The 57671-nt window shown below is 43.1% G+C and carries 53 protein-coding genes and 1 tRNA gene (2 of these 54 cut by a window edge); 38 read left to right on the top strand and 16 right to left on the bottom strand.

Annotation, left to right across the window (positions count from 1 at the left end; all coding sequences use genetic code 11):
• The 8 genes from F9Y84_RS00250 to trmB form a co-directional block, all read left to right on the top strand.
• Positions 1 to 278, top strand: partial view of a YfgM family protein gene (locus F9Y84_RS00250; protein ID WP_147390177.1) — the 3' end only. The gene continues 340 nt to the left of window position 1, outside the view; 278 of the gene's 618 nt are visible here — the last part of the coding sequence; the start codon falls outside the window, past its left edge; its stop codon occupies positions 276 to 278.
• Between the two features lie 9 nt (positions 279 to 287).
• A complete protein-coding gene (gene bamB, locus F9Y84_RS00255) occupies positions 288 to 1469 on the top strand; it encodes an outer membrane protein assembly factor BamB (RefSeq protein WP_125250612.1) in 1182 nt (393 codons plus the stop codon).
• 73 nt (positions 1470 to 1542) lie between these two features.
• Positions 1543 to 3012 (top strand): ribosome biogenesis GTPase Der, encoded by a 1470-nt coding sequence (gene der / locus F9Y84_RS00260; RefSeq protein WP_125250611.1) that lies wholly within the window; start codon positions 1543 to 1545, stop codon positions 3010 to 3012.
• 171 nt (positions 3013 to 3183) lie between these two features.
• Entirely contained in the window at positions 3184 to 4527 is a 1344-nt protein-coding gene (gene mpl, locus F9Y84_RS00265) for a UDP-N-acetylmuramate:L-alanyl-gamma-D-glutamyl-meso-diaminopimelate ligase (protein WP_147390176.1), read from the top strand.
• 5 nt (positions 4528 to 4532) lie between these two features.
• On the top strand, positions 4533 to 5156 hold the full coding sequence (locus tag F9Y84_RS00270) for a flavin prenyltransferase UbiX (RefSeq protein ID WP_147390175.1): 624 nt from the start codon (positions 4533 to 4535) through the stop codon (positions 5154 to 5156).
• Between the two features lie 6 nt (positions 5157 to 5162).
• Positions 5163 to 6083, top strand: coding sequence for an ABC transporter ATP-binding protein (locus F9Y84_RS00275; RefSeq protein WP_147390174.1), 921 nt, complete (start codon positions 5163 to 5165; stop codon positions 6081 to 6083).
• 2 nt (positions 6084 to 6085) lie between these two features.
• On the top strand, positions 6086 to 6853 hold the full coding sequence (locus F9Y84_RS00280) for an ABC transporter permease (protein ID WP_125250607.1): 768 nt from the start codon (positions 6086 to 6088) through the stop codon (positions 6851 to 6853).
• A 98-nt stretch (positions 6854 to 6951) separates the two neighbouring features.
• Positions 6952 to 7617 carry a tRNA (guanine(46)-N(7))-methyltransferase TrmB gene (gene trmB, locus F9Y84_RS00285; protein ID WP_147390173.1) on the top strand — a complete coding sequence of 222 codons (666 nt, stop codon included), beginning with the start codon at positions 6952 to 6954 and terminating at the stop codon, positions 7615 to 7617.
• Positions 7618 to 7772: 155 nt separating this feature from the next.
• On the opposite strand, the gene F9Y84_RS00290 is transcribed toward trmB, so the two are convergent.
• Positions 7773 to 9695 carry an EAL domain-containing protein gene (locus F9Y84_RS00290; RefSeq protein WP_128730866.1) on the bottom strand — a complete coding sequence of 641 codons (1923 nt, stop codon included), beginning with the start codon at positions 9693 to 9695 and terminating at the stop codon, positions 7773 to 7775.
• A 465-nt stretch (positions 9696 to 10160) separates the two neighbouring features.
• On the opposite strand from F9Y84_RS00290, the gene panP reads away from it, so the two are divergent.
• The 3 genes from panP to F9Y84_RS00305 all read left to right on the top strand — a co-directional run bounded on the left by panP (position 10161) and on the right by F9Y84_RS00305 (position 13871).
• Positions 10161 to 11789, top strand: a complete 1629-nt coding sequence (panP, locus tag F9Y84_RS00295; RefSeq protein ID WP_128730867.1) for a pyridoxal-dependent aspartate 1-decarboxylase PanP — start codon at positions 10161 to 10163, stop codon at positions 11787 to 11789.
• Positions 11790 to 12183: 394 nt separating this feature from the next.
• Positions 12184 to 13221 (top strand): sensor domain-containing diguanylate cyclase, encoded by a 1038-nt coding sequence (locus tag F9Y84_RS00300; protein ID WP_147390172.1) that lies wholly within the window; start codon positions 12184 to 12186, stop codon positions 13219 to 13221.
• A gap of 257 nt (positions 13222 to 13478) precedes the next feature.
• The gene (locus F9Y84_RS00305) at positions 13479 to 13871 is read left to right on the top strand and encodes a VOC family protein (protein WP_147390171.1); all 393 of its coding nucleotides are present in this window, start codon (positions 13479 to 13481) and stop codon (positions 13869 to 13871) included.
• Between the two features lie 425 nt (positions 13872 to 14296).
• Here F9Y84_RS00305 and F9Y84_RS00310 read toward each other — a convergent pair whose 3' ends face one another.
• From F9Y84_RS00310 to F9Y84_RS00325, 4 genes are all read right to left on the bottom strand, one after another.
• Entirely contained in the window at positions 14297 to 14653 is a 357-nt protein-coding gene (locus F9Y84_RS00310; RefSeq protein ID WP_167508292.1) for a DUF2750 domain-containing protein, read from the bottom strand.
• A gap of 11 nt (positions 14654 to 14664) precedes the next feature.
• Positions 14665 to 15243: a glutathione S-transferase family protein gene (locus F9Y84_RS00315; RefSeq protein ID WP_125250600.1), complete on the bottom strand. Its 579-nt coding sequence runs from the start codon at positions 15241 to 15243 to the stop codon at positions 14665 to 14667.
• A gap of 88 nt (positions 15244 to 15331) precedes the next feature.
• Positions 15332 to 15613, bottom strand: coding sequence for a peptidylprolyl isomerase (locus tag F9Y84_RS00320; RefSeq protein ID WP_125250599.1), 282 nt, complete (start codon positions 15611 to 15613; stop codon positions 15332 to 15334).
• A gap of 64 nt (positions 15614 to 15677) precedes the next feature.
• Positions 15678 to 16229, bottom strand: a complete 552-nt coding sequence (locus F9Y84_RS00325; protein WP_125250598.1) for a glutathione peroxidase — start codon at positions 16227 to 16229, stop codon at positions 15678 to 15680.
• A gap of 66 nt (positions 16230 to 16295) precedes the next feature.
• Between F9Y84_RS00325 and F9Y84_RS00330 the strand changes: the two genes are divergently transcribed.
• From F9Y84_RS00330 to F9Y84_RS00340, 3 genes are all read left to right on the top strand, one after another.
• Positions 16296 to 16784 carry a GNAT family N-acetyltransferase gene (locus F9Y84_RS00330; protein ID WP_147390740.1) on the top strand — a complete coding sequence of 163 codons (489 nt, stop codon included), beginning with the start codon at positions 16296 to 16298 and terminating at the stop codon, positions 16782 to 16784.
• 117 nt (positions 16785 to 16901) lie between these two features.
• The gene (locus tag F9Y84_RS00335; protein ID WP_147390739.1) at positions 16902 to 18866 is read left to right on the top strand and encodes a hybrid sensor histidine kinase/response regulator; all 1965 of its coding nucleotides are present in this window, start codon (positions 16902 to 16904) and stop codon (positions 18864 to 18866) included.
• Between the two features lie 285 nt (positions 18867 to 19151).
• A complete protein-coding gene (locus F9Y84_RS00340; protein ID WP_147390738.1) occupies positions 19152 to 20288 on the top strand; it encodes a response regulator in 1137 nt (378 codons plus the stop codon).
• A gap of 33 nt (positions 20289 to 20321) precedes the next feature.
• Here the strand turns inward: F9Y84_RS00340 and queG are convergent, their stop codons facing one another.
• Positions 20322 to 21455 (bottom strand): tRNA epoxyqueuosine(34) reductase QueG, encoded by a 1134-nt coding sequence (gene queG, locus F9Y84_RS00345; protein WP_147390737.1) that lies wholly within the window; start codon positions 21453 to 21455, stop codon positions 20322 to 20324.
• 11 nt (positions 21456 to 21466) lie between these two features.
• Between queG and F9Y84_RS00350 the strand changes: the two genes are divergently transcribed.
• The 9 genes from F9Y84_RS00350 to hflC all read left to right on the top strand — a co-directional run bounded on the left by F9Y84_RS00350 (position 21467) and on the right by hflC (position 31421).
• Positions 21467 to 22951 (top strand): NAD(P)H-hydrate dehydratase, encoded by a 1485-nt coding sequence (locus F9Y84_RS00350; RefSeq protein WP_147390736.1) that lies wholly within the window; start codon positions 21467 to 21469, stop codon positions 22949 to 22951.
• Positions 22948 to 23421, top strand: a complete 474-nt coding sequence (gene tsaE / locus F9Y84_RS00355; RefSeq protein ID WP_128730874.1) for a tRNA (adenosine(37)-N6)-threonylcarbamoyltransferase complex ATPase subunit type 1 TsaE — start codon at positions 22948 to 22950, stop codon at positions 23419 to 23421. The genes F9Y84_RS00350 and tsaE overlap by 4 nt, the downstream gene beginning before the upstream one ends.
• 52 nt (positions 23422 to 23473) lie before the next feature.
• Positions 23474 to 24757 (top strand): N-acetylmuramoyl-L-alanine amidase, encoded by a 1284-nt coding sequence (locus F9Y84_RS00360; RefSeq protein WP_373865590.1) that lies wholly within the window; start codon positions 23474 to 23476, stop codon positions 24755 to 24757.
• 3 nt (positions 24758 to 24760) lie between these two features.
• Positions 24761 to 26617 (top strand): DNA mismatch repair endonuclease MutL, encoded by a 1857-nt coding sequence (mutL, locus tag F9Y84_RS00365; protein ID WP_147390734.1) that lies wholly within the window; start codon positions 24761 to 24763, stop codon positions 26615 to 26617.
• A 107-nt stretch (positions 26618 to 26724) separates the two neighbouring features.
• Positions 26725 to 27615: a tRNA (adenosine(37)-N6)-dimethylallyltransferase MiaA gene (miaA, locus tag F9Y84_RS00370; RefSeq protein ID WP_211091510.1), complete on the top strand. Its 891-nt coding sequence runs from the start codon at positions 26725 to 26727 to the stop codon at positions 27613 to 27615.
• A gap of 76 nt (positions 27616 to 27691) precedes the next feature.
• Entirely contained in the window at positions 27692 to 27955 is a 264-nt protein-coding gene (hfq, locus tag F9Y84_RS00375) for an RNA chaperone Hfq (protein WP_125250588.1), read from the top strand.
• A 24-nt stretch (positions 27956 to 27979) separates the two neighbouring features.
• Entirely contained in the window at positions 27980 to 29269 is a 1290-nt protein-coding gene (gene hflX, locus F9Y84_RS00380; protein WP_125250587.1) for a ribosome rescue GTPase HflX, read from the top strand.
• A 92-nt stretch (positions 29270 to 29361) separates the two neighbouring features.
• Positions 29362 to 30537 (top strand): FtsH protease activity modulator HflK, encoded by a 1176-nt coding sequence (gene hflK / locus F9Y84_RS00385; protein ID WP_147390732.1) that lies wholly within the window; start codon positions 29362 to 29364, stop codon positions 30535 to 30537.
• A gap of 5 nt (positions 30538 to 30542) precedes the next feature.
• Complete coding sequence (gene hflC / locus F9Y84_RS00390) at positions 30543 to 31421, top strand: protease modulator HflC (RefSeq protein ID WP_128730879.1); 879 nt, start codon at positions 30543 to 30545, stop codon at positions 31419 to 31421.
• Between the two features lie 416 nt (positions 31422 to 31837).
• Here the strand turns inward: hflC and F9Y84_RS00395 are convergent, their stop codons facing one another.
• Positions 31838 to 32998: a DcaP family trimeric outer membrane transporter gene (locus F9Y84_RS00395; protein ID WP_147391038.1), complete on the bottom strand. Its 1161-nt coding sequence runs from the start codon at positions 32996 to 32998 to the stop codon at positions 31838 to 31840.
• Positions 32999 to 33316: 318 nt separating this feature from the next.
• Here F9Y84_RS00395 and acs point away from each other — a divergent pair, with 318 nt between their 5' ends.
• Both acs and F9Y84_RS00405 read left to right on the top strand, forming a co-directional pair.
• Positions 33317 to 35257: an acetate--CoA ligase gene (gene acs, locus F9Y84_RS00400; protein ID WP_125250583.1), complete on the top strand. Its 1941-nt coding sequence runs from the start codon at positions 33317 to 33319 to the stop codon at positions 35255 to 35257.
• Between the two features lie 86 nt (positions 35258 to 35343).
• Positions 35344 to 35997 (top strand): response regulator transcription factor, encoded by a 654-nt coding sequence (locus F9Y84_RS00405; RefSeq protein ID WP_125250582.1) that lies wholly within the window; start codon positions 35344 to 35346, stop codon positions 35995 to 35997.
• A 47-nt stretch (positions 35998 to 36044) separates the two neighbouring features.
• Here F9Y84_RS00405 and F9Y84_RS00410 read toward each other — a convergent pair whose 3' ends face one another.
• From F9Y84_RS00410 to F9Y84_RS00420, 3 genes are read right to left on the bottom strand one after another with little or no spacing between them, the layout of a single operon-like run.
• On the bottom strand, positions 36045 to 37229 hold the full coding sequence (locus tag F9Y84_RS00410; RefSeq protein WP_147391037.1) for a vWA domain-containing protein: 1185 nt from the start codon (positions 37227 to 37229) through the stop codon (positions 36045 to 36047).
• 2 nt (positions 37230 to 37231) lie between these two features.
• On the bottom strand, positions 37232 to 38068 hold the full coding sequence (locus F9Y84_RS00415; RefSeq protein ID WP_125250580.1) for an AAA family ATPase: 837 nt from the start codon (positions 38066 to 38068) through the stop codon (positions 37232 to 37234).
• A 43-nt stretch (positions 38069 to 38111) separates the two neighbouring features.
• A complete protein-coding gene (locus F9Y84_RS00420; protein WP_247652021.1) occupies positions 38112 to 38411 on the bottom strand; it encodes a DUF1653 domain-containing protein in 300 nt (99 codons plus the stop codon).
• A gap of 21 nt (positions 38412 to 38432) precedes the next feature.
• On the opposite strand from F9Y84_RS00420, the gene F9Y84_RS00425 reads away from it, so the two are divergent.
• The 10 genes from F9Y84_RS00425 to rpoS all read left to right on the top strand — a co-directional run bounded on the left by F9Y84_RS00425 (position 38433) and on the right by rpoS (position 46416).
• Positions 38433 to 38903: a DUF2947 domain-containing protein gene (locus F9Y84_RS00425; protein WP_147391036.1), complete on the top strand. Its 471-nt coding sequence runs from the start codon at positions 38433 to 38435 to the stop codon at positions 38901 to 38903.
• 100 nt (positions 38904 to 39003) lie between these two features.
• Entirely contained in the window at positions 39004 to 39627 is a 624-nt protein-coding gene (locus tag F9Y84_RS00430; protein ID WP_147391035.1) for a hypothetical protein, read from the top strand.
• 38 nt (positions 39628 to 39665) lie between these two features.
• Positions 39666 to 39959: a cell division protein FtsB gene (gene ftsB / locus F9Y84_RS00435; protein ID WP_125250577.1), complete on the top strand. Its 294-nt coding sequence runs from the start codon at positions 39666 to 39668 to the stop codon at positions 39957 to 39959.
• Positions 39943 to 40641, top strand: coding sequence for a 2-C-methyl-D-erythritol 4-phosphate cytidylyltransferase (gene ispD / locus F9Y84_RS00440; RefSeq protein ID WP_128730885.1), 699 nt, complete (start codon positions 39943 to 39945; stop codon positions 40639 to 40641). The genes ftsB and ispD overlap by 17 nt, the downstream gene beginning before the upstream one ends.
• Positions 40634 to 41110 (top strand): 2-C-methyl-D-erythritol 2,4-cyclodiphosphate synthase, encoded by a 477-nt coding sequence (gene ispF / locus F9Y84_RS00445; RefSeq protein WP_147391034.1) that lies wholly within the window; start codon positions 40634 to 40636, stop codon positions 41108 to 41110. Before ispD ends, ispF begins: the two co-directional genes overlap by 8 nt.
• Positions 41107 to 42114: a tRNA pseudouridine(13) synthase TruD gene (gene truD, locus F9Y84_RS00450; protein WP_147391033.1), complete on the top strand. Its 1008-nt coding sequence runs from the start codon at positions 41107 to 41109 to the stop codon at positions 42112 to 42114. Before ispF ends, truD begins: the two co-directional genes overlap by 4 nt.
• 371 nt (positions 42115 to 42485) lie before the next feature.
• Positions 42486 to 43226: a 5'/3'-nucleotidase SurE gene (surE, locus tag F9Y84_RS00455; RefSeq protein WP_147391039.1), complete on the top strand. Its 741-nt coding sequence runs from the start codon at positions 42486 to 42488 to the stop codon at positions 43224 to 43226.
• A gap of 8 nt (positions 43227 to 43234) precedes the next feature.
• The gene (locus tag F9Y84_RS00460) at positions 43235 to 43873 is read left to right on the top strand and encodes a protein-L-isoaspartate(D-aspartate) O-methyltransferase (RefSeq protein WP_147391032.1); all 639 of its coding nucleotides are present in this window, start codon (positions 43235 to 43237) and stop codon (positions 43871 to 43873) included.
• A gap of 678 nt (positions 43874 to 44551) precedes the next feature.
• The gene (locus F9Y84_RS00465) at positions 44552 to 45373 is read left to right on the top strand and encodes a peptidoglycan DD-metalloendopeptidase family protein (protein ID WP_147391103.1); all 822 of its coding nucleotides are present in this window, start codon (positions 44552 to 44554) and stop codon (positions 45371 to 45373) included.
• 62 nt (positions 45374 to 45435) lie between these two features.
• A complete protein-coding gene (gene rpoS, locus F9Y84_RS00470) occupies positions 45436 to 46416 on the top strand; it encodes an RNA polymerase sigma factor RpoS (protein ID WP_125250571.1) in 981 nt (326 codons plus the stop codon).
• Between the two features lie 77 nt (positions 46417 to 46493).
• On the opposite strand, the gene F9Y84_RS00475 is transcribed toward rpoS, so the two are convergent.
• The 3 genes from F9Y84_RS00475 to pepA all read right to left on the bottom strand — a co-directional run bounded on the left by F9Y84_RS00475 (position 46494) and on the right by pepA (position 51668).
• Entirely contained in the window at positions 46494 to 49343 is a 2850-nt protein-coding gene (locus F9Y84_RS00475; RefSeq protein ID WP_147391104.1) for a valine--tRNA ligase, read from the bottom strand.
• A 20-nt stretch (positions 49344 to 49363) separates the two neighbouring features.
• Positions 49364 to 49810, bottom strand: a complete 447-nt coding sequence (locus F9Y84_RS00480) for a DNA polymerase III subunit chi (RefSeq protein ID WP_147391105.1) — start codon at positions 49808 to 49810, stop codon at positions 49364 to 49366.
• Positions 49811 to 50156: 346 nt separating this feature from the next.
• Positions 50157 to 51668 (bottom strand): leucyl aminopeptidase, encoded by a 1512-nt coding sequence (gene pepA, locus F9Y84_RS00485; protein WP_125250568.1) that lies wholly within the window; start codon positions 51666 to 51668, stop codon positions 50157 to 50159.
• Between the two features lie 196 nt (positions 51669 to 51864).
• Between pepA and lptF the strand changes: the two genes are divergently transcribed.
• Together lptF and lptG are read left to right on the top strand one after the other, a co-directional pair.
• Positions 51865 to 52977 (top strand): LPS export ABC transporter permease LptF, encoded by a 1113-nt coding sequence (lptF, locus tag F9Y84_RS00490; protein ID WP_125250567.1) that lies wholly within the window; start codon positions 51865 to 51867, stop codon positions 52975 to 52977.
• Positions 52974 to 54041 carry an LPS export ABC transporter permease LptG gene (gene lptG / locus F9Y84_RS00495; RefSeq protein WP_125250566.1) on the top strand — a complete coding sequence of 356 codons (1068 nt, stop codon included), beginning with the start codon at positions 52974 to 52976 and terminating at the stop codon, positions 54039 to 54041. The genes lptF and lptG overlap by 4 nt, the downstream gene beginning before the upstream one ends.
• Positions 54042 to 54181: 140 nt before the next feature.
• On the opposite strand, the gene F9Y84_RS00500 is transcribed toward lptG, so the two are convergent.
• Positions 54182 to 54679: an RDD family protein gene (locus tag F9Y84_RS00500; protein ID WP_147391106.1), complete on the bottom strand. Its 498-nt coding sequence runs from the start codon at positions 54677 to 54679 to the stop codon at positions 54182 to 54184.
• A 317-nt stretch (positions 54680 to 54996) separates the two neighbouring features.
• Here F9Y84_RS00500 and F9Y84_RS00505 point away from each other — a divergent pair.
• Positions 54997 to 55081, top strand: a tRNA-Leu gene (locus F9Y84_RS00505).
• A 1040-nt stretch (positions 55082 to 56121) separates the two neighbouring features.
• On the opposite strand, the gene F9Y84_RS00510 is transcribed toward F9Y84_RS00505, so the two are convergent.
• Both F9Y84_RS00510 and F9Y84_RS00515 read right to left on the bottom strand, forming a co-directional pair.
• Positions 56122 to 57396 carry an O-antigen ligase family protein gene (locus tag F9Y84_RS00510; protein ID WP_147388770.1) on the bottom strand — a complete coding sequence of 425 codons (1275 nt, stop codon included), beginning with the start codon at positions 57394 to 57396 and terminating at the stop codon, positions 56122 to 56124.
• A gap of 37 nt (positions 57397 to 57433) precedes the next feature.
• Positions 57434 to 57671 carry the end of a GumC family protein gene (locus F9Y84_RS00515; RefSeq protein ID WP_147388771.1) on the bottom strand. It continues 1154 nt past the right edge of the window, so the window shows 238 of its 1392 coding nt (coding positions 1155–1392); its start codon lies beyond the right edge, outside the window; it ends in the stop codon at positions 57434 to 57436.

The raw sequence follows: 57671 nt of genomic DNA on the forward strand, positions 1-57671 counted from the left end.
TAAATAATGCTGAGCTCAAAGCAACGGCATTACTTCGATTAGCACGTGTTCAGGCTTCTCAAAAGCAGTACGAGCAGGCGCTAGCAACGTTAGCAAAACCGATGCCTGAGGCATTCAAAGCACAGCAATCAGAAATCCAAGGCGATATTTACCTAGCGCAAGGTGAGCAAGATAAGGCACGTGACGCTTATCAGTCAGCACTAGAAGCGGCAACAGGTAATAATAACCCCATGCTGCAAATTAAACTGGATGATTTAGCACAAAAGACAACGGTTTAAGGAGTTGCCATGAAGAAGTTAACTATGGCCTCTTTGGCTCTATGTGTGGCAGCACTTACGGCTGGGTGCTCATCAAATGATGACGAAGAAGAACTGATACTGCCTGAAATCAATAACCAGTTTGAAGCGAATATTGTGTGGCAAGAGGGCGTTGGTGACGGTGTAGAGCATTATTTCTCTCATCTTGCCCCTGTGAGCTACCAAACAACGGTCTTTGCTGCTGCTCGAGAGGGTATAGTCACCGCGTTTGACGTCGAGACAGGTAAAGAAAAATGGCAAGTTGATGTGCGTAAAAATACCAGCTTTTGGCCATGGGAAGACAGTGACAGTGCTAAGTTGTCAGGCGGTATTACCCAAGCATATGGTAAGCTGTACATCGGCTCTGAGCATGGACAGGTTTTTGCCTTAGACCGTGAAACCGGTGAAGTGGTGTGGCGTAAATCAGTACCTGGCGAAGCGCTTTCTGCCCCTTCTGCAGGGGATGGCCTGCTATATGTTAACTTAGGTTCAGGTAAACTCGTTGCTTTACACCCTGATACAGGTGAAGAACGTTGGCACTACGAACAAGAAGTGCCAGCACTGACCTTACGTGGTTTAAGTTCGCCAACCAGCGCCAATGGCGGTGTACTTGTTGGTGAAGAAAGTGGCAAACTGACGGCATTAATCGCCGAGAATGGCTTTACCGCTTGGAGTACTGATGTTGCGATAGCAAAAGGTGCTTCAGAGTTTGAGCGTTTGGTTGATGTAGACACTAAGCCTGTCGTGAGTGGCGCATATGTGTATTCTATCGCCTATAATGGTAAACTAGTGGCTATTGATGTTCGCAGCGGTAACGTAGTATGGGATCGTGAGTACAGTAGTTATCGCGACTTAACGCTAGACCTAGATGTTATTTATTTGGTTGACAGTGACGGGGTGTTATACGCCCTAGACAAAAACTCAGGTATTGAACGTTGGACACAAGCTGCTTTGCGTGGCTGGTATCTTACTGCCCCAACAGTTGCAGGCAATTATATCGTGGTCGGTGACCAAGAAGGTAATTTACATTGGTTGGATAAAAACTCAGGAGAGCTAGTATCTCGTACTGAGTTTGATGATTCTGGGTTTTATATTGAGCCAATCGTCGTTGATGACAAGGTATTTGTATATACGCGAGATGGTGAACTTAGCGCAGTTCAAATTCCAAAATAACCTTCTGAATTTTGAATATTTTATGGGGCTTCGCTTTCGCGAAGCCTTTTGTTGTTTATAAAAGAGGTAGTCTATGCTTCCTGTGATCGCTCTGGTTGGGCGACCTAATGTGGGTAAATCCACACTATTTAATCGTTTAACACGTACTCGAGACGCGTTAGTTGCTGATTTCCCTGGCCTCACTCGTGACCGCAAGTATGGCCAAGCAAATTACGAAGGCTATGAGTTTATCGTGGTGGACACGGGTGGTATTGATGGCTCAGAAGAAGGCATTGAAACTGAAATGGCTGAACAATCTCTGCTGGCAATTGAAGAGGCGGATATTGTACTATTTTTGGTTGATGCACGAGCAGGCATGACTGTTGCTGATCAAGCAATCGCACAGCACCTTCGTAAACAGCAGAAAAAGTGCTTTGTCGTGGCTAACAAGACGGATGGTATTGATGCAGACTCCAATTGTGCAGAGTTTTATCAATTAGCATTAGGCGATGTACAGCAAATAGCAGCAGCACATGGCCGTGGTGTCACTCAACTACTCGAGTTAACCTTGCAGCCAGTCATTGCAGAGCTTTCTTTACAAGAAGAAGCCGTGGCGCAAGATGATGAAGACATTGCGGAACTTTATCTTGAAGATGAGGAAGTTGAAGCTGGCAAAACTGGCTTTGAAGACAAGCCTGTAAAACTTGCGATTATTGGACGCCCAAATGTCGGTAAGTCGACACTGACAAATCGGATTCTAGGCGAAGATCGAGTGATAGTGTACGACATGCCAGGTACGACACGAGACTCAATTTACATCCCAATGACTCGCAACGACAAAGAATACGTACTGATTGATACCGCAGGTGTACGTAAACGCAAGAAAGTCAGCGATGTTGTTGAGAAGTTTTCTGTGATAAAAACATTACAGGCAATTGAAGACGCAAATGTAGTTTTGCTAGTTGTTGATGCTCGTGAAGGGATCTCTGATCAAGACTTAAGCTTGCTTGGCTTTGCTCTGAATGCGGGTCGTTCATTGGTGATTGCAGTGAACAAGTGGGATGGTCTTGATGACTACGTAAAAGAGCGGATCAAAACAGAGCTAGACCGAAGACTGGGTTTTGTTGATTTTGCACGATTACACTTTATTAGCGCGTTGCATGGCACCGGTGTTGGTCACTTGTTTGAGTCTATCGATGAAGCCTACGAGTCGGCAACTAAACGTGTCAGTACAGCAATGTTGCGTCGCATTATGGATATGGCGCAGGCTGATCACCAGCCACCTTTGGTGCGTGGTCGTCGTGTGAAGCTGAAGTACGCACACGCAGGTGGTTATAACCCTCCGCGTATTGTTATCCACGGTAACATGGTGCACGAACTGCCAGATAGTTATAAACGTTACCTAATGAACTATTATCGCAAGGCTTTAAATGTGATGGGAACGCCAATTAAAATTGAGTTCCGCGAAGGGGACAACCCGTACGCAGGCCGTTCAAATAAAATGACGTTATCACAAAAACGCAAGTTACGTGCGTTTGCAAAAGAAAATCGTAACAAGTCTTAAACTATTTGGGCCGAACGATTGTTCGGCCCAACCTTTCTGTATAACCTCAATCTTGCAGCCCTCAGCAAGACCAGAATAATACTGGTGCAATAGATTCAACAATAAAGTCAGCCACCGATAAGCTGAGTATGTTAATCTAGCTAAAAATGAAAAATAAAGAATGCGAATGCTATGCACGTACATATTTTAGGGATATGCGGCACCTTTATGGGTGGTATTGCCGCTATAGCGAAGTCTTTAGGTCACAAAGTTACTGGCTCAGATCTCAACGTTTATCCACCAATGAGCACCCAGCTCGAAGCACTTGGCATTGAGCTTACTCAAGGCTATGACCCACAGCAATTAGTTGATGCTCAGCCTGATGTGGTGGTCATCGGCAATGCCATGAGTCGCGGTAACCCCTGTGTTGAATATGTGCTGGAAAAAGGGCTTTATTATACGTCAGGCCCTGAATGGCTTCGAGAAAATGTACTAAGAGAATCTTGGGTACTCGCTGTTGCTGGTACACACGGAAAAACGACTACCGCAAGTATGCTGGCTTGGGTGCTCGAATATGCTGGGTTACGTCCAGGGTTTTTAATCGGCGGGGTGGTTCAAAACTTTGGGGTGTCTGCGCGTACTTCGGACACACCATTTTTTGTCATCGAAGCAGACGAATATGACACCGCATTTTTTGATAAGCGGAGCAAGTTTGTTCATTATTTACCGCGTACACTAATCTTGAATAATCTAGAATATGATCATGCGGATATTTTTCCCGATTTAAACGCCATTCAGACGCAATTCCATCATCTTATTCGTACGCTACCGAGCCAAGGTAAAGCCATCTATCCTGCCGACGATAAGGCATTGCAAGAGGTGATAAATAGAGGATTTTGGAGCTTGCAGGAATCCCTAGGCAAAGAATGGTCGTATAACCTCATCAAAGCAGATGGCTCTAGTTTTACGGTACTGTTTGAAGGAGAAGAAAAGGGTGTAGTTAACTGGCAGGCCATCGGTGAACACAATGTCAAAAATGCCATGATGACGATTGCAGCCGCAAGACATGTTGGGATCCCAATAGAAGTAAGTATTGAAGCGCTAGGCCAGTTTATCTCACCTAAACGACGCATGGAGTGTAAAGGAGAAGTCAACGGAGTGACGGTTTATGATGATTTTGCTCATCACCCCACTGCTATCGCAACGACACTTGCAGGGCTTCGAGCAAAAGTAGGTGATGCACCCATCATTGCGATTTTAGAGCCGCGCTCAAACACCATGAAGCTTGGGGTGCACCAAGAGACTTTAATGCAGTCATTAGCAGTAGCAAATGAGGTGTATTTGTTTGAGCCTGAAGGCTTGTCTTGGTCGTTAAAAGCACAGGCTGAAAGTGCTGGACGGCGGTGCTTTGCTAGTGTCGATGAAATTGTTACACAGGTTGTTGCAAATCAAGCGCCGAATCAACATGTTTTAGTAATGAGCAACGGCGGCTTTGGTGGTATTCACGATAAATTATTAACTGCATTAAAAAAGTAATTTGTATGTCAGAACAAACATTTAAAGGGCCAATTACATTGGCATTCAGTGGTGCCTCAGGTGCACCTTACGGACTGCGGTTGTTAGAAGTATTAGTGTCGTTAAACTATCAAGTTTATGTGTTAATCTCTAGCGCAGCTCGAGTGGTTTTGGACACCGAGTCAAATGTAAAGCTATCTGGTAATGAGCAAAAAGCGAGCGAGCAGCTACAAACGCTATTCGCAGCCAAACAACAGCAAATACAAGTGTTTGGCAAAGATAATTGGTTTAGCCCTGTGGCATCTGGCTCGGCGGCACCAAAACAAATGGTGGTATGCCCATGTAGTGCAGGAAGTGTTTCAGCCATTGCGTTGGGAGCATCTGATAATTTATTGGAGCGTGCCGCTGATGTTGTGATCAAAGAGCGAGGAGAGTTGATTTTAGTGCCTCGTGAGACGCCTTTTAGCCCAATCCATCTTGAAAACATGCTTAAATTAAGCCGTTTGGGCGTGACGATTATGCCTGCCGCGCCAGGGTTCTATCACCAGCCACAAAGTATTGAGGATTTAGTCGACTTTATGGTGGCGCGAATTCTAGATCATCTGAACATCGAACATACTTTAGCAAAACGCTGGGGTTATGGAGAATAACAAAATATGACAATAGCACTGAACATCGAAGGATTAAAAAAGGTCTATAGTAACGGCGTCGAAGCAGTGAAAGGAATAGACTTACAAGTACAAGAGGGTGACTTTTTTGCTTTGCTTGGCCCTAATGGCGCCGGAAAATCAACAACAATTGGCGTTATCGCTTCACTGGTAAATAAAACCCAGGGCCGTGTTGAGGTATTTGGCCACAGTATTGATACCCATTTAGAAGACGCAAAATCTAACTTAGGGCTTGTGCCGCAAGAGTTTAACTTCAGTCAATTTGAGACGCTAAATCAGATTTTAGTGACACAAGCAGGCTACTATGGTGTGCCAAGAGATGTTGCACATCAACGAGCAGAAAAGTACCTCAAGCAGCTTGGACTGTTTGACAAAAAAGATAAGCAAGCTCGTACCTTGTCTGGTGGCATGAAACGTCGCTTGATGATTGCCAGAGCGTTGATGCACGAACCAAAGCTACTTATTTTAGATGAACCAACAGCTGGTGTTGATATTGAACTACGTCGCTCAATGTGGGATTTCTTACGTGAAATAAACCAACAAGGGGTGACGATTATCTTAACTACCCACTATTTAGAAGAAGCTGAGTTACTGTGCCGCAATATTGCGATTATCGATAAAGGCACCATAGTAGAGCATACAACTATTAAGGCATTACTTGCTAAGTTAGATAAAGAAACCTTTGTACTAGACCTCAAGTCTCCCATCAAGCCGGTGACGTTAGATGGTTATCAGTTTAGTCGTGTTGATGATCATACGATTGAAGTCGAAGTTGCTAAGTCACAGGGGCTCAATGGGGTCTTTTCACAGTTAACGCAGCAGGGGAATCAAGTATTGAGTATGCGCAACAAGGCTAACCGATTAGAGGAGTTGTTTGTGGGTCTATTAGAGCAGGGCAGAGGGGTATAATCGTGCTGAAATACGGCGTCGCGTTAAAAAGTATCTGGATAAAAGAGTGTATTCGCTTTTTGCGAATTTGGGTGCAAACTTTAGTACCTCCTGCGATCACAATGACGCTTTATTTTGTGATTTTTGGTAGCTTGATAGGTTCTAGAATCGGTGAGATGGGCGGCTTTAGCTACATGGAGTTTATTGTGCCTGGCCTTATTATGATGTCGGTTATTACCAACTCTTACTCTAACGTAGCTTCTAGTTTTTATTCTACTAAGTTTCAAAAAAGTATAGAGGAATTATTGGTTGCCCCAGTACCAAATTATATTATCGTGCTCGGCTACATGGGAGGTGGAATGGCCAGAGGCATGCTGGTCGGGTTAATCGTCACCATTGTGAGCTTATTTTTTGTTGATATCCAGATCCACAATCTTGCGGTGATTATTATCACAGTAATCTTAACCTCTGCGGTGTTTGCCTTGGGAGGGCTTATCAATGCGGTATTCGCCAATAGCTTTGATGACATCAGTATAATTCCCACTTTTGTACTTACTCCACTTACCTATCTGGGAGGAGTGTTCTACTCCATCACCTTGCTACCTGAGTTTTGGCAAGGCGTATCGCAGATAAACCCAATAATCTACATGGTTAATGCATTTCGCTTTGGCTTTTTAGGAGTCTCTGATGTAAATATCGGGGTGGCCTTTACAGTACTTGGCATCTTTATCTGTGGTTTATTCCTATTAGCGCTTAATTTGATTAAACGTGGTGTTGGGCTCAGGCACTAAGTGCGCTTGCGCTTAAATGGAGTGCTGTAAATGGTGGCAGCACTCTTGACTAATTTCAGGTAAAATCACCACAATTTCTTCCAAATTATCGATAGGTTATGACAGAAGCAAACTCTCGTAGTATTACCACTAATCAGCAAGGGCTGCATGAAAAGCTCGATGAAATCGTCACAAAACATTTAAAAGCTGAATTCAAAAAGCCGATAGCAGTGCACACTCAACGTGCTTTTGATGAGGTAAATAAACGAGTTCAGGCATTTGATGGACCCATTATTTTGGATTCGTGCTGTGGAGTAGGGGAAAGTACCGCGAACCTTGCTAAGCACCACCCTGAAGCGCTTATAATTGGAATTGATAAGTCTTCCCATCGCCTTGAAAAGCATGACGTAGAATATAAACAATCCGACGAAGGACAATATATTCTGGTACAAGCTGACTTAAATGATTTTTGGCGACTTGCGCTGCAAGCTAAATGGCAACCTAGCCACCATTACTTGCTCTATCCAAATCCTTGGCCAAAGGCTAAGCATATTCAAAGGCGTTGGCATGGCAGCGCAGTATTTCCCTATATTGTGAAATTAGGTGGCCAGCTAGAGCTACGTAGTAATTGGAATATCTATGTTAAAGAGTTCGCCAGAGCGCTTGAATTAAGTGGTGTTACTGCACATGTTGAAGCTTACGAAAACGAGCAAGCAATCACGCCTTTTGAGCGTAAGTATTGGGCAAGTGGGCAGTCGAGTACGCGCTTGTTGGCACAGATTTAATGCTCAGCAATGCGATTAAATCAACATAATTCAACCTAGGGGTGGTTGCTTTGTGAGGCAAGAAAATCTTGGCGATAACGCCGCTTTCATGTCCTGTTATAGTCAAGACTTACTCAGTCAAATTGAGCAAGTATTAAGTTAAATTGGTATTCATATCAAAGGTGGCCACTTGCCTTGCCTACCCAGCTTCCCTCTAATCGCGCCACTCCAGCTTCTTCTAGTTGTTTAGCCTGGCGACTCGTGGTCACACATGGGACAATCAGGTCAATGCGACGAGTGTTGCAGTGGTCAGCCAAGTAGGCGACGGAGCTCATTAGCATCTCGTCATCACTGAGCTGTTCACAAATACTTTTCTCGAGGCAAATTGCGTCGAGTGGTAATTTCAATATTCTGTTTATTGTAAGAAAGCCGCTATTCACACCGCTGACAGCAACATTGGCACCTTTAGCTTTTAGGGACTGCATCATTAAGTTCATGTCGCTAAAATTCTTTAGTACATCACTCTCATCAAACTCAAACGTGATAAGTTGAGGTTGCGGGTATCGTCGCAATATTTGACTGATATACTCAAAATATTCAGGATCAGCTATTTCTGCATGACTGAGTTGAATGCTCCAGGCATGGTTTGATTTTCTAAATCGAGTAACACATAGCTCAAGTAATTTCATACTAATTTGCGCGCGTAACTTGGGTTGCTTCATTACCGGATAAAAGTGCTCTGCATCAATAATTGCACCTCGCTCATTGAGAATACGAGCGCTGCACTGATATTGAATATTGTTGTGATCATGACAGGCCTTTCTGGGAGTAAAAAAGGGTATGATCCGATCTGATTCACACGCGCTTTGCAATAATCTTGTTAGGTGTAAGTTCTTTGATTGTTGCTGTGGGTTTATTTGTAACTGCGAGTCAAAATAACAAATCTGAATATTTTGTTGTTGTGCTTGTCTAAGCGCTAAAAAGGCATTCTCTAGCAACAAGGCACAGTTGCCTTTGGCAACGCCTGCGCACAAATTTACATACAGATGCGGCGCATCATAGATAGGTTTGGCGCAAGGAAAGGACTCAGTTAAATTGGCAAGGTAATGCTCGCTATTCTCAATACTCGTCACCAAGGCTATTTTAGATGTTGTTAGGCGATACACTTCAAATGGATGAGTAAACTCTGAGAAGTAACTCATTACTTTAGCCATTACATTATCACCAACCTCTGTACCATAAAAGCTTATGATATCCTCCAGCTCTTTGACCCAGACAACACTTAAGCACAAATGTTGAGATTTAGAATGTTTGAGTGCTTGCTCCAAGGCAATTCGATTGCCAAACCCTGTTCGGTTGTCACTCGTCAGAGTTTTCTTGTAGTACATAAAATATAGGCTGACGACAACCAAAAACATGATAAAGAAAAAGCTTGCATCAACTGCTGCATCTATCACACTCTCATTGAGCCTACTCTCAAGGTCATGAATAGTAATATCTGCGCCTGCAATATAAGTTGTACCATCTGGAAGCACAAAAGGAATGAATACACTTTTAAAATGACCCCATTTATCTTTCGCTACTTCAAAGACCGGCTCCGTTGAGTGAAAGGCACTTTTTAACGTTACAGAAGCTTCAGAGTAGATGTCTTGATAACGAGTGAGGCGTTTTAATTTGAGGTCTTCGCGAGTATAGCTTGATGCCGTAAAATGGACGTTAGGCGCTTTTAGCACCATAGTGTAAACATATTCTACGTTCAATGCGTTTGCAAGCTCAGTCAGGGCATGGCTTTTTTGTTTGAATTCAGCAGCTGTAATACTATCGAGAGAGCTGTGATAACCTTTGCCAACCATCACGTTTGCGCTGGTGGCTGCGTTGATAAGTTGCGCATCAATACTAGCCATAATGTCACGTCGTGTATCATAGTAGTTTGCAACAACGTAAATGGATAAAGCAGCTAAGAAGATCAACGATGCTAAAGCGAGCCACGCAACTGGTAATCTTGGGGTATAACTGGTCAGTCCCAATAATTGCGAGATTTTGGTCGACTCTCGCACTTTATTAGCTTTGAGTGGCTGAGCGATACTCCGAGTATTCATGATAATCCTTTATCCACCGATTCACTTGGTGTAAACGACGAAATACCGTTTCGGATTCAGGTGGTGTTGCCTTGTTACATAATATAAACAATACATCATAAGTTAATCACATGAAAAGAAATTGAGCAAAAAAGTTCCGCATTGATATTCTGCAAAATGTATTGTTGTCGAATAGGAGCTGGTCTACTCATAAAAGCTGAATGAGCATGACATTTTATACCTTATTTGTACCTGAAAAGTAAAATAAAAACGACAAATTTGAGCTCTAGCCTTCATTGAACTTTCGCTGGTTTTTCATAAAATTGTCAATGTTTCATGAATTTTGGCGCGACAATAGAAGACAATTCCTTTTCTTTACAGTAAAGTTAGCCATTTCATAGATCACAATCTCTTGTGTTATTGGCATTGCTCTAGTCTATTTTGATGGGAGAGTGTTAGTACACCTTTTGATGTTAGGTAGTATTGATGGGTCCAAAGCGTTGCGCCGTTGCCTCTGAAGAAAGCTTAATGCGTATATTTACAGTGCCTGAGGCACCTGATTCAACTTTGAGCAGAATCGAGCAAGAAATCTCGAGTAACTTGGCTGGTTTTTTGAATGAAAACATAGCTGCAATCGAGAAGCCACTTCATGAAGTTGAAAAAGACTTTCAGTCCGCACAGATCCCTGAAGTGCCAATGTTTGTCTCCGATTATGCTCAAGATATTATGGAGCAGCTAGTTGCGCATTCTGTGCATACTGCAGCGCCTAGTTTTATCGGGCACATGACCTCCGCGTTACCACACTTTGTATTGCCACTGTCCAAGTTAATGGTAGGGCTGAATCAAAACTTGGTAAAAATAGAAACCTCAAAAGCATTTACGCCACTTGAGCGCCAAGTACTTGGGATGGTTCACCATCTTGTCTATGGCAATAACGATACTTTCTACAATAAATGGATGCATAGTGCCAAAACCTCCTTAGGTGCCTTTTGCTCAGGAGGCACTATTGCAAATATCACTGCGCTTTGGATTGCACGCAACCGCTTATTAAAAGCGGACGGTGATTTTAAGGGGATTGGCGCATCCGGTATAGTTGCCGCGATGCTGCACTATGGCTACAAAGGATTAGCCGTACTGGTGTCTGAGCGTGGTCATTATTCATTAGGGAAAGCGGCTGATGTGCTAGGTATTGGGCGCGATAACTTCGTTTCCATCAAAACATCAGCTGATAACAAAGTTGATGTCAGTGCGATGCGACAAAAAGCACATGAATTGGAATCCCAAGGCATTAAAGTATTAGCGCTTGTAGGGGTCGCTGGCACAACAGAAACTGGTAATATTGACCCGCTAGAGGATATGGCTGATCTAGCTGAAGAGCTAGGTTGCCACTTTCATGTGGACGCCGCATGGGGAGGGGCAACATTACTTTCTAATAATTATCGTCACCTTCTCAAAGGGGTAGAGCGTGCTGACTCGATCACCATTGATGCGCATAAGCAGATGTACGTGCCTATGGGGGCTGGGATGGTGATTTTTAAAGACCCCGCAGCATCTGATGCGATTGAACATCATGCTGAATATATATTGCGAAAAGGCTCAAAAGACTTAGGAAGTCATACGTTAGAGGGTAGCCGGCCCGGTATGGCGATGCTTGTGCACGCATGTTTACGAGTGATTGGCCGTCAAGGTTATGAAATGCTCATTGACAAAGGCATTGAAAAAGCACGCTATTTTGCTGAATTGATCAAACAGACACCTGATTTTGAGCTCATCTCAGAACCAGAGCTTTGCTTGCTTACTTACCGATATGTTCCGGAAGCAATTAAATTGGCAATAGAGCAAGCGGATGAGCAAGAGAAGATAGACATTTATGCAGCCTTAAACAGATTCACTGCAAGTATGCAAAAGCGGCAACGTGAAGCCGGGCGCTCGTTCGTATCACGGACACGTTTGACTCCAGAGCAATATGAGCGTCAACCTACGGTTGTATTTAGGGTGGTATTAGCGAACCCGCTAACCTCTGAAGCCATGTTGACCGATATTATGGAAGAGCAGCGACAATTAGCTAAAACGGATCCGGTTTTCAAAAAGTACCTCGCGAAATATATTAATTAACTTGAGGTTTGGATAGGGAATGGGCTAACAAATTGTTTTAAAGTTACGCTAAATTACTTCCCTATCTAATCAACACCTTTCGGCGACAGAATTGCGCTTGCGTCCTGTGATTAGCATAGTAACTATACCCGGTTGGCAACGTGAATTTACATACAGGCAGTTATTCAGAGTCAATTCAACACGGTTTACGCTTAAATATCTCTTTTAAAAGATATAACTATCAGGGTTTTAGGTTGAATAGTCTGAACTTAAATTCTATGACTGACCAAAAAATATGGCTTACCCGAGCACACTGAAGGTGATTGGGTTGTATTACCACCAAGTTACTACAATTTGATTGGCTATTTGACTTGATTGGTATTAATCTAACTAAAAAGAGTCTACTCTTCGTATTATGTTGAAGAACTTTAGCAATGTAACCCAACGCCTCAGACGACTTAGCTCACAGGAGTTAGATGTATCTGGCACTTTTCAGAGCTTTCTGCTCGATTTACTTGATGAAGGTAAGCAGACCTTGAAGGTCGCTCGTGTGTCAGTATGGTTGTTTGATGACCTTGATAAGCCTTCAGAGTTAATCAATGTTGCTAATACTGATTGGTCTGGTAAAACACTTCCAGAACAGCTTCCAACACTTCAATATGAAGACTTTGCTGCTTATTTTACAGCGATTAACAGTGGTCGCTCTATTGATGCGAATGATGCAACAACAGATCCAAGAACCTGCGAATTTCACGATATTTATTTAGTCCCTCACAACATAAAAACGATGTTGGATACCGTTATTTTTAAAAATGGAATACCTCATGGTGTAGTGTGTTGTGAAGGGGATAAGATCCGTACCTGGCACAAAGATGAAATTGCATTTGCAGAAATGATTGCAGATTGCTGTAGCCGCCGCTTGCTAGTTAAAGCGCTATGGCAACTGCAATCACAACTAACAGAGCTGGCATTTAAAGACCCACTCACGGGGCTGAGCAATCGACGCTTTTTGATGGATAGTGCAAAGCGAGAAATGAGCCGTCACGCCCGCTTTGAGCACCCTTTTAGTCTGATGATGCTGGATATTGATCATTTTAAAAAGATAAATGACAACTATGGCCATGAAACAGGGGACTTAGTATTAAAACATTTTGCTGAAATTTGTGTTAACACGCTAAGACTAGAAGATTGTATGTGTCGCTTAGGCGGTGAAGAGTTTGTGGTACTATTGCCAAACACATCGATAAACTCAGCAATGATTATCGCTGAACGCCTAAGAAATGAAATAGAGCACGCCCGAATAGCGACGCCAGCAGGAGAGATTAGCGTTACCTCAAGTTTTGGTGTTGCACAAGTCAATACCAGCTTACCGTTTAGCCATGCGCTGAAAGCAGCTGATCATGCCGTGTATCAAGCCAAAGCGGAAGGCCGAAATTGCGTGGTTCCAGTATAATAATCCCTGCTCTTTTTTGATACTTATTTTAAACAGGTCGACTAGGTGATTCCTGCGTTAAAGTTTTTATCCAATCTGTTTTTGCTTAGGTCGCCCTGTTTATAGCATACGATTATGTAAATCTTGCACAAAATTTTCTTACCTCAAAATAGACCACTTAATTAAGATAATTGGTATTAAACTGATTTTACCTTGCCCAATATTTGTGCTTAAGTTATAAAAGGTTACGATTTTGTGTATAGCGGAGTGGGGAATCTGTGTTTGTTAAAACGGTGATATACGTAGATAGCGTTGAAGAAGTGCTAGACTTTTACTATCAAGCGTTTGGTCTGAGCACTTGTGACATGACCGATGATGGCGACTACGGCGAATTAGACACAGGTGAAGTTAAATTAGCATTTGCAAGCCACCCTTTAGCACAATCTCAATTCAAACAAGACTACATTCGTTGTCACCCAAAGCAACCCGCACTGGGCTTTGAAATTACCTTAAGCTGCGTTAATGTACCTGAATGCTATGACAAAGCTGTGGAGGCTGGTGCAGAGCCATTAAGTGCTCCAAGCCAAAAAGGGAGTGTGACACAAGCTTATGTTAGAGCAATAGAAGGGACGCTGGTCGCTCTGGTATCAAAAATATCTACCAATGAGTAATACTAATTAATTCTAATACAGACTCAATTTGAAGGAGTAAATCTGAGTTTACCTGCGTTAACAATCTATTATTTAGAAATAATAACCTGATAGAGATGGTAACTTGTTCTCTAGCAGCTGTTATCGACTAGATGTTCTCGTCTCAAATCAAAACAGCAAGCTAAATTAAGCGAATTGGTATAAAAAGCGTGGTGTAAATTGACGAGGCGCATATCAAGCTAGTACTAATACCAATTTGACTTAACACTTACTCAATTTGAAGGAGTAAACCTGACGCTAACAGCGTTAAAAATTTCTTATTTAGAACAACTAAATAGCAAAATTTTTGTCTGGTTATCGACAAGATTTTCTCGCCTCAAAATAGACCACTTAATTAAGCAAATTGGTATAATGCGCCCATGGCTATAGCTGCGTGAATCGTTATTTTATTCAATATCAACTAATAAGCGTGCAAGACCAACTGGTTCAATTTCAATACAGACATTGTCATCATTCCAGTTAAGGCCAACCAAAGCATCATCTTCTTTTAAATCTAGCACCCATTCGTCTAGGAAACTTTCAATATCTATGCTCATTGGTGAAAATTCGCTCCACTCATCACGGCACTGTGCTTGCGCTTTTTCTTCACTATCCCACAAAAGCAATACATCGGTTTCGTCGAACTGGTTAGAGTCAACTACAACCATGCCACCATCGCTTGAGCTGAGTGCCCAAACACTTTCAGTATTTTTTACTTGTCCAATAAAATCATTGACTTCTGAGCCAATTTCTTCTTCATTCATTATCGTCGTTCTCAATTTCGTGGATCTGTTTTCTGGGCAATAGGCTGATGTTGTAAGCGGTCATGAAAAGCCACTAGATTATCATAATCACTCAGGTCGATAAGCTCTCTAAAGAGAACCCAGTCAAGTAGGCAGTATAAACTTATTTGCAGATAATCACAGTGTAAAAACGTATCGCTTGTACATGCTTCGTTTAATGTGTGAAGTGTGTGACCAATTCGTTCACGTTGCAGATTAAAAAAGAGTTTATCTTGTTCAATATCGAAGCCGGAGCGTTTGCTAAGTAACAGTTCAATCAGTGAGTCACTGCACGCATTGATTAGTATTAACCAGTTCTCTTGATCCCAGCTAGGCACTGGAAGCTGGTACTTTTCACGTAGATAACGGATGATAAGATTGGAGTCGCAGACAAGTTGTGTATCGTCTAGTAGAAATGGTATTTTTCTGGCTGGGTTGTATTGTACTAACTCGTTGTGACCTTCTGGCGAAAAAATATCTATATGATGATAGCTTAATTCTATTTGCTTAGTCGCCGCCCACATTCTGATCCGACGGGCGTAAGGGCTGGTATTTGAGCCTATGAGTTTCATGCCATTATTCCTTAAACTGACGTTCTGTTGCTATTGCAACAAGCGGTGTGAGGAATAATGGCGAAACTCATATGATTTCGCAAGTGAATTAGTCGTTACGACTGGTCACTTCTAATAAGTGATATCCAAACTGGGTTTGCACAGGGCCTTGTACCTGGTTAATTGGCGCTGAAAAAACGACCTTGTCAAACTCAGGTACCATCATGCCGGGGCCAAACTCTCCCAACGCACCACCATCTTGACCTGAAGGGCAGTTGGAGTACTGTTTAGCGATTTCTGCAAAATCCTCCCCTGCGGCGATTCGTTCTTTTAACTCCAAACATTGCGCTTCACTATCGACTAGGATATGCCTTGCACTAGCGATTGCCATAATTTCTCCAATGATTAATTGTTATTCATACTTTATTCTAATCTAGGCAGATAGAAAAATCAGCTTATCTTGGTAATAGTTTTTCAATTTCGCTGGTAAGTTCTTCAGACATTGGCTTGGTGCGGCTATTAAAACGCTTGATAGTTTTACGGTCAGCTGAAACCAAATACTTGTAAAAGTTCCAGTTTGGTGAGCTAGTAACTTCATTCAAATGCTCAAATAGTGGGTTTGCATCTGAACCTCTAACCGCGGTGGTGGCAAACATATCAAAGGTTACACCATAATTAATAAAGCACACCTTTGCGGTTTCTTTCTCATCGTCTTCTTCTTGAAAAAAGTCATCAGATGGAAACCCAAGCACAACTAACCCTTGATCTTTGTACTTTTGATGAAGCTTTTCTAGCCCTTCAAATTGGCCAGTGTAGCCGCAGTTACTCGCTGTATTTACGATAAGCAGTGGTTTGTCTTTAAACTGGCAAAAGTTGATAGATTCATCGGAACGTAGTTTGCGCATTTCAACATTGGTGAAATCGTCGCAGCTTGGCGACTGTGCATTTGCAGCGCCACTTAATAATAAGCTAAGCGCTAGGCTCAGCGTGGAAATACTTTTTAGCATCAACACTTTCCTTTTAACGAAATTATCTCTTATCATACGGACACATCTATTTAAATGATCAGCTAAATGAATATACGACTTGCTAACTCACAAGATCTCAGTGTTATTGTCGACATTTACAACGAGACAATTCCAAGTCGCCAAGTAACAGCTGATACAGAGCCTGTCAGCATAGCACAAAAACAAGACTGGTTTGATGCACATACTAAATGTCGACCAATTTACGTTGTTGAGTTAGATAATACAGTGGTTGCTTGGCTGAGCTTTAGCAACTTTTACGGCCGTCCTGCGTATGCTGGTACCGCAGAAATAAGTATTTATCTGGCAAAGTCCGCGCAAGGTAAGGGGCTTGGCAGCCAGTTAATGATGTTTGCTGAAGCGCAGGCACCAAAGCTTAATATCACTACTTTATTAGGGTTTATTTTTTCTCATAATGCGCCTAGCATTCGCTTGTTCGAAAAACATGGCTTCCAAAAGTGGGGAGAGTTACCCCATATTGCGGAGATGGACAGAACTCAATATAGCTTAACTATATTAGGTAAATCTTTACGATAATCTTTTAGGTGTTTGTCTCTGTTGATTTTTGATGGCGGCTAAATCGCCGCTATTTTTTAGCGTCTCGCTATTCTTCAACTAAACTAAAATTCAGGTTTTTGGTTGAAGGATCAGGGTATGACGAGTCAGGTACTGATTATTGACAGCAGCAGTGTTCAAGCAATGCGAGTCAAGGTGTTGTTTGAGTTACTCGGTGGTGACGTTGAGCATGTTCATTATCGCAGTCTTGAAGCTGACCTAGACCTAGATAGGTTTGATGTTGTGGTGGTTGCACATGGTGTTCCCGCAAGTAAATTATCTCCAATTCAACAGCTTAGGTATCATGACAAGCTCGTTTTGCTAGCTCCAAAACCCGATAATGCAGAGCATTTGAAGTCATTTAGTGAAATAAATCGTGCGTTACCAAATGGTATTGTGATCTATCCGTTTTTTGCCAATAAAGATATTACCGGGTTATTGGAACGCTTGCTTGAGGTCGGTGCAACCAATTCTCTGGTTTTGCCGAAAGTCTTGTTGGTTGACCACCATACCCCCCGTTTGGAGATGCTTGCAAATAGTCTTCGAGGCGCTCAGCTTGCAGTGATAACTGCAACTACCTTGCCCGAAGCACTACATGCTGCAGAGCAGCACCCTGTCGATTTATTGATCTGTGACTTTAATTTAGAAAAAGACACAGGTCTTGATGTATTTAATAAAGTACGCCAAGTGCACCATAATTGCCGTTGCTTACTGATGACGTCTCGTGTCAATCAGGTAGATATGTTAGAAGCTGTGCGACAGGGGGTTGAGGATGTGCTTATCAAACCGTTTGATGAAAGCGATCTGTTGCAAAGCTTACATAAACTTTGGCAAACAGAGCTGCTGAGACGCCATAATCAAGAGCTGGTGGAGCGGTTGCAGGACACCGTAGATGCGCTTATCGAAAGAGACAGCTTGTTACGCGTTATTTATAAACACACGCCAGATCCTATTATGTTGTTTAATCGCCAAGGGCACATTATTGAAGCGAATGACTCGTGCTGTGAATTATTTGAACTCACAGAGGAGGAGCTACAACCTTTATCTATTTTTGAGCTATTTGATGAAGTGTCAGTTTTACAATTGCGCGACTTAATGAAGCATATCGGTATGCTAAAACATTTTGACTGTGAGCTAAGCCTTCCTAAAGTCGGAGAGCGCAGCATTCCACTTATGGGTACTTTTAACGAGATAGATCATCACGGTGAAATGGCCTTTGCGGTCATTTTTAAAAATGTGTCTAAGCTCAAAGAGCAGCAAGAAATGTTAGAAGAGACCAAAGAGCTGTTAGAGTTTGAGGTACAGGCGAGAACCTCACAATTGCTAAAAGCGAAGGAAGCGGCTGAGGCAGCTAACTTATCGAAGTCAGAATTTTTAGCCAATATGTCTCATGAACTTCGTACGCCGATGCACTCGATATTAAGTTTTGCGCGATTTGGGCTAGATAAGTTGATGAGCCCAGAGGTACCCATCGATAAATTAAAAAAATACTTGTCACGTATTGAAACCAGCGGAGAGCGCTTGTTAGTGCTGCTTAATAATCTATTAGATTTATCAAAACTAGACGCTGGTCGTTTTCCTTTTAATCCCAGTTTTCATAACTTAGTAAACATTATTCAAAGTGGTATTGAAGATGTTTCAGGGACTGCGCTTGAGAAGCGCATTAAGATCCGCTTTGAGAAGCCAAATCGAGGAGTAATGACATTCTGTGATCCAGAGCAAATAAATCAAGTGATAAGAAACTTGCTAGGTAATGCTTTGAAATTTAGCCCCGAAGGAAGTGAAGTGAGTATTGTGCTTAGCTGCGAAGGGCAGGATATTCATATCAAAATCATTGATCAAGGAGTTGGGATCCCAGAGGATGAACTAGAACAGATTTTTGCTAAATTTGTTCAAAGTAGTAAAACCGATAGCGGTGCAGGGGGTACTGGTTTAGGGCTTGCTATTTGCAAAGAGTTCATCTTGCTGCATAAAGGGCAAGTCTATGCACAGAATAACCCTGATGGCGGAGCCAGTATTCACATAAGCTTACCATTGGTTGAGTATACTGAAGGAGTAATCTAGTGTAATGATGCTAGCTGGCAAGCTTCACGGTATCGGTCTATAACTAAGAAGACTATGTTTTTATACTTATGGTATTGAGTATGTGTCCTATTTAAAGTTAGAAATTGTGCAGTAACAAACGCAGACTTCGTTACTTGCTTATTCATAAGTGTTTAACATGTGAATGGCGTACTTTTCCACTGGATTAAGTTATAAATTGAGATAATGGTGATAACTGGACTCAGTTGGATACGGAGAGTGTGATGTGTACTTAATACTGTCATATACCAGTAAAGGATAGCACCTATGGCGTTACAAAGAATCTTGGCGGTGGATGACGAGCCGTTTAATTTAGAAATCATTGAAGAAATTCTTGAAGATTTAGACTTTGAGCTTAAAACGGTTGAGAGTGGAAAGGCGTGTCTTGGCGTTGTTGAGGAGTTTGATCCTCAGGTTATTTTACTGGACGTGAGCATGCCGCAGATGAATGGCTATGAGGTGTGTAAAGCAATAAAAGCCAACCCGAACACCCAGCACATTATCGTCATGTTTGTCTCTGCAAGAGGATCAGTTGAAGAGCGTATGGAAGGGTATTCAGTAGGCGCCGAGGATTATATTGTTAAACCATTTGGGCAAGGGGAATTAAAAGCCAAGTTACAACATTTAAGTCAGATGCTCAAAGAAAAAGATGTGCTCGCACAGCAGGTTGAAGACGCTACTTCTACCGCGTTTAGCGCCATGGCAAATAGTAGCGAGATGGGTCAAATCGTCAATTATATTGAGCAAATAGGGGAAATTGACTCGATCCCAAGGCTTGCTGCTGCACTATGCCAATGCTTGAAAGGACTAGGACTAAATTGCAATGTAGAGGTAAGGCTTGAAGGGCAAAAACATCATTTTGCAACAACCGGAATATGTTCACCTATCGTGATTGAATTATTTGAAATTCTTCATACCAAGGGAAGATTACATGAATTCACAAATCGTATTTTGGTAAATTACCCTTGGCTGAGTATCTTGATTTTGAATATGCCCAGTGACGACCAAGAAAAACATGGTCGCTTACGAGATCATATCTGTTTTATAGCCAGTGTTACTGAGCAGCAGCTTCTTGCGATACTTACAAAAAGAAAACTAACACAGCAACGAGAAGACTTAGAAGCGGCAATCACAATGGTACAGGGCAAGTTCAAAAGTATGATTTCACTACTTGATAAAAATCGTCAAGAAAATGAAAAAGTGTTTAGAGTGCTGCAAGAGCTGTTCGAAGAGCGGATCCCTACAATGGGGCTAGACGAGGATCAGGAGCAATTTATATATCAAAATGTAGATAAAGCAATTCAAAGCTCTGTTGCTCGAGAAGCCAGCGTTCATGAAGTGAGAGCTGCCTTTCATGATATTGAAGAAGACTTAAAAGTACTCTCGCGTCGGGCTGAGCGATAAAAGAAAGACGTAAATTGCGAAGCGGAGCTTAGGTTACGCATCACGTGGCAGTCCTTTTTCTATGATACGGATTAATCTTTCATTTTTACGTGTAGATTGAGCACATTTGTCCCTTTGTTGTTGCAGTGCCCAATCTATATGCTCGATCACCAGCGCGGTGGTGCTTTGACGCTTGTCTTCTAATGCTCGAATTATTTCCTCGTTATACGGAGCATTACCAAGGCCTACGGCTAAATTGCGTAGCCATCGCTCGTGTCCAATTCGACGTATTGGGCTGCCTTCTGTATTTTTTAAAAATGTTTCTTCACTCCAAGCAAACAATGTCAATAGATCTTTATCTTTAAGGTGCTGCCGAGGAAGAAAGTCGTCTTCTTGGGTTAGTTGCCCGTAGCGGTTCCAAGGGCAAACCAATTGGCAGTCGTCGCAGCCATAAACTCGGTTGCCTATTTTTGCACGAAATTGCTCAGGAATAGCCCCTTGTAGCTCTATCGTCAGGTATGAAATACAACGTCTAGCATCGACAACATAAGGAGCGACAATGGCACCGGTTGGACATAGAGTCAGACAAGCTGTACATCGACCACATCCTTCATCTTCATGAGGTTTGTCGATTGGCAGTGGAATATCAACAAAAAGCTCACCAAGAAAAAACCAAGAGCCTGCTTGTTTATTGATGACTAAGCTATTTTTCCCTTGCCAGCCCAACCCCGCTTTTTGTGCTATTTGACGCTCTAGAACAGGCGCTGAATCGACAAATGGCCGAAAGCCTAGAGACCCAACTTGCTGCTCTATCATTTTACCAAGCTGTTTTAGTTTATTACGCATCACTTTGTGATAGTCTCTACCTAGTGCATAGCGTGAAATGTAAGCCGTTGTTTTATTTCCCAATGCCTTGGCAAAACTGGCATCGGGAGGGAGGTAATTCATTTTTACTGAAATAATACGTTGTGTTCCTGGAACCAGCTCCTGAGGGCGAGCTCGTTTCATTCCATGTGCAGCCATATAAGCCATTTCACCATGGTAGCCGGCATCCAACCAACGTTGTAATTGCGCCTCGTGCTGGCTCAGATCAATGTCTGTGATACCCACTTCTGCAAAGCCAAGTGCTTGGCCCCATTGCTTAATTTGTTCGGCAAGTTCACTATAATTAATGTTATTGGTTGTCACAGGAAGAAATAATGGCTAATGAATACTCGGATAATTTACCACAAGTTGCCTACACATCCCAGCAAGTACAGCAATACGAAGGTCAAGCCGCTAAATTATCTGGTACTAACTTAACCACGCTGATGCGTCGTGCAGGTCATGCCGCATTTTCTTATGTGAATGACACAATGTCATCCCATGAAAAGGTGCTCGTTATCACTGGTAAGGGAAATAATGCTGGCGACGGTTTTATAGTTGCGCAGCTGTGTCGGGAGGCTGGTATTGCCGTAACTGTACTGACATTGTTTGAACCTAAACGCTTAGCTGGAGATGCCCAGCAGGCATACCGTCAATACCATGGGAAGTTGGTGTCTACATATAGTGAAATAGACCTGAGCCAATTTACGACTGTGGTCGATGCTGTATTTGGAACTGGATTTCGCGGTGAGCTACCGGAGCATGTACGTACTTGCTTTGACTGCATTAATAATCTCCCTATCAGGAAAGTAGCACTCGACGTGCCTAGCGGTGTAAATGCAACAACTGGAGAAGTTGCGCCATCGGCACTGATGGCATCTACAACGGTTACTTTTATCGCCCTCAAACAGGGTTTGTTAAGTGGCACAGCTAAACGTTTTGTGGGTAATTTATTACTCGCAGGTCTGGGTGTTGATAAAGCATTTAATTCACAGGTTACAGCAACATCGAATTTCTTAAATCATGAAACTTTGATGGCAACAAGGCCGCAAAGAGCACTTGATAGTTATAAAAATTCACATGGCCATGTGTTAGTGATAGGTGGTAATCATGGCATGGCTGGAGCGGTTCGGTTAGCCGCAGAAGCCGCATTGAGAGCCGGAGCTGGGTTAGTTTCGGTGGCAACACACCCAGATAATACCGCCGCGGTGCTATATGGTCGTTATGAATTGATGGTGCATGCCGTGGCAACGGCTGAAGCATTATTACCGCTGCTTAACAAGGCAAGTGTGGTGGTACTAGGCCCAGGGCTTGGGCAAGATCTGTGGGCGCAAAGTCTATTTCGAAGAGTAATACAAACCAAATTACCATTAGTGCTCGATGCTGATGGCCTAAATTTGCTAGCTAAAGAGCCTGTTGCAAGGTCAAACTGGGTATTAACGCCTCATCTTGGCGAAGCAAGGCGGTTATTGAACAATGTAAACGCAAAAGTAGATGAAGCTGATAGATTTGCAGTGGTATCGAATATTAGCAAGCAATACCAAGCAACTACTGTGTTAAAAGGGCCAGGTAGCCTAGTGGCACAACAGCAAAGCATAAATATCAACCGTTCAGGTTGCGCCGCAATGGCAAGTGCTGGGATGGGGGATGTATTATCTGGTATTATAGGCGGCTTATTAGCGCAAGGAATGGAAGCATTTGCGGCCACAAACCTGGCCGTGTATATTCATGGTTTAGCTGCTGAACAGGCCGCTGATGATGGTGCAAAAGGTATGCTAGCCGGGGATTTATTCGAACATATTCGAGGTATTTTAGGGTGACAACAGGACATATTAAATTCGATTTGGCTGATGAGCCAGCAACAGTTGCGATGGGTAATAAAATTGCCCAAGTTGTCCGCCAAGGTGCCGTGTTGTTTTTACATGGTGATTTGGGCGCAGGAAAAACCACACTTACCCGTGGAATAGTGCAAAGCCTTGGTCATTCAGGTAAGGTAAAAAGTCCTACCTATACCTTGGTTGAACCTTATGAATTAGAAGATGTCTCAATATATCATTTTGATTTGTATCGACTAGGTTCTCCAGAAGAGCTGGAATATATGGGGATCCGAGACTACTTCGCAAACCATGCTATTTGTGTTGTTGAATGGCCAGAAAAAGGGGAAGGATTCATACCAAGCCCTGATATCGACATTACGATGCAATACGCAGGTGAAGGTCGTCAGGCTATTCTTCAGGCGAAGTCTAGTCGCGGTGAGGCGTTACTAAAACAATTACAAGACTATGCGTAATCATCTCAACAGTAAGTATTTTTTTATTTTTTTGTGCATGCTGGTTATAAGCATGCACAGCGTTGCTCAAAATGCCATTGAGAGTGTACGTGTGTGGCCTTCGCCAGAAAGTACTCGTATTGTCTTCGATATGAGTAAAAAGCCGGATTACAGCTACTTTGTGTTAAAAAATCCCTTACGCTTGGTGATTGATCTCGAAGGCACTAAACAGAAAAAAAACTTCCCAAATATTGCCGATGAGCATCGGGTGATTAACAAAATTCGCCATAGTAAACCTAAAAACAGTCAATCAGCGAGAATTGTGGTTGAATTAAGTCGCAGTGCCACTCCAAAGGTATTTGCACTCGCACCAACAGGGCCATATAAAAACCGTCTGGTGGTAGATTTATATGGCAAACAAACAAGTGCCTATAGCGATAACAAAACAGCTGCTCCGCGAAAAACGCTAGTACAAGATAGAGATATTGTGATTGCCATTGATGCAGGCCATGGGGGGGAAGACCCCGGCTCAATTGGGCCATCAGGTATTTATGAAAAGCTCGTGACGTTACAAATTGCAAAACGTTTAGCGAGATTAATTGACAGCCAACCGGGCATGAGTGCGAAAGTCATTCGTACAGGAGACTACTACTTAAAGTTAAATACCCGAACGGCAAGAGCAAGAGAGAGAAAAGCCGACTTTTTTGTTTCCATTCATGCTGATGCTTTTACCAGTCCACAACCAAGTGGGGCATCGGTATGGGTACTGTCGCTACGAAGAGCTAACTCTGAAATCGGTAAATGGTTGGAAGATAAAGAAAAGCACTCTCAACTTTTAGGAGGAGCCGCGGATCTAATCAAAGATACAGCAAATGAGAAATACCTTGCCAAAGCGCTGCTTGATATGTCGATGGAGCACTCGATGAAAACCGGATTTCAGGTTGCTGAAGAAGTTGTGAAGGAGCTAAAAAAGGTCGCAAAAATGCATAAAAGCCGCCCTCAAGCTGCAAACTTTGGCGTGCTAAAGTCCCCTGATATTCCGTCGATTTTAGTGGAAACCGGGTTTATCTCGAATCCAAGAGAGGAAAAGTTATTAACTTCACCTCATTATCAAGAACGCCTAGCCCGCGCTATTTTTAGTTCTGTTAAGGGGTATTATGAGAAAAACCCACCTGACAACTCGCTGTTTGCTCGTATGCAGTCTAACAAGCCGGTAACCCATAAGGTAAAAAGTGGTGAATCTCTGAGTGTGTTAGCCAGCCGTTATGGCATAACAGTCAGAGCTCTTAAAAAAGCAAACAACTTAAAAAACAATACCTTGTTTATCGGCCAAGTATTAACTATCCCAAAAGCGTAAACCATGACAATAGAAGTGCTTCCAGCTCGGCTGGCTAACCAAATTGCCGCAGGTGAAGTGGTAGAACGTCCGGCTTCAGTGGTAAAAGAGCTGGTGGAAAACAGTATCGACGCTGGGGCAACCAGAATTCAAATAGACATTGAACGTGGTGGTCACAAGCTGATCCGCATCCGTGATAATGGCAAAGGGATCGTTAAAGATGAACTTATGCTGGCACTGTCGCGTCATGCCACCAGTAAACTGAAAAGTTTAGATGACCTTGAGTGTATTGCATCGCTTGGTTTTAGAGGTGAAGCCTTGGCATCTATTAGCTCAGTGTCACGCCTGACACTAAGCTCTAAGCCGAGCACTCAGGAAACGGCTTGGCAGGCTTTTGCTGAAGGCAGAGATATGGCTGTTCAGATCCAGCCAACGGCGCACCCAGACGGTACTACAATCGAGGTAAAGGACTTATTCTTCAATACACCAGCGCGGAGGAAGTTTTTACGAACCGAGAAAACGGAGTTTAGCCACATTGATGAATTGGTAAAGCGGATCGCACTGAGCCGTTTTGATATTGCAATAACCTTAACTCATAATCAAAAAGTGGTTCGCCAATACCGACCGCGCGCGATGGAGCATGGAGTGCAACGGGTAGCACAAGTTGGTGGCAAGGTGTTTTCACAGCACGCCAGCTTCATCGAATCAGGCCACGAAGGTCTAAGACTATTTGGTTGGGTGTTACCAGCAGGCGTTACTAACTCGACCCAATATACTTACGTAAATGGTCGTATGATGCGAGATAAGCTTATCCTCCACGCGATCCGCCAAGCATTTGATGAATCAATTGGTCATGAAGAACTTCCTGGGTTTGTTGTCTATCTAGAGCTTGACCCTCGGCAAGTCGATGTAAATGTCCACCCAGCTAAACACGAAGTGCGCTTTCATCAAGCACGTTTAGTACATGATTTTATTGTTCAAGCGATTAAGCAAGTTGCAACAGCGCAAACGGAGTTATCTTGCGATAATGATACCGTATCGCTGCCCAGACCTAGCTCTGAGACGCCTTTATTTACACCTCAAGAGCAACAAGATGAGACTTATCATCAAAGCTATCGCTCAACACTCCAACCTAAAGCGCCATCTCATAGACATGAAAGCACTAGTCAGTACCCGAGTCTCGCCACACAAACACCAAAAGCAAGCCGTGGTCATACAGATAGCGCCGCGAGTAAAAAGAAACAGGTAAATGTTAATCAGCTTTATCAAGGCCTGTCACATCAACAGATGCAGCACTTTGATACGATAGCTGAGTCGACAATACCTACTGAGCAATTGACCAAAGCGCCAAGCTTGGCTGCTAAATCCAGTTGGATGTCGTTGCCTCATGGCAAAGTAATACTCGAACAAGATAATCAGCTGCGGTTTGGGGACTGTAAGCATGGCCTGTTGCCTTACTGGCAAGCGCAAATTGAGCAAGACGGCACGCTGCAAGGTAAAGCATTGTTGTTACCTGTGCGAATTAAACTGGATAAAACCGCACTTGCTGCTCTTCAGCAACGGCAAACTTGGCTCGCGATTTTAGGTTTTTCTATCGAGCTATTCGATACTCACATTTTAGTTAAAAAACTTCCTGTATCGCTATACAGCATCGATGTGGGGGAAATCTCAAAAGCGATGTTGGAGCCGGAACCGGAAGCTGAGCTCACTATCTGGTTACAATGGCTTGAGACAACCACGCCTAGCGCTTATTTTGATAGTCAGCACTTTGATTTAGTTAAAGATAAAATGCTTTCAAACACGGCATGTTTGGCTCGCATTCATGAAAATGCTGCTACAATAGATGGCCATAAGTTAGTACGCTTTTTGAGTGTTGATTAATTTGCCTAAGAAGTAGGTATTAATTCCGATGCACAATCAGCTATAATATAAGATTAGTGTAGTTTATTAGTAGGTTAGATGTGAACAAGTTACCTGTCATCACCCTAATGGGGCCGACAGCTGCGGGGAAAACTGCGTTAGCGATAGAATTATGCCAAACGCTTAACACCGAAATCATCAGTGTAGACTCTGCGTTAGTGTATCGTGGCATGGACATTGGTACGGCTAAGCCTTGCGCGCAAGAGCAAGCAATGGCACCACATCACCTCATTGATATTATTGACCCTGCGCAAAGTTATTCGGTGGCAGAGTTTCGTGCTGACGCTATCAGACTGATTGATGATCTGCATCAACGTGGAAAAGTGCCCATCTTGGTTGGTGGCACTATGATGTATTTTAAAGGGTTAATAGAGGGGCTTTCGCCATTACCTGAGGCCAACGCTGAGGTAAGAGCTGCACTTGAACTTGAGGCGCAACAGGTTGGGTGGCCGGGTCTACATCAGCAATTAACAGAGATTGACCCTGAAGCGGCACTAAAAATTAGTGAAAATGACTCACAACGGATAAATCGAGCGCTAGAAGTCTATCGTATTTGTGGTAAAACGATGACCGAACTACAGCAAACGAAACAAGCGGTATTACCGTATCAATTTCATCAATTTGCGATAGCGCCAAGTGACCGAAAAGTCTTGCACCAACGTATAGAAAAAAGATTTAAAATAATGTTGGAACAAGGCTTTAAAAATGAAGTTTTGACCCTATATAATCGAAAAGATTTACATCCTGATTTGCCGTCAATTCGATGTGTTGGATATCGGCAAATGTGGGAGTATTTAGCTGGCGAATGCGATTATGAAGAAATGGTTTTCAAAGGCATCGCTGCTACCAGACAACTGGCGAAACGGCAATTAACTTGGCTGAGGGGGTGGCAAGATGTAACTTGGCTTGACACCGATGGTCAAGAAAACTTGCAACGTGTTCTAACTTCGCTAAGCTAATAGTAGTTGTTAAATCAGCGTGTTCTGATTAAATCAACGACCTGACATAATAACACCTAAAACGAAGGATAAGAAAATGGCAAAAGGCCAATCTTTACAAGACCCATTTTTGAATGTCTTGCGTCGTGAGCGCATTCCTGTCTCAATTTTTTTAGTAAATGGTATTAAATTGCAGGGTAAGATCCAGTCATTTGACCAGTTTGTGATCTTACTTGAAAACACGGTAAACCAAATGGTTTATAAACATGCCATCTCCACTGTGGTTCCTGCTCGTGCGGTAAATTTCCAAAATGCAACTGGAAGTGACGCGAGTGACCAGAATGAAGAAGGTAATTATTGATTTTAATTAGTAGGAGCTTAATGCTTGTTTGACCGTTACGAAGCCGGCGAACAGGCAGTCTTGGTTCATATAGAATTTCCACATGAGGGTGATCGAGAAGATCTACGTGAATTGGAAATGCTAGTTTCTTCTGCTGGTGTTAGTAGTGTGGCGGTTGTGCAAGGCAGCCGTCAAGCACCTCATGCGAAGTTGTTCGTCGGAACGGGTAAAGCTGAAGAAATTGCCGAGATTGTCAATATCCACAACGCAGATGTCATCATATTTAACCACCAACTCAGTCCCTCACAAGAGCGCAATTTAGAACGCATTTGTAAGTGTCGGGTGTTAGATAGGACTACACTGATCTTAGACATTTTTGCCCAAAGGGCGCGAACCCATGAAGGTAAATTACAAGTTGAGCTTGCTCAGCTTAGGCATATCTCAACACGCTTAATACGCGGGTGGACGCACTTAGAAAGGCAAAAAGGGGGGATCGGCTTAAGAGGCCCCGGTGAAACACAGCTTGAAACTGATAGGCGTTTACTACGAGAGCGGATAAAAAGTATTCGCAAGCGACTAGAAAAAGTGGCTATTGTTCGAGAGCAGGGGCGTCGAGCGCGAAGTCGCAATGAAATTCCAACCGTTTCGCTTGTTGGTTACACCAACGCTGGCAAATCGAGCTTATTTAACCACATTACGGATGCAGAGGTGTATGCTGCAGATCAGCTGTTTGCAACACTAGACCCGACACTACGAAAGATTGAAATTGACGATGTTGGTGCTGTTATTTTAGCGGATACCGTGGGGTTTATTCGCCACTTACCGCATGACCTAGTCGCGGCGTTCAAGGCAACACTAACAGAAACACGAGAAGCAGATTTACAGCTCCATGTGATTGATGTTGCAGATCCAAGAAGAAAAGAAAATATAGAACAGGTACAATTGGTTCTAGAGGAAATTGAAGCAAATGACATTCCTCAGCTTTTGGTCTACAACAAAATTGATCTAATGGACGATGTTGCGCCTAGAATAGATAGGGATGACGAGGGAAAACCTGTCCGAGTGTGGCTCAGTGCGCATACGGGGGCTGGAGTTTCGCTGTTGTTCGATGCGATTAAAGAGCTGTTAGCTAAAACAGTTTTTACCGCCGAGCTGGCTGTGCCTCCTGCACTTGGGCGTTTGCGTGGCGCTTTGTTTGAGCTTAATGCGGTCAACGAAAAAGGCTATGATGAGCAAGGCAATTGGCTTGTTTCAGTAAGAATGCCACAGATTGAATGGGAAAAGCTCAATAAAGAATTTGGGCAAAATCTCAATGATTTAGTCACTGGCAGTTAAAAATCGTTAATTTCGAGCGTATTTTTATATGAGAGTCGCTCGATTTTTGTTAGATTTAACCTAATTCATTTAAATAACAATGGAGTATAGCTATGGCCTGGAACGAACCGGGTAATAATGGCAATGATAACGATCCGTGGAAAAACCGCGGAGGGCGGGATCAAGGCCCACCTGATCTAGATGAAGTATTCCGTAAATTTGGCAATAAGTTCGGTGGTATCTTCGGTGGAAAACCGGGAAAAGGTGGTAACGGCGGACTAGGCGGAGCGGGCTTCGTCTTTATTTTAATTATTGCTGTTATTGTATGGGCATTAAGCGGTATTTATACCGTCAAAGAAGCCGAACGTGGGATCGTATTGCAGTTCGGGAAATTTGATCGTATTGCAGAACCCGGTCTGCGGTGGAAGGCCACGTTTATTGAACGTGTTATTCCTGTAGATATCGAAGCCGTGCGGTCACTTTCTGCATCAGGTTTTATGCTGACAGAAGACGAAAACGTAGTCAGCGTGGAGTTTGAAGTGCAATACCGTGTTGTCGATCCAACACTATATCGTTTTAGTGTGACTGATGCGGATCATAGTTTGCAACAAGCGCTAGATAGTGCTCTACGTTACGTTGTTGGTCACTCGCGCATGGATCAAGTACTTACTACTGGTCGTGAAGTAGTGCGTCAGCGTACATGGGATGAGCTGAACAGCATTATCGAACCTTACAATCTAGGCTTGATTGTGACTGACGTTAACTTTAAAGATTCTCGTCCTCCTGCGGAAGTAAAAGACGCGTTTGACGATGCCATTGCAGCACAGGAAGATGAAGAGCGTTTTATTCGCGAAGCGGAAGCATATGCAAGAGAGATTGAGCCTCGTGCTCGTGGTCAAGTGACTCGTATGACTCAGGAAGCTGAAGCATACAGAGAACGGATCATTCTAGAATCTCAAGGTGAAGTTGAGCGTTTCGAAAAGCTTTTACCAGAATATCAAGCGGCAAAAGAAGTAACACGTAAGCGTTTATATATTGATGCTATGGAGCAAATTTTAGGTCAAAGTTCTAAAGTTTTGGTTGATGTTGAAGGCGGCAATAACATGTTGTATCTGCCACTAGATAAAATCATGCAGTCACATGTTAGCGGCTCTTCTCCAGTACGCTTGCCGAGTCAAAGTGACATCGAACAACTGCGCAGAACGATAGAAGGTAATCAGCAGCAAAACAGCTCTGTGAACTCCAGCAATGATAGATTTAATCGCGATAGATTCGGTAACGGGAGATAATGAATATGAAGAATTTTAGTCTCATTCTATTAATCACTGCCGTGATCATGTCTTTCTCTGGTATTTTCGTTGTAAATGAAGGACAAAGAGCGATTGTCTTGCTATTCAGTAAGGTACAAAAAGACGCAAATGGAGATGCTTTGGTGTATGAGCCAGGGCTTCACCTTAAGGTGCCATTTTTTAGCCAAGTTCGTAAACTCGATGCGCGTATACAAACATTGGATGGACAACCTGACCGTTTTGTCACCAGCGAGAAAAAAGACCTTATTGTAGATTCATACGTAAAATGGCGCGTAAATGACTTCAGCGCTTATTATCTTCGTGCTCGTGGTGACAAACAATATGCTGAAACGCTACTGAAGCAAAAGGTGAACAACGGACTTAGAACAAACTTTGGTTCTCGTACAATTAAAGAGATTGTGTCGGGCGAGCGAAGCGAGCTGATGGAAGAAGCCCTTGTTCAAGCATCCGAAAGTGCAACTGAGCTAGGTATTGAAGTGCTAGACGTCCGTGTTAAGCAAATCAACCTTCCTAATGAAGTAAGTAATTCAATTTTCCAGCGTATGCGTGCGGAGCGTCAAGCTGTAGCAAAAGAGCACCGCTCTGAAGGTCAAGAACAGGCAGAGAAAATTCGCGCAGATGTAGACCGCAGGGTAACCGTAATGCTTGCAGATGCAGAGCGTAATGCTCGTGCTGTCCGTGGTCTCGGTGATGCAACAGCTGCCAACATTTATGCTAAAGCATACAATAAAGACCCTGAGTTCTTTGGCTTTGTACGTTCACTCGAGGCGTATAAAAATACCTTCAAAAATAAGAATGACGTAATGGTGTTATCGCCAGACAGTAAATTCTTTGATTATATGAAGGATGCAAAAGCGCAGTAGTAACGTGCTTTACTATACTGAAAAACCCCGCCAGCGTGTGGGGTTTTTTATATTTGGCAAAAGTTCAGATGAACACTGCGTTTAGTTCACTTTTAGTAGCGCATAATAACTATGCCAAACAGGGTATTAACAGAACACAGCCTCTAATACCAATTTGACTTAATACTTGCTCAATTTAAAGGCGTAAATCTGACGCTAACAGCGTTAAAAATTTCTCATTTAGAACAACTAAATAGCAAAATTTTTGCCTTGCCTATAGGGATGTAAGTACCTTAGCGATAGTAGGACGCGGTAGCGGAGTTATCGATAAGATTTTCTTGCCTCAAAATAGATCATTTAATAAAGCAAGCTGGTATAACAACAAAAAAGCGGCATAATAGCCGCTTACAGTTGGATCAATACAGTTTATTGTAAAATTAGAACACGTATTTTACAGAAAGCTGTAGTCTGTCTAAATCGCCTTCTAAGCCACTTTCAGTCTCACGAGTACCGATTTTATATTCAGCACCAAAAGTCAGCTTCTTCACTGGAGAATAAAGTAAATTAGCACTGTAACTTATGCTTGATTTTGTAGGATCTCCCGTTACCGCCAGTAGATTACTTTCGTTGTCAGCATTAAAAAATGAGTATAAGAATGTAGAGCGGAATTGATCATTCCAATTGTGTTGATATGCAACAAAACCAGATGTTGAGTCAATTGCATGCAATGAATTGCCATCGTACACAGCACCATTAGCAACATTTAGTCCTATGTAGCGGCCAAGTCCTTGACCTTGAGTGAGCATAAACTTCAGGTTATTTTTGCCAAAATTGACACGGCCAGATGCACTGATCCCAAATGAGCTTTCAGATTCATCAGCTCCACCCACTTTATAAGTGATCTGCCGAGCAAGGGCAGCTACCGCGATATGCCCCCAGTCTGCATTATGTGTGTAGCGAGCCGTAAAATCAGGCATGCTCGCATCATCCGTTACTACTCGACCGCTATCGGCTGTAGTTACTGTGCTTTCAGGGTTTTCGATTGAAAAAGACCAGTTGCCTGTGGTGTATTTTGCCATTGCTTGACGTACAAACACGGTACCTTCTGCAGGGCCTACAAAGTCCAAAGTTTCTGGTAGTGCACTTACATTTTGGAAGTTTGACCAAGCTTGACCAAATAAAAAGCCTTTATAGGTAACAAAAGCTTGTCGAATACGAGGGGAGTAGGAGTTACTGACACGCTCATTACCGCCGACAGAAGCAATAAAATCTAATTCAATTTTAGTTTTGATACTACTGCCATCATCAAGCTTGGTATCGGTGGCCAAATTGAAGCGAGATTGACGAGCATGCATATCAAAAACAGCGTCGCTGCTTGAGTTTGTGCCAACAGGAGTGGTGCCTGGGACATAAAAATCTCGACCTATATGTTGTGCACCTAACGAGCCATCAGAAAAGTCACTCCAAATTGCATCAAGTTTTATATAACCACCGTAATTTACTTTCGTGTCGCCAATCTCAGCTGCTGTGGCAGGAAGCGCACAAAGACTGCTGATAGCAACCGCAAGCAGTTTTTTATTAATGTTATTCGTTGTCATAATCCTGTTCCTCAATTGCTGTGCCTGACAGTCAGCATCAGCTGATATTCATTTAAATCAACACTAACTGTTGTGGAAGGTGGGTTTTTACTCAATTATCTATTGGTCTATTAGACTAAGGTGGTAGATGGTCTGCGACCCGAGAATTTGGGCTTTGCTGTAAATCTTAAATTGGTAACAAAGCATTTGTTGCGATGAAACTTTTTCGTTTTCATAGGTTCTACAACTAAGGTCTAATACTTAAACACCCAAGGCTGGGTGATCCTTATGAAAAGCGTGTCTAGCAGACCTAGACCTCTAAATATAATGGAGATGACTATGTCACAGAGCATTTATTCAGTTCCTGAAAAAATCAAGAACGCCGCATTAATCAACGACGAACAATACCAAGAACTATATCAAAAGTCGGTTGATGACCCCGCAGAGTTTTGGAAAGAGCACGGTCAACGTTTAGATTGGTTCAAACCCTATAGCAAAGTTAAAAATACCTCATTCGACAAAGGCCATATCAATATTAAATGGTATGAAGACGGCGTACTAAATGCCTCTTATAACTGTATCGATAGACACCTAGAAAAGCGCGCCGATAAGGTTGCATTGATTTGGGAAGGCGATAACCCAGAACAAACAGAAAATATTACCTACCAGCAACTTCATGACGAAGTCGCCAAATTGGCAAATGGCTTGAAGCACTTGGGTGTACAAAAGGGCGATCGTGTCGCTATTTATATGCCTATGACACCTCAAGCAATCTACGCAATGCAAGCTTGTGCTAGGATTGGTGCCATCCATTCGGTGGTTTTTGGAGGATTTTCGCCTTCAGCAATTGCAGATCGCATTAAAGACTCAGGTGCTAAAGTGGTCATCACCTCCGATGAAGGACGCCGTGGTGGGAACTGTGTTCCATTAAAAGCAAATGTCGATGAGGCGGTAGCGCAAGCTGGTGTAACCAGCATAGAGCATGTTGTGGTACATCAACTGACCGGTGGTGATGTTGAATGGAATACGCATGATGTATGGTGGCATGAATTAGTTGCTGATAAACCTGCAGAATGTGAACCTGAAATGATGAATGCGGAAGATCCGCTATTTATTCTTTATACCTCGGGTTCAACGGGTCAACCAAAAGGGGTTGTTCATACTACGGGTGGATACCTAGTGTATGCTTCTATGACACATGAGTATGTATTTGACCTTCAAGAAGACGATATCTACTGGTGTAGTGCTGATGTCGGTTGGATCACCGGACACAGTTATATTGCCTATGGTCCACTTGTGAATGGTTGTACTCAAGTTGTATTCGAAGGCGTGCCAACCTATCCAACGTCTGGGCGTATGGGTGAGATTGTTGATAAACATGGCGTTACTATTCTTTACACCGCGCCTACCGCTATCCGTGCTTTGATGGCTAAAGGTGACGAGCCGACTGCAAGTTCAAAGCGCGATAGTTTACGTATCTTGGGTTCGGTTGGTGAACCAATTAATCCAGAGGCTTGGTCTTGGTATTACGAACAAATTGGTAATAGTGAGTGTCCAATCGTAGATACTTGGTGGCAAACCGAAACGGGCGGCATCATGATCACGCCATTACCTGGTGCAACGGCACTTAAGCCGGGTTCTGCGACCCGTCCATTCTTTGGTATTGCTCCTGCACTATTTGATGCAGAAGGTAATACGCTTACAGGTGCAACGGAAGGCAATCTGGTAATTTTGGATAGCTGGCCCTCTCAAGCGCGTACCGTGTATGGCGATCATGAACGTTTTGAACAAACCTATTTCTCTGCTTATCCGGGCGTATATTTTACGGGCGATGGTTGCCGTCGGGATGAGGATGGTTACTATTGGATCACAGGTCGTGTTGATGATGTACTTAACGTTTCAGGTCATCGTTTAGGAACTGCTGAAATCGAAAGTGCGTTAGTTGCCCATGAGGCGGTTGCTGAAGCGGCCGTGGTAGGATACCCACATGACATCAAAGGCCAAGGTATTTATGTTTACATCACACCAAACGAAGGCGTTATGGTGTCTGATGAGTTAACCAAGGAAGTGAGAAGTTGGGTTAGGAAAGAGTTAAGCCCAATAGCAACCCCAGATATGATCCAGTGGTCTCCAGGTCTGCCTAAAACGCGCTCCGGTAAAATTATGCGCCGCATTTTACGTAAAATAGCTGCGAATGAATATCAGCAATTAGGTGATACTTCTACCCTTGCTGATCCAAGTGTTGTTGATGAATTAATCGAGAATAGATTAAATCGTTAACAGAATGACTTGAATTGCGACCTAATATAAACATACTATAACGGCTGTTATCTTTACGATAACAGCCGATTTTTTAGGAGCATAGCATGTATCAGTTTTTAATCGCGGATGATCATCCTCTATTTCGAGAGGCGCTTAAGGGGGCTCTAAAAGCGCAATTTGAAGGGCTAGAGGTATTCGAATCTGAAAACTTTGACACTACGCTCTCGGTCTTACAACAACAAGAAGAACTAGACCTACTGCTGCTCGACTTACATATGCCGGGCAATGGTGATTTATATGGACTAATTCGGATCCGAGAGGATCACCCAAGCCTCCCTGTTGTTGTCGTGTCGGGAAGCGAAGATCTTTCAATCATCTCAAAGGTGATGGGTTATGGTGCGATGGGGTTTATCCCAAAAGCAGCATCGGTCGAGCAAATTACAGAAGCTATCGAACAAGTGCTTGATGGAGAAAGTTGGTTACCAGAAGGAATGAAAGACAAAGTCGCAGAGCTAGAGGGGGAAGATAAAGAGCTTGCGCAGCAGGTTGCGTCATTAACACCGCAGCAATATAAAGTATTGCAATACCTTCATGAAGGCCTGTTAAATAAACAAATTGCCTATGAATTAAATATCTCAGAAGCGACGGTAAAGGCACACATTACTGCTATTTTCAGAAAGCTAGGGGTCTATAATCGTACCCAAGCCGTATTGATTGCTTCAAAACTACAATTAGAACCTATTGAAGCGAATGAGTAACCTCGCATCATTGCTTGCAAGACGCTTTCCTTGCAAGCAAGACTCTTTTAGCTTAACTCTTTAAACGCCTGACTTAGTCCCTCAATTGTTAGCGGATACATTCGGTCTTGCATTAATTGATTTATTAGCTCGATTGAATGGTAGTAAGACCAATAACTTTGCGGCTGAGGATTAAGCCAAGCCACCTTACTAAAGTGATTGGTTAAACGGTTCAGCCACGTGGCTCCAGCCTCTTGATTCCAATGCTCTACGCTACCGCCGGGATAGGTGATTTCATAGGGGCCCATTGTCGCGTCACCAACAAATATTAGCCGATAGTCTGAGCCATAACGGTTAATTAGCTGATAAGTGTCAAGCAATTCGCTGTCACGACGGTCATTATCGTGCCAAACATGTTCGTACACACAATTATGGAAGTAAAAAAATTCAAGATGCTTAAACTCACCGTGTGCGGCACTAAAAAGTTGCTCACATAGCTGGATATGGTCATCCATGGAGCCACCAATATCAAACAGCATCAAGACTTTAACTGAGTTATGTCGCTCTGGTGCCATTTTTACATCTAACATGCCGCCTTGTCTTGCGGTGGCACGAATAGTCTCATTCAGATCAAGCTGATCACTTGCCCCGCTGCGTGCAAATTTACGCAACTGCTTAAGAGCTAATTTGATATTGCGGCTGCTAATATCAGTATTGCAATCGAGGTTGCGGTATTGCCGTTTGTCCCAAACTTTTACTGCTCTGCGATGGCGATTTCCATCTTGGCCAATGCGGATCCCTTCAGGATTATAGCCGTAAGCCCCAAAAGGTGAAGTGCCCCCTGTACCAACCCACCTATTGCCGCCAGCGTGACGTTTTTGTTGCTCTGCCAAGCGTGCTTTCAACGTTTCAATGAGCTTATCGAGTCCACCCATTGCGTTGAGTTTGGCTTTTTCTTCTTCAGACAGTGATTTCTCAAATTCTTTACGCAGCCAATCCTCAGGTAATTGCTGCTGTTGAAGTTTTGAGAAGAGGTCTATTGACTCTATTCCCTCAAAGTAATCAGCAAACGCACGATCGAATTTATCAAACAAAGTTTCATCTTTCACGAAGATGGTTTTTGCCAAAAAGTAAAAGCCGTCCAAATCGGCAAAGCACACCTCTTTATCAAGTGCTTCTAGACAGTCCAGTAATTCTCGCAAACTTGCTTTAATACCGTAACGTCTAAGTGTGAGTACAAAATCAATAAGCATGATCAGCGTCGGCTCATAAAGGCGAGTTTTTCAACCAAAGAAACATCTTGTTCATTTTTAAGTAGTGCGCCGAATAATGGCATCAAGCCACCTTGATTGGATTTATCGTGTAATGTCTCAGGGGAAATATCTTCTGCGAGCAATAGTTTTAACCAGTCAAGCAGCTCACTCGTACTGGGCTTTTTCTTTAAGTTTGGTGTGTCGCGTAATTGGAAAAAGCTTTCAAGAGCACGTTGTACCAAGCTCGATTTAATATGTGGAAAATGCACATCCACAATTTGCTGCATCTCTTCTTTGCTTGGGAAGTCGATATAATGGAAAAAGCAGCGGCGTAAAAAGGCATCTGGCAGCTCTTTTTCATTATTTGAAGTAATAATAACGATGGGGCGCACCTTTGCCTTTATTTGCTCGTTAGTTTCGTAAACGTGAAATTCCATTTTATCGAGTTCTAACAGTAGATCATTGGGAAATTCAATATCAGCTTTATCGATTTCATCTATGAGTAAAACAGGGCGTTTTGTGGCGGTAAACGCCTGCCATAATTTTCCTTTGATGATGTAGTTACTAACATCGTTAACGCGAGGGTCGCCAAGTTGGCTGTCGCGCAAACGCGAGACCGCATCGTATTCGTACAAGCCTTGCTGGGCCTTGGTGGTTGACTTTATATGCCATTGGATTAACTCTGTGTCTAAACTTTTAGCAAGTTCTTCAGCGAGTAAGGTTTTACCTGTACCAGGTTCGCCTTTAATTAAGAGTGGTTTTTCTAATACAATGGCCGCATTCACGGCCTGTTGTAGTGCAGAGGTAGCAATATATTGATCAGTACCTTTAAACATAATTCAGCTTCTTGTGGTCAGATGAGATAACCGCATCTTGCCACAATCAGCTTTTCGCTGCCAACCCTGCTTCGGTTTCAATTAAGGTAAAGCGAGGTACCGCCTCGCCTTCGACCATAACGTTTTCTAAAAACATTTCAAGTGGCCTAACCCAAAAGCTCATATCTCCATATAGGGTTTGATAAACCACTTGTTTTTCCTGCGTTTCACTGTGTGTTGCCAAAGCATGCACACGATAAAGTTTTCCTTTGTAGTGGCGGTAAATTCCAGGTGTGATATCCACTAATTCAAGCTCCAAAAAATAAAAGCCGTACGTGACGGACTGAAATGTTATAATCCGTGCCATTAAGACTGAAGGTGTTTAAAGATGAATTATATTGCGCTGGACGATTATAAGAAAGCTTGGGTTTTCAAACATAAAGATCTTCCAATCGAAGCTGCCGATTTGGCATTGATAAAACCAATGTCTGCGGCGCGTGCAGCGGTGCTTTGGAGCACCATGGTGAGCAACGAAAAAGATCACCCAGATTTTTTTGATAAAACAGATTGGGTTGGCAAAGCTGAGTCATGGCAAGAAACCCTTAGTTGGGAACAGCCCTGGGAGGCTGGTGAGCAATTTCCAGAAGCGATTGAGCAATTTCTTGATTGGCAAGCCAATACCACGGTGTATTTTTGTCTCTCTCGAGATGATGCAATTGAGACCCGCTTTGATGTGTTCAAACGGTGTTGGCAAAACTTTATGTTTTTGACGGATGGAAGTTTCCTAATTGGTAAAAAACGTAGTTCGGTAGTCCAGTTTATGGCTGAAGGAGAAGCTAAACTAGGAACTAAACCATAAGGCTTATTCAGCTGCGCACTTTGCTTTGATTTGAAACATGGCTAGTGTATAAAGGATGTACACCGGTCTACGTTGATAGATTGTACCGATAGGAGGCGTTTTGGAGCAGCAGCAAAATACAATTTGGTATGATGAAGCATCACGCCTGATGTTTGCAGAACTTGTAAATGTATTTTATGCCAGAGAACTGCCAAAACTTGCTGAATTATCTGATCATCAACGTCTTCAGCGTTTGTTAAACAGCCTACCGTATTATGTGGAGCGTGCTGCTACTCACATTATTCATGGTGATGTACCGCTTGAACTAGACAGCTTTAATGGCTGTTGGCTGGCAAAACAAAAAACTCAGCCAAAAAGTGATAAAGTAGCCAATGAGGCATTTTTTTTAAACAAAGTAAAAGTTGGGTTAGTGGCTCCAGTTCTTTGTGCTGAACTTTCGGGTGTTACTGTGCGATTAGATAGTGTTGATCAAATTTGCGCTTCAGGAAAAGTCCATTGTAATCAGTTTGGCTGGTTTGCGATGAACGGTGACAGCTTAACGCCACCGGAGACGCAATCTATTGAGCTGTTAAAACCCAAAAAAGCCTTGATGGTTGCTGCGTGCTGCGGTCACACTTGGCATTACGGTAAAGCGGCACCACCGCGCAGGCTAACATTAAGAGAAATGTTATTAGCCAGTGCGATTAATTGGTCACACGTACAAAAAATAAAGACGAGTCAATAATCCAAAAGTGGCTCAATGGTAGAAGTTTGGAATAAACGATGCGATTTTTTCAATTAGCGCTGTTCGTGTTAGCGCTATTTATTCAATATAGACTCTGGTTCGGCCACAACGGCGTGGAGGATTACACGCGGATTAAATCTGTAGTTAAATCGCACCAAGAAACTAACACCAACCTAAGCAAAAGAAATAAACTACTCAAAGCGGATATTGAAGATCTCAAGCTGGGCCTCGAAGGGGTTGAAGAGCGGGCTCGTCATGAGCTTGGCATGATCAAGCCTGGCGAAACCTTCATCCGCGTATTACCTAAAGTACCCCATGAAAAGAAACGATAAATTAGCGGTTATTATTCCAGCTGCCGGTGTCGGCAGTAGAATGCAGGCACAGGTGCCTAAGCAGTATATCCCTTTATTGGGCAAACCTATTTTAGTGCACACATTAGAAAAATTAGCGAAACTGGATGGCGTTGAGCAGTTCATGGTGGCCGTATCGAAAGAAGATAGCTATTTTACTACGAGCTTGCTGCCGGACAGTCGCTTTGGTCACTGTGACGGTGGTAAGGAGCGTGCTGATTCCGTGTTGCTCGCTCTACGAGCGTTAGCTTCGAGTAAGCCTGATTGGGTACTCGTGCATGATGCTGCTCGACCTCTCGTCGCGCTTGAAGACATTCATCACTTGATAGCAAAGTGTGTTAATGAGGGACAAGGTGGCATACTGGCTGCCAGAGTTAAAGATACGATTAAATGTGGTGCTGAATTGGTGCAAAAAACGGTGCCGAGAGAGTCTTTATGGCAGGCTTTCACACCGCAAATGTTTAAGTATGAAGAGTTATTGGCGGCACTGGAGCTTGGGTTAGCGCAAGGCGCTAATATTACAGATGAAGCGTCAGCGATGGAATTACAAAAAAAACCAGTTCAGTTGATAGCCGCACGCACAGATAATATTAAGATCACCACTCCGGAGGATTTACCTCTGGCGGAGTTTATTATTCAACAACAAGGTAAGCAGCATGATTAGAATTGGCCACGGATTTGATGTTCATAAATTTGGTGGTGCTGGACCGCTGATAATTTGTGGCGAAAAAATTCCTTATGAACAGGGGTTTATTGCTCACTCTGATGGAGATGTGGCGATTCATGCGTTATGTGATGCTTTATTAGGTGCGCTCGCACTTGGAGACATTGGTAAACACTTTCCTGACACTGCGAGTGAATTTGAAAATATAGACAGTCGTATTTTGTTGCGCCGTGTTATGGAACAAGTGAAGGCTCGAGGTTATCAAATTGGGAATATTGACGTCACCATTGTAGCTCAAGCGCCGAAAATGCGACCTCATATCGATGCGATGCGCGGTAATATTGCGACGGACTGTGAAACCCAACTAGACCAAGTTAATGTGAAAGCAACTACCACAGAAAAACTGGGGTTTGAGGGGCGCAAAGAAGGGATCTCAAGTCACGCAGTCGTGCTGTTGGTTAAAACATGAAGACATTAAATTATCTATATGGTAAACCCCTCTCTGATGGTGACTTCAAGTCACAACCAGAGGACTTTCGGGTTGAAGAGATCTTAGACATACCTTTTACTGGTGAAGGTGAGCATGTTTGCTTACAAATCGTTAAAAAGGGCGAAAATACCGCATATGTGGCGAAGAAATTAGCAGAGTTTGCGCAGCTCCCTCCTCGTGAGGTGAGTTATGCTGGTATTAAAGATAGGCATGGTGTTTGTACCCAATGGTTTAGTGTACCGGTGCCAATAAAAAAACCTTTGGACTTTAGCGCGCTCAATAGTGACTCAATCTTTATTGTAAAACAGGTAAGACATAACCGAAAACTGAAAACAGGCTGCCATAAAGGTAATCGTTTCGCCATTACGTTACGTAACGTCACTGAGCCACTCGATATTTTGTCTCGTATTAACGCAGTGCGTCAGGGAGTCCCAAATTACTTTGGTGAGCAGCGTTTTGGTCATGATGGTCACAACCTTGATATGGCACAGAGATTGTTTGATGGTGAAAAAATTCGAGATAAAAAGCTCAGAGGCCTGGTTTTGTCCGCGGCGAGGTCACACCTTTTTAATCAAGTCGTGAGTCGTCGAGTTGCTGAACATGGCTTGGCAACCACCTGGCATCGTGAAATATTCCTTTTAAATGGCAGTAATGCTTTTTTTGAATCAGATATTGATTGCGAATTAATAGAACGACTGTTAGGTAACGATATTCTGCTTTCTGCGCCATTAGTTGGTAAAGGTGAAAAAGGGTTACTACCACAAGAGCGAGAGTGGTTGAGTTCATTTTCACAGTGGCATAATGGGTTGGCTGAGTTTGGTATGAAGAGTGAGCGTAGAGCACTCAGATTAATGCCACAAGAGTTCAAAGTTAGTATGACCGAACAAAGTTCTATGGTACTTGAATTTAGTTTGCCAAAAGGTACTTTTGCAACCGCTGTGCTCAGAGAGCTTGTCAATCACCGTGACGCTAGTAAGAAATAGTCAAAGTTCCAGGTGAGTAATATTAATTTGCTTAATTGAGTGTAAGCGGACTAGGTTAAGAGAAAATGGTGTGGCAGCGCTACTACCTAAGCTTGCTATTGCCAAGGTACCTACAGCGCTATAGGCAGACTCAAAGTTTGTAACTTCGACGTTTTAAGGATGAGGTGTTTATTGCAGCGAACGTCAAACTTACGCCTGCAAATTGAGTAGGTATTAAAGCAAAACGATATTAACTGGTGCTAGCAGTCATTGTGAAGAGTGCTAATATTAAGTCAACAGCTGGTTCGGCTTGCTTGCAACCTATTGACTAATCAAAATAAAAAAATCAGATGGCAACAAGCTACGCATTGCCTGCCAAAGAAGAGGTAAAAATGAAGATCCTATTAAGTAATGATGATGGTGTTCACGCCAAAGGGATTGCTATTTTGTATCAAGCATTGTCTCAGATAGCTGATGTTACGGTGATTGGTCCAGACCGAAACTGTAGTGGTGCTAGTAACTCATTAACGCTTTTAAATCCTTTACGAGCAACGACATTAGATAATGGCTTTATTTCGGTGAATGGCACGCCAACGGACTGTGTTCACTTAGGTGTCAGCAAACTTACTGATGAATTGCCTGATTTAGTGGTTGCAGGTATTAATAATGGCGCCAATCTTGGTGATGATACGCTATATTCAGGAACCGTTGCTGCTGCGACTGAGGGACGGCATTTAGGGCTACCTGCCATTGCGGTATCACTGTGTTCAAAAAATGAAGCGCACTATGAAACCGCAGCACATGTGACAATAGAGATCATTAAAAAGTTGGCAAATCACCCACTGCCAAAAGACCAAATCATTAATATCAATGTACCAGATATTCCCCTTGATGAACTCAAGGGAATAAAAGTAACGCGTTTGGGAGCGCGTCACAAAGCTGACACGATGACAGAGCAAATAGATCCTTGGGGTAGAAGCGTATATTGGTACGGCACTCTTGGGCGTGAAAATGATGCTGGAGAAGGGACTGATTTTCATGCAGTGAATAATGGTTATGCTGCAATTACTCCGTTAAAAGTTGATATGACCGCCCACGAAAGCTTAGATGCAGTGGCTAGCTGGTTATTGTAGAGGCGCGTGTGCTGAATAATTATCAGGGCAGCGCCAATGCGCTAGTGGCGCTGTTAAAACAACAAGGAGTCGTAGACAAACAAATACTTGAGGTAATGGCAAGTACCCCAAGGCACATGTTTGTCGACGAAGTGTTGAAGCATAAATCTTATGAAAACACAGCGCTTCCTATTGGACAAGGACAAACTATTTCTCAGCCTTTTATTGTCGCAAAAATGACTGAAGTATTGAAACAAGTTGGCGTAAAGGGAAGTATATTAGAGGTTGGTACTGGCTCTGGATATCAAACAGCCATTCTTGCACAGGTTTTTGAGCAGGTATTTAGCATAGAGCGAATTAAATCATTACAGTGGCAAGCTAGAAGACGGCTTCACTTATTAGACTTATACAATGTCACAATGAAGCATGGGGATGGGTGGAAAGGTTGGCCATCAAAAGCCCCGTTTGCTGGCATTATTGTCACCGCAGCAGCACAATCGGTGCCTGATGACTTACTTGCTCAGCTACAAGACGGAGGTGCAATGATCATCCCAATCGGTGTTGAGACACAAACGTTGACTTTATTTGTCAAAAAGAGAGAGCAATATATTCGTCATGCCTTAGCGCCAGTACGCTTTGTACCTTTGGTTGCCGGTGAAGTGAGTTAGACAATAATATACAGCCGATGTCAAAAACTCTAGCTACTTATCCGAAGCTCAGGCTGTTTACTACTCAACTGCGCTCAAATTAATTTAAGCAAATAGCGTAAAGGCGGCCTTCAAATTAGATAATCTGGACTCGAGATATTGATACCAATTAGCCTTAATACTTGCACAATTTGAAGGGGGAAATCTGACGCTAACAGCGTTAAAAAATTCTTATTTAGAACAACTAAATAGCAAAATTTTTGTCTGGCTTCCACGGAGGTCGCTATCGCAGCGTTAGTAGAATGCGGGAGTAGTGTTATTGACAAGATTTCCTTGCCTTAAAAAAGCAAACTTTACTAAGATAATTGATATAAATTGTTCTCTAGTAGCTGCAATCCCATACTACTGCGTTTAGCTTGTTTGCAATAGGCTAGCTATTGACGCAAAAGCTTGCCTTAGATTAAGAAGTAGTCTCAAGCCAGAGTAATAGTACACCTGTTGAGCTTAGGTCTTTAGTTGACTCGAGTCCAAGTTAAATTAAGGACAAGTTGTAGCTTTGACTTTTAGATGCCGTGAAGCTGAACTCACATAGCAACTACATAAAATATCTCTATTTTTTCCAGTAAAGTGTGAAAATACAATAAATTTAAGTTAGATTAATATGAAAGTAGTCCTTATTCATACTGGAAAATATAAGTAATGCGCAAGCCTAGGGTCATTATATCGATTTGTTTAAGCGGCTTGCTTGTTGCTTGTTCATCAAATCATACCCCAGCACCTGTTACTACATTGTATTCTGGTAAGACCACTTCGACACATAAAATTAATATAAACGGAAGTAGTTACAAAGTTAAAAAAGGCGATACTTTATTTGCAATTGCATTTAGTGCTAACAAAGATGTAAGAACGCTTGCGAAAATCAATAAAATTAAGCCCCCGTACACTATCTATCCGAATCAAATTATACGCTTAGAGTATCCAGTAAATAAGAATAAAAAGAACAATAAATATACAAAAGTAAACCGCAAGTCTCAGTCTTTAAAACAAAAAAGTAACAAAATCGCTAAAAAAGAGCTTGATAAGCCAAAACAACGAGAGTATGTTCAAAGACAAGCCACACAAAAATCTAATAGTGCCAAGGCTTTGTATAATAATAAGGTACTATGGAAATGGCCGACTGAAGGAAAGGTAACACGTCAGTTTTCAGTTAAAGAAAACGGTTACAAGGGGTTAGAAATCTCTAATAAACCTGGTACTTCAGTAAGGGCTGCTGCTGGCGGTGTAGTTGTATATGCAGGGAGCGCACTGCGAGGATACGGTAATTTAATCATTTTGAAACATACAGATGATTATCTAAGCGCCTATGCTCATAACGCTAAGTTACTCGTCAGGGAACAGCAAAAAGTTAAAGTTGGGGAAAAAATTGCCGAAATGGGTAGTACAGACGCTTCTAAGACGGCACTGAGGTTTGAGATCCGTTTTAAAGGCCAAGCTGTAAACCCGGCAAAATACTTGCCATAAAGTATGTGAGTACATCGATTAGGTCGAGTACCCGTACTTTTATTCGCTTGGGGAGAATACTTATGGCTCACACTGCAAAATTACCTACAAAATCAACTCCAGAGTTAGATAAGTTTGACGATGACAACATCGACGAACCAAAAGATGAATTGCTCGAAGATCTCGAAGATGACGAAGATGTTTTTGCCAAAGAAGAAGTGGTTAAAAACTTGGACGCTACTCAGCTTTATTTAGGTGAAATTGGATTTTCCCCTCTGCTCAGTGCAGAAGAAGAAGTGTATTTTGCACGCAAGGCACTCAGAGGCTGTGAAGCTTCACGCAAACGGATGATTGAGAGCAATTTAAGGCTAGTTGTGAAAATAGCGCGCCGTTACAACAACCGTGGCTTAGCTTTACTTGACCTGATTGAAGAGGGGAACCTGGGGCTCATAAGAGCTGTAGAAAAATTTGACCCGGAACGCGGGTTTAGATTTTCTACCTATGCAACTTGGTGGATCCGCCAAACCATCGAGCGAGCGATAATGAATCAGACTCGCACTATTCGTTTACCAATCCATGTCGTAAAAGAGCTCAATGTGTATCTGCGTACTGCTCGAGAGTTGACGCAAAAGTTAGATCATGAACCCACTGCGGAAGAAATCGCTGAGTGCCTCGATAAACCAGTCGAAGAAGTCAGTAAGATGCTACGTTTGAATGAGAAGATCACCTCAGTAGATACGCCTATTGGTGGTGAAAATGACAAAGCACTGCTCGATATTATCGCAGACGAAAAGGGTGGTGGTCCAGAAACTGAAGTACAAAGCAATGATATTAATAAGCATATCGTTGACTGGCTTGGTGAACTTAATCCAAAGCAGCGAGAAGTGTTGGCAAGACGCTTTGGTCTACTTGGCTATGAACCATCTACGCTTGAAGATGTTGGCCGCGAAATAGGCTTAACTAGAGAGCGTGTAAGACAAATCCAAGTAGAAGCACTGAGACGTTTAAAAGACATTTTACAGCACGAAGGGCTGAGCACAGACAGTTTATTTGAACAACAGTAAAATTAGTATTATGAAAAAAGCCGCAATTTTGCGGCTTTTTCGATTTTATAGCTAAAAAGCTGGACAATAGAAAGCGATTATAAGCTTTCTATCTTAGCTTTTTGTTCAAGTAGCTTTGTTTTCGCATCGCTAAACTCAGCTAATTTCGCTTTTTCTTTAGCAAGTACTGCTTCAGGTGCATTGCTTACAAACTTTTCGTTCGCAAGTTTTTTCTCAACCTGAGCTAGGCCTTTTTCTGCTTTTTCAAGCTGTTTAGCAATACGCGCAAGCTCTGCTTCAACATCAATCAGGCCTGCCATTGGGATCATAATCTCAAGGTCGCCAATAAATGCAGTTGCACAAGCAGGTGCTTCGTCTTTGCTTGCGAGTAAGTCTACTGTTTCCAGTTTCGCTAATGCGCTTAAGAAAGCTTGATTTTCTTCTAGACGACGCTTGTCTTCGTCGCTTGCACCAGCAAGTAACACGTTTAACGGCTTACTTGGGCTGATATCCATTTCACCACGAATATTACGGACAGCGATAATAAATTGCTTCACCCACTCAAGGTCTGCCATCGCTTGCGCATCAACTTTGCTTTCGTCAAATACAGGGAAGGCTTCAAGCATAATTGTCTTTGCTTCGACCCCAGCGATTGGTGCTACACGTTGCCAAATGGTCTCTGTGATATAAGGCATTAGTGGGTGCATCAAACGAAGTAAGCCTTCCAACACGGTAATAAGCGTATGGCGTGTACCACGCTGCTGTGCTTCATTGCCTTTAAACAGAATTGGCTTTGTTAGCTCAAGATACCAGTCGCAGAATTGGTTCCATGTGAACTCATAAATCGTATTTGCTGCAAGGTCAAAACGGTAGTTATCTAAGTGCTCAGAGAACACCTTAACCGTATTTTGGAATTGCCCTAAAATCCAACGATCGGCAAGAGAATACACTTTTTCGTTCTCATTGAAGCCACAGTCTTGTTCTTCTGTGTTCATCAATACATAACGGCTAGCATTCCAAAGCTTGTTGCAGAAGTTACGGTAACCTTCAAGACGATTCATATCCCAGTTGATATCACGTCCCGTTGACGCCATTGCTGCTAGGGTAAAGCGCAAGGCATCTGTGCCGTGTGCTTCAATACCATCGGCAAATGTTTTGCGCGTGTTTTTCTCAATTTTTGCAGCTAGTTGTGGCTGCATCATGTTGCCCGTGCGTTTAGTCACTAGGCTCTCAAGATCGATACCATCAATCATGTCTAGTGGGTCTAACACGTTACCTTTTGACTTAGACATCTTATCGCCATTTTCATCGCGAATAAGGCCAGTCACATAAACGGTCTTAAATGGAACTTGAGGTTTACCATCTTCATCTTTGATGAAGTGCATGGTCATCATGATCATGCGAGCTACCCAGAAGAAGATAATGTCGAAACCAGTAACCAAGGTATCTGAAGGGTGAAATACCTTTAGATCTTCTGTGTTTTCAGGCCAACCTAATGTTGAGAAAGTCCACAGTGCTGAAGAGAACCAAGTGTCTAATACGTCTTCATCTTGTGTAAGTACTACGCTTGCATCAAGGTTATGGTTTTGACGTACTTCTACTTCGTCACGGCCAACATATACATTACCTTCATTATCATACCAAGCTGGGATCCTGTGGCCCCACCAAAGTTGACGGGAAATACACCAGTCTTGAACATCACGCATCCAAGAAAAGTACATGTTCTCGTATTGCTTAGGTACGAATTGAATATCACCATCTTCTACCGCTTTTACCGCAGGCTCTGCAAGAGGAGCTACGCGAACATACCACTGATCGGTAAGTAGTGGCTCGATAACTACGCCAGAGCGGTCGCCGTAAGGCACAGTTAGGCTGTGGTCGTCGATTTTTTCAAGTAGACCAAGCTGCTCAAACTCGTCAATAATTAGCTTGCGCGCATCGAAACGGTCAAGGCCGTGGAAACGCTCTGGAATTGGGGCATCCATCGCTTCAAGTGGCTTACCATCAAAAGTAAAGCACTCACCCGTATTCAGAACAGCTGCGTCTTTGTTGAACACGTTGATCATTGGCAGCTCATGACGCTTACCAACTTCGTTATCGTTAAAGTCGTGTGCTGGTGTGATCTTTACGCAGCCTGTACCTTTCTCCATATCCGCATGTTCATCAGCAACGATAGGGATGCGACGGTTGACGATAGGAAGTAGAATTTCTTTGCCAATTAAGTCTTGGTAACGTTCATCATCCGGGTTTACTGCAACACCAGTGTCACCTAGCATGGTCTCTGGACGTGTGGTTGCTACGATAATGTAGTCTTTACCATCTTTAGTGGTTATGCCATCCGCAAGCGGGTAGCGCAAATTCCACATATGACCCTGTTTATCTTTGTTTTCAACTTCTAAATCAGAAATCGCAGTGTGTAATTTTGGATCCCAGTTAACAAGGCGCTTACCGCGGTAGATTAAGTCATCTTGATATAGGCGCACGAATACTTCTTTTACCGCTTCAGACAGGCCATCGTCCATGGTAAAACGTTCTCTATCCCAATCTACAGATGCACCTAAACGGCGTAACTGTTTGGTGATTGTGCCACCTGATTGCTCTTTCCATTCCCAGATTTTATTGATGAATTCGTCACGGCCTAAATCATGGCGTGATTTACCTTCTTCGGCTGCAAGCTTACGCTCAACCACCATCTGAGTTGCAATACCTGCATGGTCAGTGCCCACTTGCCAAAGCGTGTTCTTGCCTTTCATACGCTGGTAGCGGATCAACGTGTCCATGATAGTGTCTTGGAACGCGTGGCCCATGTGTAGACTACCTGTGACATTCGGCGGTGGGATCATAATCGAGTATGCGTCACCATTGCCTGATGGCTTAAAGTAGCCATTTGACTCCCAGTCTTGATACAAAGACTGTTCAATATCTTGTGGATTGTAGGTTTTATCCATTACACAGAACCCTAAAAATGCTATTTCTCAATGTCTTCAGTGGAAATTGTTGCGCCAAGTGCACGAAGTTGCTTAAAGCGTTCTCGCGCGGCTTGCTTAGCGCTGGCTTCAACAGGCACAAAATCTATCACCTGCTCAAAGCGACGAATAAAGTCAGGGATGACCCGAGCCAGATTAATGAGCACGGGGCGACGAGCAGCAGGAGGCATAGTGCCAATTTCCACTGGTGCGCCGCCTTTGGGGCCTTCGCCTTGTAAGTTGTGGGGCACAAATCTGTCTGCGTCAAAACACCAAAGATGCTCATCGAATAAATGAGCGTCGTCAGTATTATCCACGTTAACAAAGATACGGTGTCCAGCTTGATATAAGCTCGCCGCAGTTTGTGCTGCCAGATCAAAATGAGCCGGAACGCTAACCCCCGGCTCATCGCTTTGTTTTAACACGTAAAAGCGCGCTTTGATAGTCATGATAATAATACCAGTTGCGAGGAGTATTGTGGTTTGCCACTGGCTCCACAGCTGCTCAATATCTGTAATGTTTTTACTGTGATTGAGTAGACTAATAAAGTTAGTATGCGCGGCTTAGTTTAAAACTAAATATAGCGCCATATAAATGCACATAAATAAGGCTGTATTCTGCCATATAAAGGCAATACCATCAATCAAGAACCAAACTAAGCAGAATAAAATATAATAAGTGGTGGGGATCGCCGACTTGGGAAATTTAAGTACTCTGTAGCCTTTGGCTATGATGGGGGAATAGGCCGTGATCTGATGTCGCGAACTTGCTTAAACAAGTTCGCGACCAAAAGTGTTAATCTTGCTGTGCATCCGTGATATTGGCGCGATTCAGTAAATATTGCATCAGCATAGGCACAGGACGGCCCGTGGCGCCTTTGTTTTTGCCGCTACGCCATGCGGTACCCGCGATGTCTAAATGCGCCCAGTTGTATTTTTTAGTAAACTTAGATAAGAAGCATGCTGCTGTGATTGTGCCAGCTGCACGACCGCCTAAGTTAGTAAAGTCTGCAAATGGGCTTTCTAACTGCTCTTGATAATCATCCCAAAGTGGCAGTTGCCATGCTCTGTCACCACTTTGCTCAGATGCTTTGAGTAAATCATGGGCTAGCGGGTTGTGGTTAGATAACAAACCTGTGGCATGACTGCCAAGTGCGACAATGCAGGCACCAGTGAGTGTTGCAACATCTACAACCGTCTCTGGCTCGAAGGCTTCAACATACGTTAAGGCATCACATAGCACCAACCTACCCTCGGCATCCGTGTTAAGTACTTCAACGGTCTGGCCAGACATAGTTGTTAGAATGTCGCCAGGGCGATAAGCATCGCCGCTAGGCATGTTTTCACAGCCTGCTAATACACCTATGACGTTAAGTGGTAGCTGCATTTGTACTACTGCGCGCATCAAACCAAGCACGCCAGCGGCACCCCCCATGTCGTATTTCATTTCGTCCATGGCTTCTCCTGGTTTTATAGAGATGCCACCGGAGTCGAAAGTGAGCCCTTTGCCCACGAATACGATTGGTGCTTGCCCTTCATCACCACCATTATAGTGGATCACCGACATCACCGACTCGTTATGGCTGCCACGGCCAACCGCTAGGTAAGAGTGCATACCCAGCTCTTCCATTTCTTGTTCGCCAACAAGGTTTACCGTCACATTATCAAAGTCTTCAGCCAATTGTTGTGCCTGCTCACCTAAATAGCGTGGGTTACAGATATTTGGTGGCATATTTGCTACGTCTTTACACAGCTTGCTTCCCGCGGCGATCGCTAGGCCATGTTCAATCGCGCTTTCACCAATAGTTAGTTCACGGCGTGTGGGGACGTTAAACACTATTTTGCGAAGTGGGCGTCTTGCTTCGCTCTTTTTACTCTTTAATTGATTAAAGGTATATAAACAGTCTTGTGTGGTCTCAACAGCTTGGCGAACTTTCCAATAGGTGTCACGGCCTTTTACATGTTGTTCTGTTAAGAAACATACCGCTTCCATTGAGCCGGTTTCATTCAATGTATTGATGGTCTTTGAGATGATTTGTTTATATTGCTTGTCGTCTAATTCTCTTTCTTTACCACAGCCGACCAATAAAACACGTTCACTTAACACGTTAGGAACATGGTGCAGCAGTAAAACTTGTCCTGGTTTGCCTTCAAGATCACCACGTCTGAGTAAGTTGGAGATGTAGCCTTCGCTTATTTTATCCAGCTGTTCACCAATTGGTGAGAGACGGCGTGGTTCATATACACCTACAACAATACATGCGCTGCGCTGTTTCTCTGGACTACCACTTTTAACGCTGAATTCCATTGCGACTCCTGAGTCTTTGTTATGTCTTTTTGAACTTTTGATGTCAACACACTTTCCTACATTAAAGTCGTGATTATGCTTTAACCTTAGGTAGGATATTGCGTTACATTGACATATAATAAACTGACTAAAATAATCAGTTTACTCAATTTTTCCCACTATTCCAGTGAAACGAGACGTTTTATAGGGACGAACATTGCTTATTTTCCGCTATTTAACGGGTGAGGTACTAAAATCTCAGATTGCGGTTTTTCTCACCCTAATGACAATTTTTTTGTCACAAAAGTTTGTACTCATTCTGAGCTCTGCATCTGAAGGAGGTATACCCGGTAAGTTAGTGCTTGCTATGCTAGCCTTGAAATTGCCGCAACTTGCTGGCTACATTTTACCGCTGAGCCTCTTTCTTGGGATAATTCTTGCGTACAGTCGCATCTATGCTGACAGTGAAATGACAGTATTAAAAGCCTGCGGGGTAAGCGAATGGTATGTTGTGCGAGTGACGTTGGTGTCTAGCGCCTTCTTTGCGTTACTTGCGGCTTGCGTGAGCATGTATATAGCGCCATGGGCCAGTGAAAAAGAGTATCAGCTAAGAGAGCAGGCTGATGCCGAGTCAGGGTTATCTGCCCTTCGTGCAGGTAGGTTTCAACAAACCGGAAACGAAAAAGCGGTGGTATTTGTCCATGGGATCAGTGACCAGGGACGTGAACTAAACAAAGTATTTGTAGCACAACTCCCTGAAAAAGATTCCAATCAGGCTGCACGCTTAGTGTATGCCCAAAAAGGCGAAGTCATAGAATTAGAGACCGGTGAGCAGCAGCTGTTGCTTCATGACGGTAAACGCTACGAAACCGATGGTTTCAGTCAGGCGCTAAATAGAACTGAATTTGGTAGCTATCAAGTGCAAATTAAAGAACAAGAAATAGAGCATCAGCGTCGAAAACTAGAGGCTATTCCTAGTCTACAGTTACTAGAAATGGATACGCCTGAAGCCAAAGCACAATTTCAGTTGAGACTGTCAGTACCTATTTCTATTTTGTTGCTAACTCTGCTCGCAGTCCCACTGAGTGTGGTTAACCCAAGGCAAGGCAAATTTGCGAAATTGGTTCCTGCTATCGCATTATATTTGGGCTATTTTATCCTCCTCAATGCCGGTAAATTTTTACTAGCGGAAGAAAAAGTTCCTGCATCTGTTGGTTTATGGTGGATCCACCTATGTGTACTATTTATTGGTGTTTATTTAATCGCTAAGGGACGGCCGTTTGGTGTTTGGGTGCGATCGGTATTTATGAAGCGGGAGACAACGGCATGATGAAGACACTAGATTGGTATCTAGGCCGAAGTATCCTGCAAACTACTGGGTTTGCACTGCTGGTATTTGTGGGTATTAATACCTTAATCAAGTTTATTGAACAGTTGCGCTCTGTGGGTCGTGGAAGCTATGACCTGCTTGGTGCGATGTTATATACCCTTTATAGCATGCCCAGTGATGTCGTGGTGTTTTTTCCTATGGCCGCATTAATAGGTGGCTTAATTGGGCTTGGCGCGTTGGCATCTAGCAGCGAACTTATTGTGATGCAGGCCGCAGGTTGGTCACGCCTGCAAATTATAATGTCAGTAATGAAGACCGCGGTGGTACTGGCGTTATTTATGATGGCTTTGGGAGAGTGGGGCGCTCCTAAGGCAGAGCAAACTGCAAAAAAGCTCAAAAATGAAGCTATCTATGGTGGTGAAGTTTACAGTGCTCAGCGTGGTGTTTGGGCTAAAGACGGGAGCAATTTCATCAACATCAGTAATGTTGAAAAAAGTGGGCAATTAAAAGACATTGCCATCTACTACTTCGACGATTCGCTGACTCTTGCAAAAATTGTGCGTGCGCAATCGGCACAAAGCACCCCGAGTGGCTGGCAATTGCAGGATGTTGAAGAAGTGCTTTTGAGTCAGCAGCAAATCACTACTCACTATTCCAAATCCATGTTGTATGAATCTGAGTTAAGTGAGGACAGGCTTGGCGTAGTCTCAGTAGAACCAGACGCGCTATCTTTTACGGGGTTATGGTCGTTTTTAGCGTATTTGAAACAAAATGAGCAAGACGCAAGTAGTTACGAGCTGGCGCTATGGCGTAAGGTGATGCAGCCGCTGACGATAGGAGTGATGCTGTTGGTCGCACTTTCTTTTATTTTTGGGCCTCTTAGAACAGTAAGCATGGGAGCCAGAATTATCATGGGGGTGATCACTGGTTTAGCATTTCATTTGAGTAATGAAATTTTTGGCCCCATCGTGATGGTGTATCAAGTGCCTCCCGTTGTTGGGGCGCTGATGCCAAGTTTATTATTCATTGGATTGGCAATACATCTACTAAAAAGACAAAATTAATACCAATTCGCTAACTTTACTCCCTCAAATTTAGTTGGTATTCATGCTGATTGGTATTACCTTTTCAGCTAAAAAATATAGGCCTTCAAGTGAGGCCTATATTTTTGCACGCAGAATAACGGTTGTTGCTGAGCGAAAATTCAGCCCAAGCTGTTGTATACCTTTTTATTTTCTTCTTTACTTAGTACGATAACTTGCGTTCCACAGAGTAAATCTTGCAGCGATCTTTTCTTCTTAAAGTCGATTAGCACTAATAAATTGCCAAGTCCAAGTAGAGCACATAAGCTTCTCGCAATTGCGGTTGGCCAAGTCAATAACTCACCATTATGTGTTTGTACTTTTAAGCGCCAAGCTCGCATACCGATAGTCTGGCCGCTCTTTGTCCAGAAATAAGCGAAAAATAGTACAGATACAGCCACTAGTAAGACTGTTCTTGCCGTATATAAAATTGGGGTTGCTTGGATCAAAGCAGACACATCTTCATGGCTACCTAGTGACAAGAGCCCAAATGAAATAAATCCATTAACAATAAGCAGAAATACAATAGTCGTAAGCATGGCAAATGCAATTACAACTAAGCTGTCGTATATAAGTGAAGCCAAACGGCGTGCAAAGTTCGCAGGAACGATGTTGGACATAACAACTCTCATCATTACAAGGTTGACGCGTATTCTACACATAAACGTGTAAAACGTTTACTCAATTACATTAACTAATGGCCTAGTAATACGTTACCTTTATCATTTTTACAGCAATAAAGTTGACGTTTGGCTGAAATCTAGCATCTTGTGTGCAAATAACAAGCAGTTAACGCGATATTGCAAAAAAATTACTTGCCGTTCTGCATCGCCTTTGTATAATGCAAAGCATAGAGACGAAGGCAAATAAAAAAAGCCCAAGCTCAAAGTGGTTTTTCTTTATTTTCTCTTGTTTTAGAAGATGAAAGAAAAATTATGCCAGTGTGATGGAATTGGTAGACATGACGGATTCAAAATCCGTTGCCTTCGGGCGTGGCGGTTCAAGTCCGCCCACTGGTACCACTTTTTATAACCCTTGCTTTTTAGCAAGGGTTTTTTTATGCCTTGAATTTGTGTGTTGAAAATAGTGGTGTCGGACTTGGTCGCCACGCGGGTGGCGCTAATACAAATTCAGAGTCCGCCCACTGGTACCACTTTTATAGCCCTTGCTTTTTAGCAAGGTTTTTTTATGCCTTGAATTTGTGTGTTGAAAATAGTGGTGTCGGACTTGGTCGCCACGCGGGTGGCGCTAATACAAATTCAGAGTCCGCCCACTGGTACCACTTTTATGGCCCTTGCTTTTTAGCAAGGGTTTTTTTATGCCTCGAATTTGTGTCTTGAAAATAGTGGTGTCGGACTTGGTCGCCACGCGGGTGGCGCTAATACAAATTCAGAGTCCGCCCACTGGTACCACTTTTATGGCCCTTGCTTTTTAGCAAGGGTTTTTTATGTCTTGAAAATAGTGGTGTCGGACTTGGTCGCCACGCGGGTGGCGCTAATACAAATTCAGAGTCCGCCTACTGGTGCCACTTTTATAGCCCTTGCTTTTTAGCAAGGTTTTTTTATGCCTCGAATTTGTGTATTAAAAATAGTGGTGTCGGACTTGGTCGCCACGCGGGTGGCGCTAATACAAATTCAGAGTCCGCCCACTGGTACCACTTTTTATAACCCTTGCTTTTTAGCAAGGTTTTTTTTATGTCTTGAATTTGTGTATTAAAAATAGTGGTGTCGGACTTGGTCGCCACGCGGGTGGCGCTAATACAAATTCAGAGTCCGCCCACTGGTACCACTTTTTATAACCCTTGCTTTTTAGCAAGGTTTTTTTTATGTCTTGAATTTGTGTATTAAAAATAGTGGTGTCGGACTTGGTCGCCACGCGGGTGGCGCTAATACAAATTCAGAGTCCGCCCACTGATACCGCTTTTTATAACCCTTGCTTTTTAGTAAGGTTTTTTATGCCTCGAATTTGTGCATTGAAAATAGCGGTGTCGGACTCACAGCAAGTGGATAGCGCCACGCAGGTTGCGCAAATATGAGTTTAGCGTTGACTGTGTGGCTAAGTGTTAGCCCGTATCGCGTTCTGAAAATGCGAAGCCAAACCATAATAACGCAGGCCAGAATAGATAAGATAAAATTTCTAAATTTTCGAAAAAGCTGTAGCAGATTAGTACAGTGAGCAAGCAAAACGCAATTTGCGAGGTTTTTGAGGTTTGTGCGTGCCATAAAAAATAAAGTGCTGATATTATCATTGGAATAGCCAATGCGAATGCACCGACTAACCCTTTAACAAATAGCAGCCCGTACCAACTATGATGCGACCCTATCGGCATAAACTCAACCATCTTAGGCCCTCTTTCAACAATGCCATGCCCCCAAATCGGTGCTTCGGCCTGCCAGCGTTGGATAGCAATATTGGCAAGCGCCTGTCTTACGCGAGTAGAACCCGGCCTTTGTTGCTTTATGGCTTCATAAGAGTCCATGATGGCGTTATAAATAGGCTCTCCCAAGAGTAAGATGGTCGGCACAATAATTCCAAGACAGATGAGGAGCCAAGGCTCTTTTAGCTTGTCACTAAAAATCACAAGTGGAAAAAGCATAATAAAAATAGCCATGCCGGCTCTTGATTGAGACAACAGTAACATAGCCCAGCACCCTGCAATTGCCCAGCGGCGTATTCGTGTGTTTTTTTCTTGTAAACAGAAGACTAAATACGTACATGCCATAAAGCCAGCAGCAGGTGCCCAAGGGGTAAAAAAGCGCCAGCGCCCAGCTCCAGTTTCGGGGTTGATACCATAAAAACTCACCATAAAGAAACTTTCACCAGGGCCTCCTATCACTTTTAACGGAGACAAAAATATATCTCCGGGTAACCTGACAATGTAAAAAGCAAGAGAAACTAGCGCAAAGATAAAGGTATGAATCGCAATAATACAAACGCCACGAACAACAACTTCTTTCCGGATCTGTGCAAGATTTGCAATCAATGGGAAAATTGCCAGTAGTGCCCAGCCTTTCATCCATCCTATTGACGATTTTATTGTTTGTGGCAGCCCGAGAGACCACTCACTATGTGCCATTAGTAAGGCTACAAGCATGACTATCATAGCGATGATCCAGAGCCAAACCATGAACGAAATTGGAGTGTATTTGCGATGTGTCTGGACATACATACGCAGCATTATAACAAATGCGATTATCCACCCGATTACTGAGCCCATCACGTATAGCATCCCCAATAAAAACATCGGGTAGGTAAGAACAAGCCCAGCCCACACCAGCATCTCTTCGGTACTGATGAAACGCTTGTCCTGCACTGGCAAGGCGGCTTTCATTAACATCGTTAGCTCCTTGATTTATTGTCCTGATTAGCTGCGTCTACTCTGGTTTTTGCAAAATAGCTGACACTATCTCTCTGCGCTTGTTCACCATGAGCATACCCATTGTTAGGAAGATCATTGCAGCTAATGCTGCTGCTATCGCAATACTTTTTTTCGGACTTGTCGAATGGATTGCAAGTGAAGGCGGTGTCATTAATTGGATAACCGGGTATGATGCAAATACGTCCGCTTTGCTCGCCTCTAAGCGGGCTGCTGCTGAAGTAAATACGGCTTCA

Origin of the sequence: Pseudoalteromonas peptidolytica (assembly GCF_012641745.1) — a bacterium.
In the GTDB taxonomy this organism is placed as follows: Bacteria; Pseudomonadota; Gammaproteobacteria; order Enterobacterales; family Alteromonadaceae; genus Pseudoalteromonas; species Pseudoalteromonas peptidolytica.

What these genes read in the sequence shown, in the direction of transcription:
- bamB (WP_125250612.1), top strand. Translation starts at nt 288, where the DNA reads ATGAAGAAGTTAACTATGGCCTCTTTGGCTCTATGTGTGGCAGCACTT.
- der (WP_125250611.1), top strand. Translation starts at nt 1,543, where the DNA reads ATGCTTCCTGTGATCGCTCTGGTTGGGCGACCTAATGTGGGTAAATCC.
- mpl (WP_147390176.1), top strand. Translation starts at nt 3,184, where the DNA reads ATGCACGTACATATTTTAGGGATATGCGGCACCTTTATGGGTGGTATT.
- F9Y84_RS00270 (WP_147390175.1), top strand. Translation starts at nt 4,533, where the DNA reads ATGTCAGAACAAACATTTAAAGGGCCAATTACATTGGCATTCAGTGGT.
- F9Y84_RS00275 (WP_147390174.1), top strand. Translation starts at nt 5,163, where the DNA reads ATGACAATAGCACTGAACATCGAAGGATTAAAAAAGGTCTATAGTAAC.
- trmB (WP_147390173.1), top strand. Translation starts at nt 6,952, where the DNA reads ATGACAGAAGCAAACTCTCGTAGTATTACCACTAATCAGCAAGGGCTG.
- F9Y84_RS00290 (WP_128730866.1), bottom strand. Translation starts at nt 9,695, where the DNA reads ATGAATACTCGGAGTATCGCTCAGCCACTCAAAGCTAATAAAGTGCGA.
- panP (WP_128730867.1), top strand. Translation starts at nt 10,161, where the DNA reads ATGGGTCCAAAGCGTTGCGCCGTTGCCTCTGAAGAAAGCTTAATGCGT.
- F9Y84_RS00300 (WP_147390172.1), top strand. Translation starts at nt 12,184, where the DNA reads ATGTTGAAGAACTTTAGCAATGTAACCCAACGCCTCAGACGACTTAGC.
- F9Y84_RS00310 (WP_167508292.1), bottom strand. Translation starts at nt 14,653, where the DNA reads ATGAATGAAGAAGAAATTGGCTCAGAAGTCAATGATTTTATTGGACAA.
- F9Y84_RS00315 (WP_125250600.1), bottom strand. Translation starts at nt 15,243, where the DNA reads ATGAAACTCATAGGCTCAAATACCAGCCCTTACGCCCGTCGGATCAGA.
- F9Y84_RS00320 (WP_125250599.1), bottom strand. Translation starts at nt 15,613, where the DNA reads ATGGCAATCGCTAGTGCAAGGCATATCCTAGTCGATAGTGAAGCGCAA.
- F9Y84_RS00325 (WP_125250598.1), bottom strand. Translation starts at nt 16,229, where the DNA reads ATGCTAAAAAGTATTTCCACGCTGAGCCTAGCGCTTAGCTTATTATTA.
- F9Y84_RS00330 (WP_147390740.1), top strand. Translation starts at nt 16,296, where the DNA reads ATGAATATACGACTTGCTAACTCACAAGATCTCAGTGTTATTGTCGAC.
- F9Y84_RS00335 (WP_147390739.1), top strand. Translation starts at nt 16,902, where the DNA reads ATGACGAGTCAGGTACTGATTATTGACAGCAGCAGTGTTCAAGCAATG.
- F9Y84_RS00340 (WP_147390738.1), top strand. Translation starts at nt 19,152, where the DNA reads ATGGCGTTACAAAGAATCTTGGCGGTGGATGACGAGCCGTTTAATTTA.
- F9Y84_RS00350 (WP_147390736.1), top strand. Translation starts at nt 21,467, where the DNA reads ATGGCTAATGAATACTCGGATAATTTACCACAAGTTGCCTACACATCC.
- F9Y84_RS00360 (WP_373865590.1), top strand. Translation starts at nt 23,474, where the DNA reads ATGCACAGCGTTGCTCAAAATGCCATTGAGAGTGTACGTGTGTGGCCT.
- mutL (WP_147390734.1), top strand. Translation starts at nt 24,761, where the DNA reads ATGACAATAGAAGTGCTTCCAGCTCGGCTGGCTAACCAAATTGCCGCA.
- miaA (WP_211091510.1), top strand. Translation starts at nt 26,725, where the DNA reads ATGGGGCCGACAGCTGCGGGGAAAACTGCGTTAGCGATAGAATTATGC.
- hfq (WP_125250588.1), top strand. Translation starts at nt 27,692, where the DNA reads ATGGCAAAAGGCCAATCTTTACAAGACCCATTTTTGAATGTCTTGCGT.
- hflK (WP_147390732.1), top strand. Translation starts at nt 29,362, where the DNA reads ATGGCCTGGAACGAACCGGGTAATAATGGCAATGATAACGATCCGTGG.
- hflC (WP_128730879.1), top strand. Translation starts at nt 30,543, where the DNA reads ATGAAGAATTTTAGTCTCATTCTATTAATCACTGCCGTGATCATGTCT.
- F9Y84_RS00395 (WP_147391038.1), bottom strand. Translation starts at nt 32,998, where the DNA reads ATGACAACGAATAACATTAATAAAAAACTGCTTGCGGTTGCTATCAGC.
- acs (WP_125250583.1), top strand. Translation starts at nt 33,317, where the DNA reads ATGTCACAGAGCATTTATTCAGTTCCTGAAAAAATCAAGAACGCCGCA.
- F9Y84_RS00405 (WP_125250582.1), top strand. Translation starts at nt 35,344, where the DNA reads ATGTATCAGTTTTTAATCGCGGATGATCATCCTCTATTTCGAGAGGCG.
- F9Y84_RS00410 (WP_147391037.1), bottom strand. Translation starts at nt 37,229, where the DNA reads ATGCTTATTGATTTTGTACTCACACTTAGACGTTACGGTATTAAAGCA.
- F9Y84_RS00420 (WP_247652021.1), bottom strand. Translation starts at nt 38,411, where the DNA reads ATGGCACGGATTATAACATTTCAGTCCGTCACGTACGGCTTTTATTTT.
- F9Y84_RS00425 (WP_147391036.1), top strand. Translation starts at nt 38,433, where the DNA reads ATGAATTATATTGCGCTGGACGATTATAAGAAAGCTTGGGTTTTCAAA.
- ftsB (WP_125250577.1), top strand. Translation starts at nt 39,666, where the DNA reads ATGCGATTTTTTCAATTAGCGCTGTTCGTGTTAGCGCTATTTATTCAA.
- ispD (WP_128730885.1), top strand. Translation starts at nt 39,943, where the DNA reads ATGAAAAGAAACGATAAATTAGCGGTTATTATTCCAGCTGCCGGTGTC.
- ispF (WP_147391034.1), top strand. Translation starts at nt 40,634, where the DNA reads ATGATTAGAATTGGCCACGGATTTGATGTTCATAAATTTGGTGGTGCT.
- truD (WP_147391033.1), top strand. Translation starts at nt 41,107, where the DNA reads ATGAAGACATTAAATTATCTATATGGTAAACCCCTCTCTGATGGTGAC.
- surE (WP_147391039.1), top strand. Translation starts at nt 42,486, where the DNA reads ATGAAGATCCTATTAAGTAATGATGATGGTGTTCACGCCAAAGGGATT.
- F9Y84_RS00465 (WP_147391103.1), top strand. Translation starts at nt 44,552, where the DNA reads ATGCGCAAGCCTAGGGTCATTATATCGATTTGTTTAAGCGGCTTGCTT.
- rpoS (WP_125250571.1), top strand. Translation starts at nt 45,436, where the DNA reads ATGGCTCACACTGCAAAATTACCTACAAAATCAACTCCAGAGTTAGAT.
- F9Y84_RS00475 (WP_147391104.1), bottom strand. Translation starts at nt 49,343, where the DNA reads ATGGATAAAACCTACAATCCACAAGATATTGAACAGTCTTTGTATCAA.
- F9Y84_RS00480 (WP_147391105.1), bottom strand. Translation starts at nt 49,810, where the DNA reads ATGACTATCAAAGCGCGCTTTTACGTGTTAAAACAAAGCGATGAGCCG.
- pepA (WP_125250568.1), bottom strand. Translation starts at nt 51,668, where the DNA reads ATGGAATTCAGCGTTAAAAGTGGTAGTCCAGAGAAACAGCGCAGCGCA.
- lptG (WP_125250566.1), top strand. Translation starts at nt 52,974, where the DNA reads ATGATGAAGACACTAGATTGGTATCTAGGCCGAAGTATCCTGCAAACT.
- F9Y84_RS00500 (WP_147391106.1), bottom strand. Translation starts at nt 54,679, where the DNA reads ATGTCCAACATCGTTCCTGCGAACTTTGCACGCCGTTTGGCTTCACTT.
- F9Y84_RS00510 (WP_147388770.1), bottom strand. Translation starts at nt 57,396, where the DNA reads ATGTTAATGAAAGCCGCCTTGCCAGTGCAGGACAAGCGTTTCATCAGT.